The 57,671-nt window shown below is 61.6% G+C and carries 49 protein-coding genes and 1 pseudogene (2 of these 50 only partly in view); 36 read left to right on the top strand and 14 right to left on the bottom strand.

The genetic code is table 11. The annotated features are described in order from the left end of the window. Window positions 1-43 carry the 5' end (the start) of an acetyl-CoA C-acetyltransferase gene (locus BMZ10_RS17140; RefSeq protein WP_093464779.1) on the bottom strand. Its footprint begins 1,235 nt before the window's first position, so the window shows 43 of its 1,278 coding nt (coding positions 1-43); it begins with the start codon at window positions 41-43; its stop codon lies off the left edge, out of view. 468 nt (window positions 44-511) lie between these two features. Here BMZ10_RS17140 and BMZ10_RS17145 point away from each other — a divergent pair, with 468 nt between their 5' ends. The 6 genes from BMZ10_RS17145 to BMZ10_RS17170 all read left to right on the top strand — a co-directional run bounded on the left by BMZ10_RS17145 (window position 512) and on the right by BMZ10_RS17170 (window position 5,337). Then, window positions 512-1,867: a 3-oxoacyl-ACP reductase gene (locus BMZ10_RS17145; protein WP_093464782.1), complete on the top strand. Its 1,356-nt coding sequence runs from the start codon at window positions 512-514 to the stop codon at window positions 1,865-1,867. Between the two features lie 63 nt (window positions 1,868-1,930). Then, window positions 1,931-2,788 carry a MaoC family dehydratase gene (locus BMZ10_RS17150; protein WP_093464785.1) on the top strand — a complete coding sequence of 286 codons (858 nt, stop codon included), beginning with the start codon at window positions 1,931-1,933 and terminating at the stop codon, window positions 2,786-2,788. 243 nt (window positions 2,789-3,031) lie between these two features. Next, window positions 3,032-3,337 carry a nucleotide pyrophosphohydrolase gene (locus BMZ10_RS17155; protein WP_093464788.1) on the top strand — a complete coding sequence of 102 codons (306 nt, stop codon included), beginning with the start codon at window positions 3,032-3,034 and terminating at the stop codon, window positions 3,335-3,337. After that, on the top strand, window positions 3,334-4,083 hold the full coding sequence (locus BMZ10_RS17160; protein WP_093464791.1) for a methyltransferase: 750 nt from the start codon (window positions 3,334-3,336) through the stop codon (window positions 4,081-4,083). The genes BMZ10_RS17155 and BMZ10_RS17160 overlap by 4 nt, the downstream gene beginning before the upstream one ends. Window positions 4,084-4,103: 20 nt before the next feature. Next, on the top strand, window positions 4,104-4,727 hold the full coding sequence (locus BMZ10_RS17165; protein WP_093464794.1) for a DUF4136 domain-containing protein: 624 nt from the start codon (window positions 4,104-4,106) through the stop codon (window positions 4,725-4,727). Window positions 4,728-4,770: 43 nt separating this feature from the next. Next, on the top strand, window positions 4,771-5,337 hold the full coding sequence (locus BMZ10_RS17170; protein ID WP_093464797.1) for a DUF4136 domain-containing protein: 567 nt from the start codon (window positions 4,771-4,773) through the stop codon (window positions 5,335-5,337). A 69-nt stretch (window positions 5,338-5,406) separates the two neighbouring features. Here the strand turns inward: BMZ10_RS17170 and pbpC are convergent, their stop codons facing one another. After that, the gene (gene pbpC, locus BMZ10_RS17175; RefSeq protein WP_093464800.1) at window positions 5,407-7,785 is read right to left on the bottom strand and encodes a peptidoglycan glycosyltransferase PbpC; all 2,379 of its coding nucleotides are present in this window, start codon (window positions 7,783-7,785) and stop codon (window positions 5,407-5,409) included. A 98-nt stretch (window positions 7,786-7,883) separates the two neighbouring features. Between pbpC and BMZ10_RS17180 the strand changes: the two genes are divergently transcribed. Then, window positions 7,884-8,177 (top strand): hypothetical protein, encoded by a 294-nt coding sequence (locus BMZ10_RS17180; protein WP_093464803.1) that lies wholly within the window; start codon window positions 7,884-7,886, stop codon window positions 8,175-8,177. Between the two features lie 169 nt (window positions 8,178-8,346). Here BMZ10_RS17180 and BMZ10_RS17185 read toward each other — a convergent pair whose 3' ends face one another. Further along, on the bottom strand, window positions 8,347-13,269 hold the full coding sequence (locus tag BMZ10_RS17185) for an alpha-2-macroglobulin family protein (RefSeq protein ID WP_093464806.1): 4,923 nt from the start codon (window positions 13,267-13,269) through the stop codon (window positions 8,347-8,349). A gap of 149 nt (window positions 13,270-13,418) precedes the next feature. Here BMZ10_RS17185 and BMZ10_RS17190 point away from each other — a divergent pair, with 149 nt between their 5' ends. Beyond that, complete coding sequence (locus BMZ10_RS17190; RefSeq protein ID WP_093464809.1) at window positions 13,419-14,756, top strand: MATE family efflux transporter; 1,338 nt, start codon at window positions 13,419-13,421, stop codon at window positions 14,754-14,756. On the opposite strand, the gene BMZ10_RS17195 is transcribed toward BMZ10_RS17190, so the two are convergent. The 5 genes from BMZ10_RS17195 to BMZ10_RS17215 all read right to left on the bottom strand — a co-directional run bounded on the left by BMZ10_RS17195 (window position 14,753) and on the right by BMZ10_RS17215 (window position 20,494). Further along, window positions 14,753-15,970, bottom strand: coding sequence for a contractile injection system protein, VgrG/Pvc8 family (locus BMZ10_RS17195; RefSeq protein WP_093464812.1), 1,218 nt, complete (start codon window positions 15,968-15,970; stop codon window positions 14,753-14,755). The two genes, BMZ10_RS17190 and BMZ10_RS17195, sit on opposite strands and share 4 nt — an antisense overlap. 228 nt (window positions 15,971-16,198) lie before the next feature. Then, window positions 16,199-18,112: an arginine decarboxylase gene (gene speA / locus BMZ10_RS17200; RefSeq protein ID WP_093464815.1), complete on the bottom strand. Its 1,914-nt coding sequence runs from the start codon at window positions 18,110-18,112 to the stop codon at window positions 16,199-16,201. A 184-nt stretch (window positions 18,113-18,296) separates the two neighbouring features. Next, complete coding sequence (locus BMZ10_RS17205) at window positions 18,297-18,668, bottom strand: translation initiation factor Sui1 (RefSeq protein WP_093464818.1); 372 nt, start codon at window positions 18,666-18,668, stop codon at window positions 18,297-18,299. A gap of 185 nt (window positions 18,669-18,853) precedes the next feature. Further along, complete coding sequence (locus tag BMZ10_RS17210; protein WP_093464820.1) at window positions 18,854-19,399, bottom strand: NUDIX hydrolase; 546 nt, start codon at window positions 19,397-19,399, stop codon at window positions 18,854-18,856. 3 nt (window positions 19,400-19,402) lie between these two features. Continuing rightward, window positions 19,403-20,494, bottom strand: a complete 1,092-nt coding sequence (locus BMZ10_RS17215) for a DUF2333 family protein (protein WP_093464823.1) — start codon at window positions 20,492-20,494, stop codon at window positions 19,403-19,405. Between the two features lie 444 nt (window positions 20,495-20,938). Between BMZ10_RS17215 and BMZ10_RS17220 the strand changes: the two genes are divergently transcribed. The 13 genes and pseudogenes from BMZ10_RS17220 to BMZ10_RS17280 all read left to right on the top strand — a co-directional run. Further along, entirely contained in the window at window positions 20,939-22,603 is a 1,665-nt protein-coding gene (locus tag BMZ10_RS17220) for a response regulator (protein ID WP_093464826.1), read from the top strand. Between the two features lie 130 nt (window positions 22,604-22,733). Further along, entirely contained in the window at window positions 22,734-24,536 is a 1,803-nt protein-coding gene (locus BMZ10_RS17225) for a protein-disulfide reductase DsbD (protein WP_177182149.1), read from the top strand. Window positions 24,537-24,688: 152 nt separating this feature from the next. Beyond that, window positions 24,689-25,141, top strand: coding sequence for a type II 3-dehydroquinate dehydratase (aroQ, locus tag BMZ10_RS17230; RefSeq protein ID WP_074751988.1), 453 nt, complete (start codon window positions 24,689-24,691; stop codon window positions 25,139-25,141). Window positions 25,142-25,221: 80 nt separating this feature from the next. Beyond that, on the top strand, window positions 25,222-25,683 hold the full coding sequence (accB, locus tag BMZ10_RS17235) for an acetyl-CoA carboxylase biotin carboxyl carrier protein (protein ID WP_093464829.1): 462 nt from the start codon (window positions 25,222-25,224) through the stop codon (window positions 25,681-25,683). Between the two features lie 17 nt (window positions 25,684-25,700). Then, complete coding sequence (accC, locus tag BMZ10_RS17240) at window positions 25,701-27,065, top strand: acetyl-CoA carboxylase biotin carboxylase subunit (RefSeq protein ID WP_093464832.1); 1,365 nt, start codon at window positions 25,701-25,703, stop codon at window positions 27,063-27,065. Between the two features lie 304 nt (window positions 27,066-27,369). Next, window positions 27,370-28,248 carry a 50S ribosomal protein L11 methyltransferase gene (prmA, locus tag BMZ10_RS17245; RefSeq protein WP_093464835.1) on the top strand — a complete coding sequence of 293 codons (879 nt, stop codon included), beginning with the start codon at window positions 27,370-27,372 and terminating at the stop codon, window positions 28,246-28,248. A 55-nt stretch (window positions 28,249-28,303) separates the two neighbouring features. Next, on the top strand, window positions 28,304-29,668 hold the full coding sequence (locus BMZ10_RS17250; protein ID WP_093464838.1) for a DUF3426 domain-containing protein: 1,365 nt from the start codon (window positions 28,304-28,306) through the stop codon (window positions 29,666-29,668). A 282-nt stretch (window positions 29,669-29,950) separates the two neighbouring features. Next, window positions 29,951-30,964 carry a tRNA dihydrouridine synthase DusB gene (gene dusB, locus BMZ10_RS17255; RefSeq protein WP_093464844.1) on the top strand — a complete coding sequence of 338 codons (1,014 nt, stop codon included), beginning with the start codon at window positions 29,951-29,953 and terminating at the stop codon, window positions 30,962-30,964. Continuing rightward, the gene (gene fis, locus BMZ10_RS17260) at window positions 30,961-31,281 is read left to right on the top strand and encodes a DNA-binding transcriptional regulator Fis (protein ID WP_007907419.1); all 321 of its coding nucleotides are present in this window, start codon (window positions 30,961-30,963) and stop codon (window positions 31,279-31,281) included. Before dusB ends, fis begins: the two co-directional genes overlap by 4 nt. A 74-nt stretch (window positions 31,282-31,355) precedes the next feature. Then, window positions 31,356-32,963, top strand: coding sequence for a bifunctional phosphoribosylaminoimidazolecarboxamide formyltransferase/IMP cyclohydrolase (gene purH, locus BMZ10_RS17265; protein WP_093464847.1), 1,608 nt, complete (start codon window positions 31,356-31,358; stop codon window positions 32,961-32,963). 160 nt (window positions 32,964-33,123) lie between these two features. Continuing rightward, window positions 33,124-34,419 carry a phosphoribosylamine--glycine ligase gene (gene purD / locus BMZ10_RS17270; RefSeq protein WP_093464850.1) on the top strand — a complete coding sequence of 432 codons (1,296 nt, stop codon included), beginning with the start codon at window positions 33,124-33,126 and terminating at the stop codon, window positions 34,417-34,419. 99 nt (window positions 34,420-34,518) lie between these two features. Continuing rightward, on the top strand, window positions 34,519-37,314 hold the full coding sequence (locus BMZ10_RS17275) for a hybrid sensor histidine kinase/response regulator (RefSeq protein WP_093464853.1): 2,796 nt from the start codon (window positions 34,519-34,521) through the stop codon (window positions 37,312-37,314). A 66-nt stretch (window positions 37,315-37,380) separates the two neighbouring features. Further along, window positions 37,381-37,950 (top strand): annotated as a pseudogene (locus BMZ10_RS17280) (MarC family protein); the annotation flags it as partial. Window positions 37,951-37,978: 28 nt separating this feature from the next. Here the strand turns inward: BMZ10_RS17280 and BMZ10_RS17285 are convergent. The 6 genes from BMZ10_RS17285 to cobG all read right to left on the bottom strand — a co-directional run bounded on the left by BMZ10_RS17285 (window position 37,979) and on the right by cobG (window position 44,149). After that, complete coding sequence (locus BMZ10_RS17285; protein WP_177182150.1) at window positions 37,979-38,650, bottom strand: hypothetical protein; 672 nt, start codon at window positions 38,648-38,650, stop codon at window positions 37,979-37,981. A gap of 37 nt (window positions 38,651-38,687) precedes the next feature. Continuing rightward, window positions 38,688-39,506 carry a hypothetical protein gene (locus tag BMZ10_RS17290; RefSeq protein WP_093464858.1) on the bottom strand — a complete coding sequence of 273 codons (819 nt, stop codon included), beginning with the start codon at window positions 39,504-39,506 and terminating at the stop codon, window positions 38,688-38,690. A 228-nt stretch (window positions 39,507-39,734) separates the two neighbouring features. Continuing rightward, on the bottom strand, window positions 39,735-41,447 hold the full coding sequence (cobJ, locus tag BMZ10_RS17295) for a precorrin-3B C(17)-methyltransferase (protein WP_093464861.1): 1,713 nt from the start codon (window positions 41,445-41,447) through the stop codon (window positions 39,735-39,737). After that, on the bottom strand, window positions 41,447-42,178 hold the full coding sequence (locus BMZ10_RS17300; protein ID WP_093465603.1) for a precorrin-2 C(20)-methyltransferase: 732 nt from the start codon (window positions 42,176-42,178) through the stop codon (window positions 41,447-41,449). Before BMZ10_RS17300 ends, cobJ begins: the two co-directional genes overlap by 1 nt. Beyond that, window positions 42,178-42,804, bottom strand: a complete 627-nt coding sequence (locus BMZ10_RS17305; protein ID WP_093464865.1) for a precorrin-8X methylmutase — start codon at window positions 42,802-42,804, stop codon at window positions 42,178-42,180. The genes BMZ10_RS17300 and BMZ10_RS17305 overlap by 1 nt, the downstream gene beginning before the upstream one ends. Then, window positions 42,797-44,149: a precorrin-3B synthase gene (cobG, locus tag BMZ10_RS17310; protein ID WP_093464868.1), complete on the bottom strand. Its 1,353-nt coding sequence runs from the start codon at window positions 44,147-44,149 to the stop codon at window positions 42,797-42,799. The genes BMZ10_RS17305 and cobG overlap by 8 nt, the downstream gene beginning before the upstream one ends. Before the next feature lie 370 nt (window positions 44,150-44,519). On the opposite strand from cobG, the gene cbiE reads away from it, so the two are divergent. The 15 genes from cbiE to BMZ10_RS17385 all read left to right on the top strand — a co-directional run. Then, complete coding sequence (gene cbiE, locus BMZ10_RS17315; RefSeq protein ID WP_093464871.1) at window positions 44,520-45,722, top strand: precorrin-6y C5,15-methyltransferase (decarboxylating) subunit CbiE; 1,203 nt, start codon at window positions 44,520-44,522, stop codon at window positions 45,720-45,722. Next, entirely contained in the window at window positions 45,722-46,819 is a 1,098-nt protein-coding gene (locus BMZ10_RS17320) for a cobalt-precorrin-5B (C(1))-methyltransferase (protein WP_093464874.1), read from the top strand. Before cbiE ends, BMZ10_RS17320 begins: the two co-directional genes overlap by 1 nt. Continuing rightward, on the top strand, window positions 46,816-47,562 hold the full coding sequence (locus BMZ10_RS17325; protein WP_093464877.1) for a cobalt-precorrin-6A reductase: 747 nt from the start codon (window positions 46,816-46,818) through the stop codon (window positions 47,560-47,562). Before BMZ10_RS17320 ends, BMZ10_RS17325 begins: the two co-directional genes overlap by 4 nt. A 93-nt stretch (window positions 47,563-47,655) precedes the next feature. Beyond that, window positions 47,656-47,994: a type II toxin-antitoxin system RelE/ParE family toxin gene (locus tag BMZ10_RS17330; protein WP_093464880.1), complete on the top strand. Its 339-nt coding sequence runs from the start codon at window positions 47,656-47,658 to the stop codon at window positions 47,992-47,994. Further along, complete coding sequence (locus BMZ10_RS17335; RefSeq protein WP_093464882.1) at window positions 47,994-48,317, top strand: helix-turn-helix domain-containing transcriptional regulator; 324 nt, start codon at window positions 47,994-47,996, stop codon at window positions 48,315-48,317. The genes BMZ10_RS17330 and BMZ10_RS17335 overlap by 1 nt, the downstream gene beginning before the upstream one ends. 68 nt (window positions 48,318-48,385) lie before the next feature. Continuing rightward, the gene (locus tag BMZ10_RS17340) at window positions 48,386-48,805 is read left to right on the top strand and encodes a DUF2946 domain-containing protein (protein ID WP_093465605.1); all 420 of its coding nucleotides are present in this window, start codon (window positions 48,386-48,388) and stop codon (window positions 48,803-48,805) included. A 50-nt stretch (window positions 48,806-48,855) separates the two neighbouring features. Beyond that, window positions 48,856-49,329 carry a copper chaperone PCu(A)C gene (locus tag BMZ10_RS17345; protein WP_093464885.1) on the top strand — a complete coding sequence of 158 codons (474 nt, stop codon included), beginning with the start codon at window positions 48,856-48,858 and terminating at the stop codon, window positions 49,327-49,329. A gap of 79 nt (window positions 49,330-49,408) precedes the next feature. Continuing rightward, the gene (locus BMZ10_RS17350) at window positions 49,409-49,816 is read left to right on the top strand and encodes a DUF2946 domain-containing protein (RefSeq protein WP_093464888.1); all 408 of its coding nucleotides are present in this window, start codon (window positions 49,409-49,411) and stop codon (window positions 49,814-49,816) included. A gap of 77 nt (window positions 49,817-49,893) precedes the next feature. Next, window positions 49,894-51,270, top strand: a complete 1,377-nt coding sequence (locus BMZ10_RS17355; RefSeq protein WP_093464891.1) for a PepSY-associated TM helix domain-containing protein — start codon at window positions 49,894-49,896, stop codon at window positions 51,268-51,270. A 357-nt stretch (window positions 51,271-51,627) separates the two neighbouring features. Continuing rightward, a complete protein-coding gene (gene urtA, locus BMZ10_RS17360) occupies window positions 51,628-52,893 on the top strand; it encodes an urea ABC transporter substrate-binding protein (RefSeq protein ID WP_093464894.1) in 1,266 nt (421 codons plus the stop codon). 210 nt (window positions 52,894-53,103) lie between these two features. Then, on the top strand, window positions 53,104-54,693 hold the full coding sequence (urtB, locus tag BMZ10_RS17365) for an urea ABC transporter permease subunit UrtB (RefSeq protein WP_093464896.1): 1,590 nt from the start codon (window positions 53,104-53,106) through the stop codon (window positions 54,691-54,693). Next, the gene (gene urtC / locus BMZ10_RS17370) at window positions 54,693-55,772 is read left to right on the top strand and encodes an urea ABC transporter permease subunit UrtC (RefSeq protein WP_093464899.1); all 1,080 of its coding nucleotides are present in this window, start codon (window positions 54,693-54,695) and stop codon (window positions 55,770-55,772) included. The genes urtB and urtC overlap by 1 nt, the downstream gene beginning before the upstream one ends. Continuing rightward, entirely contained in the window at window positions 55,769-56,623 is an 855-nt protein-coding gene (gene urtD / locus BMZ10_RS17375; protein ID WP_093464902.1) for an urea ABC transporter ATP-binding protein UrtD, read from the top strand. Before urtC ends, urtD begins: the two co-directional genes overlap by 4 nt. Before the next feature lie 143 nt (window positions 56,624-56,766). Then, window positions 56,767-57,465, top strand: a complete 699-nt coding sequence (gene urtE, locus BMZ10_RS17380; protein WP_093464905.1) for an urea ABC transporter ATP-binding subunit UrtE — start codon at window positions 56,767-56,769, stop codon at window positions 57,463-57,465. 47 nt (window positions 57,466-57,512) lie between these two features. After that, a protein-coding gene (locus BMZ10_RS17385; protein ID WP_093464908.1) for an urease accessory protein UreD crosses the window boundary here: on the top strand, window positions 57,513-57,671 show its 5' portion. Its footprint extends 687 nt past the window's final position; only the first 159 of its 846 coding nucleotides appear in the window; it begins with the start codon at window positions 57,513-57,515; its stop codon lies off the right edge, out of view.

Here is a 57,671-nt window from a genome sequence, read left to right on the forward strand (position 1 = left end):
TGCGATTGCCCCCGACGATGGCCACGCGACGTGTCTGACTCATTGAAATCTCCTTTTTCTTTTCTGGATTTTGCAGGCATCGGTGACGCAAACATTTCGTATCGGGCCAGACGCTGTGCAGCCTGTCCAAGAGCGATCGCGAGCAAGCTCACACATACCGGATATCGGTTGGTTGAAAGTCCAATTTTTCCCAGAACCCCGAGTTGTTGCACCTACCGTAGGAGCGCGCTTGCCCGCGATCTGCCGGGGACTGGCAGCAAAACCGAAGAACGCGGTGTGTCAGGCATAACGCGGTGGTTGATTTTGCGACTGCTGTGCAGCCTTCGCGGCTAAAGCCGGTCCTACAGACGCTGCAAGCTTCCCGTAGGACCGGCCGGCTGTTACGCCGTAGGTCGTAGGGGGCGTTAAAGACAGCTGGCTCACCCCACAAGCTTTGGCAGCTAACAGCGTAGGACCTATTACCTACCAGCGTGGTCCACTGGTTTGAACCCAGACTCAAGGAGAGTGTTCCATGGCATCCGATCGCTACATTGACTTCGCCAACTCGGACATCGGTCGCAAGCTGATCGGAGCTGTCGGGCTGCCCGCCCCTGCACGTCTGGAACGCTGGCAGGCCGGGCGTCTGCGGCCGGTGGAAGGCGCCTTGCTGTTGAGTGGTGGCCCGCTGGCCGAACGCGTGAGCAGCTTTGCGCCGCGCATGACCGACGTACTGCTCAGCTTCGGCGGCGCGGTGACGGGCGCTCATCCTTGGTCCGCGGAGCAAGGATCAAAGGTCAAGGCCGTGGTCTTCGACGCGAGTGAACTGCGCCACGCCTCACAACTGTCACAGCTGCGGGAGTTCTTTCAACCGATCCTGCGCAAGCTGGAGAGCAGCGCGCACATCGTGATTCTCGCCCGCGCACCTGATACGCAGAGCGATCCCCTGGCAGCCAGCACTCAGCAAGCCATCGAAGGCTTCAGTCGCTCGCTGGCCAAGGAGATGCGCAACGGCAGCACGGTTCAGCTGTTGCAAGTGGAGGACGGCGCCGAAGATCAACTCGAAGGGGCGCTGCGCTTTTTCCTTTCGCCTAAAAGCGCGTTCATATCCGGGCAGGTGATCCGCCTGAGCGCCTGTTCTCATCAGGTGCAGGACTGGAGTCGCCCGCTGGCCGGGCGCAAGGCGCTGGTGACCGGCGCCGCACGAGGCATCGGCGCCGCGATTGCAGAGACCCTTGCCCGGGATGGCGCCGATATTGTGTTGCTGGATGTTCCACAGGCCAAGTCTGACCTGGAAGCCCTCGCCGCACGTCTTGGCGGTCAGGCGTTGGTGCTGGATATCTGTGCGCCGGACGCCGCCACGCAGTTGATCGAACACATTCCCGGCGGGCTCGACATCGTCGTGCACAACGCCGGCATCACGCGGGACAAAACGCTGGCGAACATGACGAGCGACCTCTGGGATTCGGTCCTCAATGTCAATCTGAACGCCCCACAGGTGCTGACTCAGGCGCTGATCGATGCGGGTGCATTGCACGACAACGGCAGCGTGATTCTCATGGCGTCGATCAGCGGGCTGGCGGGCAATCGCGGGCAGACCAACTACACCACCAGCAAAGCCGGACTGATCGGGCTCGCACGTGCGTTGGCGCCATCGCTCAAGGCCCGCGGCATCAGCATCAACGCAGTGGCGCCGGGCTTTATCGAGACCAGCATGACGGCGCACATGCCATTTGCCCTGCGCGAGGCCGGGCGGCGCATGAGTTCGTTGGGCCAAGGCGGCTTGCCGCAGGACGTCGCCGAGGCTGTGGCGTGGTTGAGCCAGCCGGGTTCAGGCTCAGTCAGCGGGCAAGTGCTCCGCGTGTGCGGCCAGAGCGTCATCGGCGCTTGAACCTTCTATGCTGCAACTGCAGCGCAGCCGCTGATAACGAGTCTGTAGAACGGGAGAAACTCGATGAGTGCACATTGGCGCTATCTGGACGCCCCACCGGCATTGCCCGGGCTGTTCATGCAGGCCGCGCTGCGCCGCAAGGTCAGCGGCACGCAACTGCCCGATCAGGGCCTCAGGTGCTGGGTGTCAGTGTATCCGGAGGAGGTCAGGGCCTTTTCCAAGGTCTGCGAATACGTGCCGGGCAGCCTGCTGCCGCCGACGTATCCCCATGTGCTGGCGTTCCCGTTACAGATGAAACTGCTGACGGACAAGGAATTCCCGTTTCCTTTGCTGGGGCTTGTGCACCTGTATAACCGCATCAGTATCCGCCGCCCGCTGGGGAGCGTGATCAAGGCGCAGGTCAGTGTGCGGGTGGCCCATCTCAAGCCCCATGCCAAGGGGGCGACGTTCAGCCTGATCACGCAGATCGAAGACGCGCTGGGCCTGCTTTGGGAGGAAGAGAGCACGATGTTGTGTCGCGGCGTGCATGTCGAGGGTGAACCCGAAGCGGTGCGTGAGCCCGAGCCACTGCCGATGACGCAGTTGGCGACGTGGTTCGCGCCGTCCGACATCGGGCGCCAGTACGCCAAGGTGAGCGGCGATTACAACCCGATTCATTTGAGCGATGCCAGCGCGAAACTGTTCGGTTTCCCCAAGGCCATCGCTCACGGCCTGTGGATAAAAAGCCGGGCACTGGCCGCATTGGATGATCACCTGCCCGCTTCGAATGTGGACATCTCGGTCGAATTCCAGAAGCCCGTGCGTCTGCCCAGCGAAGTGACGCTGTCGGCCAGCGCGGCCGGATCCCATGGTCAATTGAAGGTTGAAGGCAAGGAAGGGATCGTGCACATGACGGGGAGTTGGCAGCCAGCGTCGGAGTGAGAGTAAAGCTTGCGTAAGAGCGTGGCTTGTCCCGCGATGCGGCGCGAAGCGGCAGCAAATCTGTCGGTCGCGTGACATCAGGCAAAATCTACTCGCCAGGTTTGCGGCTGCTGTGCAGCCGATCGCGGGACAAGCCACGCTCCTACACCTCGAATCCCGCCGTACACCGGGCGACTGCGCTCACGGGCCTCTTGCGTCTATCCCTCATCCCCCTGAAGCTACGCACCTTCAGGAGACTTGCCCATGAACCTCGACGAACTCACTCAACGCCTGCATCGCATCCGCGATACCAACGACTGGCGACAATTTCACAGCCCGAAGAACCTGGCGATGGCGGCCAGCGTGGAAATGGCCGAGCTGGTCGAGATCTTTCAGTGGAAAACCGAAGACCAGTCGCGTCAGCTGCCAGCCGATGAACTGGCGCATGCCGGTCAGGAAGTGGGCGATATCGTGTTGTACCTGCTGCTGATGTGCAGCGAGCTGGGACTGGACATGAACGAAGTCGTTCGCGCCAAGCTGGCCGACAGCGAACAGCGGTTCAGCAAATGAGTGACCGGCACTTCGATCAGTTGGCGACGCGCTTCGCCGAAAAAATCTATGGCGGCGCCAAAGGCGCGATCCGATTGGCCGTGTTGCAGGCGGACCTGACGGAAAGCCTGCCGGGCCGCCCGCTTCGCGTACTGGATATCGGCGCCGGGCTGGGTCATATGTCGTTGTGGCTGGCAGAGCGCGGGCATGAGGTCACCCTCGCCGAACCCGCCGTACCCATGCTCGAGGGCGCCCGTCAGCGTTTCGCCGACGCGGGCCAGAAGGCCACATTCATCCAGGCGCCCTGGCAGGATCTGCCGTCGCAACTGAGCGAGCCTTACGATCTGGTGATCTGCCACGCCGTGCTGGAATGGCTGGCCGAGCCGTTCACAATCCTGCCGGTGCTGCATCAACTGACCCGAAACGATGGCTGGTTATCGCTGGCGTTCTACAACCGCGACGCGCTGGTTTACCGCAATCTGCTCAAGGGCCATTTCAAGAAAATGCGCCGCAACACCCTGGCCGGTGAAAAACAGAGCCTGACCCCGCAACAACCTCTTGATCCGCGCGAATTAGCGGCGCAACTTGGAGGCATGTGGCGAGTCGAAACCCAGAGTGGCGTTCGGGTTTTTCACGATTACATGCCAGTTGAGTTTCAGGCCAGGGCCGAACTCGCAGATTTGCTGGAAATGGAGCTCGCGCATCGACGTCACCCAAGTTTTGCCGGACTGGGGCGTTATCTGCACTGGATGTGCCGACCTGTTTGAGGCTATCTGCGGAGACCATCATGAAACGCTGCCTCGCTTTGCTCACTGCCTGTCTTGGCCTGGCTGCCTGTCAGAGCCAGAATCCTTACACCGCCGTTTCTGCCGCCATCCCACCGGCGCCGCCGCAAGCTGCCAATGCCATCGACATGACGGCGTATCCCGCAGCGCCCCGGGATTTCGGGCGCTATCGCAACTGGACCTGGCTGAACGGGCAATTGCCGCCCGGCACGATGTGGGCCGACTCGTCTCAGGTGGCCGAAGCTATCAGCAATGGCCTTGATCAGCGTGGCCTGCGCCCTTCGCAGAACCCGCAAGGCGCAGACCTGCGCGTGACGGCCAACACGCGGATGGAAACCCGGCTGCGTCAGGTGCGCGACGATTATTACGATCCTTACTACGGCGGCGCCGGGGTGGGCTATTACGATGGCTATCGGCGTGGTTACGGCGGCTACGCCAGCGTGCCGATCGTGCGCACGTATCAGGAGCAGGTCGTTGTCGTGAGCATCAGCATGTTCGACGCGCGCAGCGGCCAGCCGGTCTGGAGCGCCAGCGCCGAGACCAGCAGCGGCGGCGATCAGTCAGACCGCGCCAAGGCGCTGCGTCAGGCGGTGCAACGCGCCTTGACCGCCTACCCGCCGTCCTGATCCACGCTGTCTTCTCATCAGTCAGTGCTTCTGGAGAATCATCATGTTCCGCTGTATCGCTGTCGTGTGTGTCGCCCTGCTGCTCAGCGCCTGCCAGACCGATCGGGTCAACCGTGACTTCGACGCACAGCGGGATTTCGGTGGCTATCGAACCTGGGCCTGGAAAGAACCCGGCCTGCAATATCAACCGGACGATCCCCGCATCAAAAGCGACCTGACCGAACAGCGCATTCGCCAGTCGGTCGGCGAACAGCTCGACCAGCGCGGGCTGCGCATGGCGGCACCCGGCGCCCGTGCCGATGTACAGGTGCAGGCGTGGCTGATCGTCGAGAATCGCCAGCAAATGGTCACCACCAACTATGGCGGTGGCGGCTACTGGGGCAATCCGTGGGGCGGTTACTGGGGCGGGCCAATCGGCTCCGAGACGCGTAACGTCGATTACAAGGTGTCGACGCTGCAGATCGACATGCTCGATGGCAAGGACGGCAAGCTGGTCTGGCGCGGCAGCACCGAACAAATCGTCAATGACGGCACCGCCAACCCGGCAGCGCGTGAGCTGGCGTTGCGCCAGACCGTGCAGAAAATCCTCCAGCAATACCCGCCCAGATAGTCACAACCCTGACCAGTTGCACCTGACCACTCGAATCTGACCTGCGCAGCTCGCTGACGCCGCGCAGTGTCAATCCACCACGCTGAACTCTACCCGCGCCGTCTGCCCGCTCTCATCCAGGACGCTCAACTGATAGCGCCCCAGCCGGGTGAACGTGTGGCTGTAGCTGTCCTGGTTCGCCGTGTCGCCAACCGGCGCGCCATCGATGAACCACCAGCGGCGACCCGTGCCGCCGAGCGCCGACAACTTCAGACGCAGCAATTGCTGACTGCCAGCCGGCAAGCGCAACTGATCGCCCTCACGAACACCGACGATCGACAGCGCCGGCGCAAGGCTCAAACCCTGCGGCGGGCAGGCGGGATCACTGGCAGGCAAGCGCGCCTCTCGCCGCTCGGCCTTGGGCAACCACGGTTCCAGCGCCGAAGGCCAGAGCGCGACCTCACGTGGCTGCGCCTGTGGACACCCGGCCGCGACGCGCAGGCCGGCCGGGTTCACCCAGATTGTTTCCGTCAGGCCCAACCCCAGTGGCTGGTCGGTCGCTTGCAGCGTCGGCGGCGTCGTGCCGTCCAACGTCCACGCAAAACGCTGCCGTCGGCAGTTCGGATCGCTCTTGCTCATCGGCTGCCCCAGCGGCCAGCACACCGCCGCGACACCCACGCTCAACGGCACCGGCAACACCGGCGCAGCAATGTTGCGCTGAGCGTCGCGGTTAACCAGCAGGTCGTGAATCTGCAACATCATGGGTGCAGCCGAGGCGAGCCCGAACTGCCCCGGCACTGGTGTGCCGTCCGGTCTGCCAATCCAGACACCGATCAGAAATCTGGGGCCTACGCCGATCGACCACGCATCCCGAAAGCCATAACTGGTGCCGGTTTTCCACGCCAATTGAGGACGTTGTACGAGCGCTGCGTGCGGGTCCAGATCAGGGCGTGACTGACCGCTCAAAATGCGCCGGATGATCCAGGCCGCACCCGGCGACATCATGGGTCGGTCGCGCAGGCGATCGTCGGGCTGCAAGCGGATATCGGCACTGCGCCCTCCTCGCGCGAACACGCTGTAACCGCCCACCAGATCTTCCAGACGACTGCCCGCGCCGCCGAGAATCAACGCGAGATTAGGCTCGGCCAGTGGCGGCAGGGTCAATGGCACGCCGCCGTTGCGCAGTTCGGCCGCAAAGCGCTTCGGGCCATAGGCTTCGAGCAGCTGAACCGCGGGCAGGTTGAGCGACATCGACAGCGCCGAACTGGCGGCGACGGGCCCGTTGAAACCTGAAGAAAAGTTGCCCGGCCGATAATCGCCGTATCGCCTCGGCACGTCCTGCAGAAGCGACTCAGAGTGGATCAGCCCGGCGTCCATGGCTTTGCCGTACAGGAAGGGTTTGAGCGTAGAGCCGGGCGAGCGCAGGGCACTGACCATGTCCACATGACCGAAGCGTCTGGCGTCGCCAATGTCCACTGAACCAACGTAGGCGCGCACCGCCATGTTCTGCGCCTCGACCACCAGGATCGCCGCCGAAGTCCGCTCAGGCAGCCGCGCACGCCAGCCCATCAACAGGTCTTCGAGCCTGCGCTGCAAGCCGGCGTCGAGCGTGGTCCGTATCAGCGGCGGACTGTCGGGTCGGTTCAAGCGACGGGCCAGCAGCGGCGCCAGACTCGGCTCCTGCCGCGGCGCCAGCAGCAAGGGTTCTTCGAGCGCCTCGTCGATCGCCTGCTGCGGCCAGGTGCCAAAGTCGGCCAGACGTCTGAGCACCTTGTCCCGCGCGGCCTGCGCACGTTGCGGATGCCGATCGGGGCGCAGCCGGCTCGGCGCCTGTGGCAACACGGCCAGCAGGGCGGCATCGGCGCGGGTCAATTGCCGGGACGATTTGCCAAGGTACGCCCAGCTCGCCGCGGCGACGCCCTGCAAGGTACCGCCGAAAGGTGCGCGATTGAGATACAGCAGCAGAATGTCCTGCTTGGACAGATGCCACTCCAGCTGCGCAGTACGCCATAACTGGCGCAACTTGCCGGGTAACGTGCGTGAATGTGGATCGAGCAGCCGGGCGACTTGCATCGACAGCGTGCTGCCGCCAGACACCACGTGACCGCCGCTGAGGTTCTGCCAGGTCGCCCGCGCCAGCGCCATCGGGTTCACGCCCGGATGCTGGTAGAACCAGCGGTCTTCGTAGGTCAACAGCGCCTCAAGGTAATACGGCGAGACCTGATCGATCGTCACCGGATAGCGCCAGACGCCGTTGGCATCGGCAAAACGCCACAGGGGCGTGCCGTCTTCAGCCAGCACCACGCGCGCCAGATCGTCCCTGGGCAGCGGCAGCGGCCAGATGCGGTCAGCGAGCCAGAGCAGCAGACACACCAGCAAAAACCCTGCAACGGTCCACCGCAGTAGGCGGCGAGAGGCCAGCCAGAGACTCTGCGTCCTGCAGCCGTTCACAAGAAATCCGCGCTTCATGCCCGACTGCCTTTATGCTTCACGGAACTCGCCACGGGCAGGAACGGCCAAAGCGAACAGTCCTTGTTTCGATCCCTCTTTTTCATCAGGAAGCAGATATGCAGGTAGAAAGCGTTTTCGAATGGCTCGGCCAGGTAATCGGTGCCGTGATCCGCTTCGTCGTCGACGGGCTCAGCTGGTTGTTCAACATGTTCACTCATGCCGGTGGCAATTTTGTCGAAGGATTGTCGCGTACGCTTGGCATGGACACGTCGCTGATCAGCATCGTTGCGCTGATCATCGGTCTGATGCTGCTTTACTCGGCCATTCGCGCCTTCATGCGCGCCTCGATCATCATGGGGATCATCTGGCTGTTTCTGGGGCTGTGGCTGCTGAGCTGGATTATTCATTGATCAACAGATTTGCCCAGCAGGCGCGTGGCTCGTCCCGCGATCTGCCGGGAACCGGCAGCACAACCTGCACCTGGGGTCTGTCTGAGACTTCGCATTCACAGGGTTACGGCGACTTCGTCGCCGATCGCGGGACAAGCCACGCTCCAACAGAACATTGCATCTGCGCGTCTTACTTCTTCCCTTTTACCACCAACTGAGCAGGCGCATCGCCCAGTGCTTGCCAGTTTGGCCGGTACATCGACTCCACTTGCGGCGGCGGCACACGGTAGGTGCCCGGTGTCACGGCTCGCGCCAGGTACAGCAAGTGAACGGTATTGAATCCCTGCAGGTCCACCGCCGCAACGTAACGATCGCCACGGAACTCCTGATGCTTGACCCCGGCATTCTCCATGGACTCACGCCATTGCTTCACTGAATCGCTGGCGTCCTCGAGGCTGGCGGAGCTTTGCGCAAGATTCTGGTTCTCGATCTCAAGACCTGCCGGCAGCAGGTCCACGACCAGCGCATCCGGCACACGCTCCTTGGCTTTGACTTCCAGATGCACCAGCACCAGCTCACCGCTTTTCAGCGCGTTGAGGTTCAGCGCTTCGCCATCCATGCCCAGGTACTCGCGACGGATGCCCAGGTTCTCCCCGCCCGCGACCGGAGGCTGGGACGGATAGCCGGAAATCGTCATCTGCTGATAGAGCGTCTGACTGCCGCCGTTCTGCACGGTCAGCGGCGACGCCAGCACCGAACTGTCGAGTTTGACGCCAGGCTGGTCGTTGCTCAGCTCACGATTGTTGCTGCCGCTGTTCAGCGTCGCGGCCCACTGGCCTTCCGGCTTGCCGAGCAGATCACGCCCGGCGAGGAACAGCGAGTTGCGCTCCTGGGTTGACAGATAGCGGCTGGCGGCAACCTGATCGGACAGTGCGAATAGCCGCTCCTCGACCTTGTCGGACGCCAGCTTGTTTTCCTCAAGCAACGCCAGAATCAGCGCCTGATCACGCAGTGGGCTGCCATAGTCGGCCAGCCAGTCATCGGCCTTGCGCCCCGCCGCCAGACCGGCCATCAATGCCTGATCGGCGCGCGGTTTGTCGCCCATTTTTTCCAGCGCGATAGACAGCTGCACCAGTGGCAAGCCCGAACGGGCGTCCGTACGGCGCTCGAACAGGCTGCGCAACGCACCCAGCGGCGCCTGCTGGCTGCGCGACAGAACAAGGCCAGCGTAGGCCTGCACCGCGAAGCGGGTGTGGTCGGCATTTTCGCTGTAATTGACCTCGATCTGATTGCGCTCTTGCAGATAACGCAGCAGGCGCTCGTTGGCCTTCTTCAGGGCGTCCGGCGGCACTGCGTAGCCTTGATCGCGAGCCCGCAGCAGGAAATCGGTGACGTAAGCCGTGAGCCAGTATTCCTCTTCGCCGTCCGCGCCCCACAAGCCGAAGCTGCCGTTGTAGCGCTGCATGCCGAGCAGGCGCTCGATGCCAAGCTCGATCTTGCGTTTGCGCTCGGCATCGGACTCACCTTCCAGACCAAGGCGTTTGAGCGTCGCGGCATCCGCGTACAGTGCCGGGTACAGGCCGCTTGTGGTCTGTTCCAGACACCCGTAGGGATACGCCTTGAGGGCGCGGATCTGCTCACCGAGGTTCAGCGGCGGACGACTGGACACCGACAGCAAGGCTTCGCGCCCTGCTGGTTCGAACGCGTCGAGTGCGCCTTCCGGCAAGCTCCAGGCCTGATCTTTGAGCACGGCGCGATACTGCCTGAGCATTGCCGGGTATGCAGGCCGCACACCCAGGGTCCATTCGCGGGTAAACGCCGGCAGGTTCTCGCCCGGCAGATCCAGCCCGTTGACAGTGACTCTGATCACGCCCTGGCCGAAACCGCCCTGGGCCTTCACCGGAATCTGCAACGTCGTGCGCTGCCCCTGACTCAGGCTCAGCGCCTTGCTGCCATCGCCGTCGGCAAGACTCAACTGACCGTCGACAGTCACCTGTACGTTGAGCTTCTGAGCCTTGCCGGACAGATTCGACAGGTCCAGCGCGAGCTTGGTCTGGTCGCCGCCCGCCAGGAATCGCGGCGCTGAAAGCTCGGCAATCAACGGCGCTGCGACCACTGTTTTAGCCTCAGCCATGCCGTAGCGTTCGTCGGTCCAGGCCTGCGCCATGATCCGCAGCTCGCCATTGAAGTCGGGAATATCGACGCTCACTTCGGCGTCGCCTTGCTCGTTCAGCGTCACGGGCGCGCTTTGCAGCGCGACGATGGTCACGCTGGTTTCGGGGCGCTTGCCGCCCTTGGCAAGGGCAGCGTCGCCGCCGAACGCCAGACTCGCCAGACGATTGCGACCGGCTTCGATCAGTTGGCCGTAGACATCCAGTTGGTCGGCGCCATACGCCTTGCGCCCGAACAGGCTGGCGAACGGATCCGGCGTGGCGTATTCGGTGATATTGAGAATGCCGACGTCCACCGCTGCAACCAGCACGTGCACATCCCTGGGAACCGAGCCATCGGCGTTCTTCGCGTTAACCTTGAGTTTCAGCGGCTGCTTGGGCCGCATCTTCTCAGGCGCGGTGATACTGACTGCCAGCTTGCGCTGCGAACGGTCCAGCGGCAGGTGCAGGACACCCACGGCGCGCTTGGGCGTGACGTTGGCCTTGCGCTCGCCGGGACGCACCACCAGGGCGCTGACGTACAGGTCATGCCGCGCCCATTTCTTGTCCAGCGGAACATCGAAGGCCTTGCCTTCAGCCGGCACGTCGATCTCTTGCCACCACAGCGGGCCTTCGCTTGACTCGACCAACAGGTAGCCTTTGCCGGCAGCGGGTGGCGTCACTGTCACCTTCGCGGTGTCGCCGTCGGCGTAGGCCGGTTTGTCCAGCGCCAGCTTGACCTGATCAGGCCGCACTGCGCCGCCTTCGGCATTGTCCTGCCAGCGATAACCGGCCCAGAACCGCACGCTGCTGATCAACCCGGTGGCCGGATCCTCGACTTCAACGCGATACGGGCCCCACTCCACCGGGAAACTGATCTTCGCCGTCGAGTCCTTCTTCACGCTGAGGGTCTCTTCGGAAAGATTGAGGAATTTCTCGTTGTAGTGATAGCTCCAGCCATCGCTGTCGGAATAATTCCAGTAGTAGTCCCGACGCTCACGCACCAGGCGCACCTTGAGGTTGTCGGCAGCCAGTTTGTGCCCTTGGGCATCGGCCATCAGCACCTCGAACTCCACCGGGCCGTCACCGTCGGTGGCCTCACCGTCGAACAGCCCGCGCAGGCCCGGCATGGTTTCAGCCGGCCAGACCGGCTGAGTCAGGCGCCGGGTGATCGGCCGACCGCCCGACTCCTGCAGGCTGGCTTGCAGCACCAGTTCCAGCGGCGAGCGGGCCTTGGCCCACTGGCTGTCGATACTCAGATCGAGCTTGCCGTTGGCGTCCAGCGTGCTGTCTTCGATCTCGAGATCCTGCTTGAGGTCTTCTTCGGTCACGGAACCGAACTGATAACCCGGCAGCGCCGGAACAGCCTCACGTAGCGGCCGCACGTAAAGTTGGCCGGTCAACCGGTTGCCCGATGCGGGTGCACCGTAGAGATAGCGACCATTAATGGCGACGTCCAGCGGCGCGTCAGGCGTCAACGGCGTTTCGCTGCCCTTGAGCTCCAGCGCCATACGCTCTGGCAGAAAATCCTCAACCTGGAACTCGTAAAGCTGCGGCTTGCCGTCACCCAGATCGAAGACCAGTTGCCAGCGACCCGTCGGGGCCTCCTCCGACAACTGCAGTTGGTATTGATACAGTCCGGAAGGATCGGCGTCCCACACGAACTTGCGACTGACCTGCTCATCCGGACGACGCACTTCCACTGTGATCGGCTGCGGTTTCACACTTTTGCCGTCGCTGTCGCGCAGCAGGCCGTTGAGCAGCACCACTTCGCCTGGCCGATACAGGTCGCGCGGGCCAAAGATGAAGAACTGCAACGGGTGGGCCTGCGGGCCGGTGATATCGAATTCGGCCAGGTCCAGCGCAGCGGTGTTCAGACGCAACAGGCTGGTCTGCTCGCCCTGATGAGCGAGCAGCACTTGAGCCTTGGCGGGCAGCGGCAGTTCAGCATGTCCTGCGTTGTCAGTCTTGCCCTGGCCGACCACCCGGCCTTTGTCGTCGTAGAGTTCCAGATCGACGCCGCCAAGCGCCTTGCCGCCTTCGAGCGCCTGAGTGAAGACGTCCACCCGGTTGGCGTAGCGATGCGCCGACAAGCCGATATCGCTGAGCGTGAACAGCGTCGCGGGCTGGGAATAGTGGTAAGTGCCCGACGCGCGCATCACTGCCAGATAGACCCCGGGCTGCTGCAGTTGCTTGAGGCCCGCGATCGGCAGCAACACCGTTTCGCGGGTGTTGCGGGCGGGATTGAGGTCGAACCGGCCGCCGTAAACCAGATCTGCCATGGGCAGCAGCTCCTGGGACTCGTAACTCTGCAGGCTGGACGAACCTTCCCACGCACTCAGGAATGCAGGCAGTGAATCGGGCTTGATGCGAAAGAATTCAACGTCCACTTTGTCGACGTTCAGCGCGATCACTGGCAGCCCTTCCGCCAGGCGCGTCGGCAGCAGACTGCCGCGGCTGGCAAATCCGACCGTGGCTTGCAGATCGGACGTCTCGAGCCGGGCCGAATACTCGGCAGCCAGCGCGTTGTTGTTCACGGCCACCAAGCCAGCATCGATCGTCAGCACCAGCTTGCGCTTGGGCTCCAGGTGCCGCAGTCGCAACTCCATCAGGTTGTCGGACAGCTCCCATGCGCCATCCACTTTGCCGTCCTTGCTGTCGACCAGGTGCACCTTTTCGGCAAATTTCTGATCCGGATTCAGGGGCACCGAGAAACTCAAGGAAAGCGTGCTGGCGCCGTCGAGCTGGACTTCCGAGACATCGACGACGGTCAGCTCGCGTCCGGCGTAACGCTTGCTCAGCGCAGGAAGGTCGACAGCAGGTTTGGGTTTCGCCGTCTCGACCGCCGCTGCTTGAGGGGCCGCAGGCTGGGCCGGGGCAGGTGCGGGTTTATCGGACGTGGAGGAATCGCAGGCACTGAGCAGTACCAGCGCGCAGGCCAGGAACAATCCTTTGTTAAGCATGAGGCACTCATTGGGCGGCAGTGATGAGGGAGCAGAAGTTATAGCACCGCAATCCTGTTCGTGAAGCGCGGCGCGGGAATAGACCGTGGCTTTGTGCGTTTGTTCTCATGCCAGTCGGCTTACAATGCCGGCCTTCTGCGGGAGTCTTCATGTCCAATTTCATCACTGACTGGCGCGACCGCGTCACTCACCGACAGGTGTGGGCGCTGGCGGCGCCCATGATTCTGTCGAATATATCGGTGCCACTGGTTTCGCTGGTGGACAGCACAGTGATCGGCCATCTGCCGCACGCTCATCAACTGGGTGCCGTGGCGGTGGGCGGTACCTTGTACAGCTTTCTGGCCTGGGCCATGGGCTTTCTGCGCATGGGCACCACCGGATTCGCTGCGCAGGCTGCAGGCCGCAACGACGGCGCGGCGCTGCGCCAGGTCCTGCTGCAAGGGCTGCTGCTGGCGATGGGGTTCGCTGTTCTGCTGGGTCTGATCGGTTTGCCATTCCAGCATCTGGCGCTCGGAATGATGCAGCCCTCGTCCGACCTTGACGACCTGACCCGCGAGTTCTTCCACACGCGCCTGTTCGGCCTGCCGGCTGCACTGGCCAGCTATGCGCTGGTCGGCTGGTTCCTCGGCCTGCAAAACGCGCGGGCGCCGCTGGTAATTCTGCTCACCACCAACGCGGTCAACATCGCCCTGAACCTGTGGTTCGTCATCGGACTGGACTGGGGCGTCGTCGGCAGCGCGCGGGCGTCGGTGCTGGCCGAGTGGATCGGCGCGCTGCTCGGCCTGGCGCTGACACACAAGGGGCTGCGCGACTATCCGGGGCAACTGGCGCTGTCGGCCCTCAAGCGTTGGCAAAGCTGGCGGCCCCTGCTGGCGGTGAACCGCGACATCTTCATTCGCAGCCTGGTGCTGCAATCGGTGTTCTTCCTGGTCACGGTGCAGGGTGCGCGGCTGGGTGATGCGACCGTGGCCGCCAACGCGCTGCTGCTCAACGGGCTACTGGTGATGGCCCACGCACTGGACGGCCTGGCCCATGCGGTGGAAGCGCTTTGCGGACACGCCATAGGGGCGAAGGATCGGGATGCGCTGCGTCGCTCGCTGAATGTCGCCGGTGGCTGGTCGTTGATCTGCAGTGTTGCCTTCGCGGTGATTTTTCTGTTTACCGGGCACCTGTTCGTCGAGATGCAGACCAACATCGAAGCCGTGCGTCAGATCGCCTTCATTTACCTGCCGTATCTGGCCGTATTGCCGCTGCTGGCCGTCTGGAGTTACCTGCTGGACGGCCTGTTCATCGGCGCCACCCGCGCCCGGGAAATGCGCAATGCGATGCTGGTCACCGCAGCGCTGACCGTCCCGTTCGCCTGGATGGCGAGCGGCTTCGGCAATCACGGGCTGTGGCTGGCTTTCCTGCTGTTCATGACGCTGCGTGCGCTGACGCTGGGGTACATTGCCAGACGCCTGAACCGCAGCGGCGGATGGTTCGATTAACACGGTCCCGCGGCCAAGCCTGGAAATGTAGTGTGATCATTGCGGTGCTCGGCGGCATCGGCGATGGACGTCAGTATGATCCTCAGCCCGCTCAGGGAAATGCTCTTAGAATCGATCGTGACTTCGCTGTTGCCGACCCGAAAACGCATTTCCGAATGTTGGGCCATGCGCACGACCAATCGGTCGTCGACGCACACTTCGTGCGTGTCATCCATCAGCATCGAAGGATTGATTCGCGTGGTGATCATGCGCCGTGACGCTTCCGGATCGGGGCAGGTCTGCGGATTGATGTCGGGGTCCCACAGCCTGTCACTGATGTAAGGACGATCCGGATCGCCATCGACGAAATCGACCACGACCTCCATCCCGCCCCACCACTGCTCGGGGCGCCGATCAAGATGATCGGCCAGCACGATCCAGCAATCGTTGAAACGCGCGCCCTCGCCCTGATGGCCCCACTCAAAACGCACTTTTATCCGGCCCTTTTCATCATGTGTGGCGAGCGAAAACAGCTCGCCTGCCACGCATGCGCGTTGCAGGGTGGCGCGGCTGCGCAGGGGCGAGGCGGTTTTGCCAGCCGCATTGCCGCGCGATCGACTGCTTGCGCGGGGCGGCTGCGCACTCGGACGATCAGGGGGCGCGTCGACGAAGATGACGACGTGCCGCTTCGGCGAATGCTCGAAGCGATAGTGCACGCCCTCCTCTTCGCATAACCGCTGAAGCAGCTGAAGATCGCTTTCGAAATACTGCGCGCAGTAGTCACGAGTTGCGCAGGGCAGAGCGCGCTGCCAGAGGTAAAGGCCATCGGCGATGCCATGCTCGTGCAACAGCTGCGCGATGATTGCTCTGGCACACATGCCTTGAAAGATCCGGCGGTTGTGCCGGAAAGCCATCAGGCCCAGACGGGGACCAAACGTGATGTCGTAACGAGTCGGCGCCTGCCCTTGCGACTGGGAGTGCCCCGACCCGCCACCGCTGCGCACGATGCTCTGAATGTGCCCATGGATACAGGGCTGCGAGGGGTGCGGATGCAGGAAGCCCGCGCTGAACAGAAACTCGTGCGCGTCCAGCGGGCCCTGCTCGCTGACGATCTGGAGTTCAAAGAAATAAGGGCGGTTGAACGGCTCGGCGCCCTTGCATGACAGCACCTCGAATGAGCGTTTGGGGCGCTGGATGTCCAGACGCAGCCCCGTGGCGTTGACAAGGGATTGCATGGCGCGGATGACCTCGGCTGGTGAGTGGCCGCGGATTCTGGCGGAGAAAATGCGCCAAGTAGAGGGCACAAATGCAGAACAGGAAAGGACCTACAGCAGAGGACAGCAAAGCCGGAAAAATCTGTAGGAGTCGCTTTCCTCCTGGCTCTGCCAACGTCGCATTGGATCGTCGGCAGCCAAAAAAAAACGGGCCCGTGAAGGGCCCGTTTCGGTCAGCCGGCAGGCGTGTCAGGAAGACAAGTACGAGGACCGTGTCAGGCCCAGACGCAGCGCATCCAGATACTGGGTGCGCTCGCGCGGACTGATCTTGGCGCTCGCGACTTTGTCCCGGTAATGGGTCATCAGCTCCTCCGGCGACAGGTGCACGTAACGCAGCATGTCTTCGATGGTGTCGTGGGTTTCAATGCCGGCCGAGTAGGCGCTGCCATCGGCATTCTGATAGATGTTCACCGAGTCGGTATCGCCGAACAGGTTGTGCATGTCGCCGAGAATTTCCTGATACGCGCCCACCAGGAACACACCCAGCAGATAGTCTTCGCCTTCGTTCAAAGCGTGCACGGGCAAGCTGGTCTCGATGCTTTGCTCGTCGACGTACTGGTTGATCTTGCCATCGGAGTCGCAGGTCAGATCCTGCAACACTGCGCGACGCAGCGGCTCTTCGTCCAGACGGTGCAGCGGGATAATCGGCAGTACCTGATCGATCGCCCAGGTGTCCGGCAGGCTCTGGAACACCGAGAAGTTGCAGATGTACTTGTCGGCCAGCTTGTCGTTGAGCTCGTCCAGCACCTGACGATGCGAACGCTGACGCGCCTTGAGCGAGTTGTGCAGGCGACGACAGACCGCGAAATAACACTGCTCGCCCAACGCTTTTTGCGCCAGGGTGATCTTGCCGTCCGAATACTGCGCCGCAATGTCGCTCATGTAGTGCGTTGCACGCCAGTACGTTTCGGTGACCATCTCGATGTCGGTCGGGCCGAGCAGGTCCACCAGCCACTGCAGGGTTTCGGGCAGGCTTTCCTTGTCAGTGATTTCCGGCACTTCGTCGTTGTGACGTTCGACGTCGGTAACCTGAATCACCAGCATCGCGTGGTGCGCCGTCAACGAGCGACCGCTTTCGGAGAAAATGTGCGGATGCGGCAGACCCTGGGCATCACAGAATTCTTTCAACATGCCCACCACGACACCGGCGTAGTCATCCATGTCGTAGTTGATCGAGCTGGCATTGCGCGAGTGGGTACCGTCGTAATCCACACCCAGCCCGCCGCCCACGTCGATGTGATCCACCGGCAGGCCCAGATTGCGCAGCTCGCCGTAGTAGCGGATCGCTTCTTTGAAGCCGTGCTGATAGTCCGCCAGATTGGCGATCTGCGACCCCATGTGGAAGTGCAACAGCCGAATGCCTTGGTCCAGACCCGCCTTGGTGAAGCGCTCGACCACCGACAGCAATTGCGCGGCGGACAGGCCGAACTTCGATTTTTCACCACCGGTGTCGGCCCACTTGCTCGACGCCAGCGACGACAGGCGCACGCGAAGCCCGACTTGTGGCGCCACCTTGAGCTCAGCGGCTTCTTCAATCACCAGCTCGACTTCGGATTCTTTCTCGATGACGATGAAAACGTTGTGGCCCAGCTTTTGACCCATCAATGCCAGACGGATGAACTCGCGGTCCTTGTAACCGTTGCAGACGATGGTGCCGCCCTTGGGGGCCAGCGCCAGCACGGCCATCAGTTCTGGCTTGGAGCCGGCCTCCAGGCCGATGGAAACGTCTTGCGTGGCGATGATGTTCTCGACCACCGCTTCCTGCTGGTTGACCTTGATCGGGTACAGCGCGGTGTACTTGCTCTGGTATTCGAGGCGCGCGATGTTTTCGTCGAACGCACCGGTCAACTGACGCACGCGGTCTTGCAGGATGTCAGGAAAGCGGACCAGCAGCGGCAGGGACAAGCCGCTTTTGCGCAGCTCGTCGACTTGCTCGTACAGGTCGATGGGCGAACTGCCCGGGCCATTGGGGCGAACTTCAACGCGGCCGGCTTCGTTGATTGCAAAGTAACCGGCCCCCCAATGACGAATTCCGTAGACACTGCGGCTGTCCGCCACGGTCCATTGGCTGCCATCGTCTTTGCGTGTGCGTCGTACGGACATCGAAGTCCCCTATATAGAAGTCATAAAGCGCCAGCCATGACCGGCTGGGCGCAGTGTAAAGAGTGGAAATGACGGTTTGGCGCCAGCCCGCATGGGGCAGTAGACCCACGAGAACAGACAGAGTTTGCTTTGACGGGGCAGCGCCAGACCGACAGCGGAAACCGGGGCGGGAAGACCAGACGACTCAGCCGCCCGACTTTTTCGCCTTGAAGCCTTGCTTGAACAGCTCGGCCAGCAGCGTCTCGACGTGATCGCCCTGGATCTCGATCACGCCATCCTTGAGCGCGCCGCCGGTGCCGCATCGACGCTTGAGCGTAGTCGCCAATTCCTTGAGCGCGTCTTCGGCCAATGGCACGCCGGTGATGGTCGTCACCGTCTTGCCGCCACGGCCTTTGCTTTCGCGGCGAACACGGGCGATGCCATCACCCTGCGCGATGACCGACGTTTTGCAAGTGCAGGCGTCGACAGGCTGACGGCATTCGGGACAATGCCGACCGGCGTCGGTTGAAAATACCAGGCCACCGAGGGCGGCGAACGATGCGGCTTTTTTGGCCACTGGCAATCCTCTTCTTGAGGACCAAAGTCTGGTCGGGCAGAGCGTCAGAACACCAGTCTGCGGGCCGACCGCGAAGCCCCACTCAGGCAGGGGCAGCGCTACTGGACCGCAAGGGCGGTCCAGCTTGAAAAGTCGCGCAGTGTAACGGCAAAAAGCGGCGTTGCTAAGTGCAAATATGCGCCAATTTACGGGACATTTGCGACGTCGCCCAAATAGCGCTTCAACGCGGCCAGAGAGTCCGGGCAATAAGGCTTTTCGACGGTTTCGAGCAGCACCTGCTCGATGCCGATAAACCGCGCCTGGATAACTTCCTCAGGCTGCAATTTCAAGGGTCCGTCCCAGACCGCTGAAAACACCGCGCACCACAGACGGTTGCCTGGCTGATCGAAGAAGAACCGCTCGTGAGCGGTGAGTTCGACGCCCGACACACCCAGCTCTTCTTCCAGCTCCCGCGCGGCGGACTCCGCGTACGTTTCATCCGCCTGAACCATGCCTCCGGCCGCCACATCCCAGTAGCCCGGATAGATCGCCTTGCTCAGCGTGCGCTGGTGCACACAAAGCTCACCGGAGGAATTGAACAGCAGGATGTAGGTGCCACGCCCGATCAGCCCTCGTTCGCGCAACTCGGCACGCGGCAGCGCACCGAGCAGTTGATCCTGCCGATCAACCCACGCGATCAGCTCGGCATCGGAGGCCGCACGATGAGCCACTTCCTGATCCGAAACCGACACCGATCAGCCCTGGGACAACAACTGGCGCAGGTCAATAACCGCCGCGTTGGCTCGCGACAGGTAATTGGCCATGACCAGAGAGTGGTTGGCGAACACGCCGAACGGGCTGCCGTTGAGAATCACCGGGCTCCACATCGGCTCCTGCGAAGCCTCCAGCTCGCGAATGATCTGACGCACGCTGACCGTTGCGTTTTTCTTCGCCAGCACGTCAGCGAAGTCCACTTCGATAGCACGCAGCAGATGCGACAGCGCCCAGGCCTGACCACGCGCTTCATAGAACACGTTGTCGATCTGCATCCATGGGGTCTCGACGATCTCTTCGTCTACCTGCGGCACTTCGCCCGGTTTCACGGTCACGGTGGACTGCGCCTCGGTTTTCAGCGTGCTGTTGAGTTTGACGCGGCCAACGCTGGCAGACAGACGCTGAGACAGCGAACCGAGGCGCGTGCCCACGTCGCCCAGCCAGTTATTGAGGTTGTCGGCACGGGTGTAGAACAGTGCGCCTTTCTGGTTCGGGTCGGACAGGCGTGCCTGATATCGGCTCAATGCAGCGATACCATCGCGGTACTGCGATTCGCTCGAAGGCAGCACCCAGCTTTTGTTGTCGAAGTTGAACAGCGGTTCGGCGCGCGCCAGATCGCCATCTTCAGCCGACTGCGACTGGGAGCGGGCGAAGTCCTTGCGCAGGGCCCGGCTCAGGTCACGGACTTGAACCAGCACGCCGTATTCCCAGCTTGGCGTGTTGTCCAACCACAATCCCGGAGGAAAACGGTCGTTGGAAATGTAGCCGCCGGGCTTGTCCAGCAGCGTCGAAGCGACGGTTTTGAGGGTTTCGACGGTGGTGTAACCGATCACCATCTGCTTGCCTTCACGCTCAGCGGCCGCTTGCGCCTGCTGCTGAACCGGGAACAGCGCCGGTTCACTGCTCCACCAGACACCCAGCACGATGGTCACGACGAGGTAGATGCCAACCACCGCGCCCACCGCACGGCTGAAGAACAGACCGCCCCAATAACCTCGAGGCGCCTTGCCCACCGGCTTCTCGTCAACGCGTTCAGTTCCCGCGCTGCCCGAGCGCTTCTTCCAATCCAGCATGGCCTTGTCCTTTCAGTCACGAATTCAGTGCTTCTGACCGCAACCTTACAGCAAGGTGCGTTTGGCAGGAACGCGACCCGTTGTCCAGTTGCATTACCGACGCGTCCGGGAACGTCATCGTCGCGCCTGCACATGGAGACCTTCATGTTCGTCACCCCATAGCGCGGCCGATGACGTTCATCTAACCGGGTTCTGCCCGACCCTCTTCGCATAAGGTCAGGGATTTCCCGGCTCAAGCCGGGAAGCTCAGGCGCCTATTGTTACGTGCTACTCATCAAATTTCCGTCAGCTTAGGCACAGAACTCGCAACGACAGCTGGAAAATTGACGCCCCAAGGTCTGAAAAAATGACAACAAAATGACTTGCGGTGCACTTGGGCGATAAAAGTAGTGCTAGCATAGCGCCAGCATTTGTATCGGGGTTTCCCCTATAAGTAGTCAGGATATGACTGAAGCAGAAGATCCGAGCCGCGACCGCCTTAAACATCACTTCGCCCAGCGCGTCATCCACCAGGCTCGTCAGATCCTGGAGGTCTGGCAGCGCCTGCAGCAAAGCGAGTGGTCGGCTTCGGATCTGGCGGAATTGAGCGAAGCCAATCAGCGGCTATTGCGCTTTGCAGAGCGTTTCGAGCAGTTCGAGCATGCGCAGCTGGCGACGGCAATCGGACAGTCGCTGGCCGATGTGGAAGCCAATCGCGGCCGGCTGAGCAGCTTGCTGATCACTGACCTCAATCGCCTGATGCAGCGGCTGTCCCGCACCGGCCTGAGGCATGGCGACCGACTGGATCAGACTTCCTTGCCGCCCCTTCGCAAACCGATTTACATCGTGTTGCAAGACCACGAACGAGGCGAACGCCTGGCCAAACAGCTGGAATTCTTCGGCCTGAGCGCGCAGTCACTGGACAGCGTCAACGCCTTTCACGCAACGCTCGCCGAGCGATTGCCTGCGGCGGTGGTGATGGACGTGGACTTCGGCGGCGTCGGCGAAGGCCTCAAGCTCGCGTCGAAAATGCAGGAAGGGCTTGAGCAGAGACTGCCGCTGCTGTTTTTCAGTCATCACGAGACTGACACTCCGACGCGACTGGCCGCCGTGCGCGCAGGCGGCGAAGAGTTTCTGACCGGGACACTCGAAGCCTCGAGCCTGCTGGAGAAGATCGAAATCCTCACCCGCGTGGCCCAATATGAGCCCTACAAGGTGCTGGTGATCGATGACTCCCGCGCCCAGGCCACGCACACCGAGCGCCTGCTCAACAGCGCCGGAATCGTCACGCGGACATTGTTCGATCCCATTCAGACGATGGCCGAGCTGGCAGATTTCCAGCCTGATCTGATCATTCTCGACATGTACATGCCCGGTTGCACGGGTACTGAGCTGGCGAAGGTCATTCGCCACAACGACCGCTATGTCAGCGTGCCGATCATTTATCTGTCCGCCGAAGACGATCTGGACAAACAGCTCGACGCCATGAGCGAAGGCGGCGATGACTTCCTGACCAAACCGATCAAGCCGCGCCATCTGATCACCACCGTTCGCAACCGCGCCGCGCGAGCGCGCAACCTCAAGGCACGGATGGTGCGCGACAGTCTGACGGGGCTGTACAACCACACCCACATCCTGCAATTGCTGGAAGACTGCAGCTTTCGGGCGCGTCGCGAAAGCAAGCCGCTGAGCTTTGCGATGCTCGATATCGATCATTTCAAGAAGGTCAATGACAGCCACGGCCACCCCATGGGCGATCGGGTGATCAAAAGCCTCGCACTGTTTCTCAAGCAGCGGCTGCGCAAGACTGACTACATCGGTCGTTACGGCGGTGAGGAATTTGCCGTCGTCATGCCCGACACCGATCTGCAGGCCGCTCATGACGTCCTCGATGAAATTCGTCGTCGCTTCGCCGAAATCCATTACCCCGCTCAGCCTGTCGACCTGTTCTGCACGTTCAGCGCCGGTGTCGTCGAGCTGGGCGAACACGACGACGCACTGATGATGGCGTCTCAGGCCGACGAGGCGCTGTACCGGGCGAAAAAGGCCGGCCGCAATCAGGTGCACGGGTTGCAGGACGGATTCGTTTCGTCCGGTGCGAGCAAACACACACCGGCTGATATCGTTTAGTCACCCCGCCATCGCCACCGAGCCGACCCACGGGCTTCGTCAGCACGCAAATATTCTGCACGACGCCGTGCGCCTGCACGCCTGCAAACACTCCGCTATCATGCGCGGACTTTTGTCATGCGAGACCACCATGCGCCGCCTGTTTTGTCTGATATTGCTGACCTTCGCCCTGCCCGCCTTCAGCGCGAGTCTGCTGGATAACAGGCCTGGCTCGACGTTCGGCAGCCCGGCACTGGGCAGCGCCGTCGACAACAGCAAGGACTTTCTCCCGGTCCGTGAAGCATTCCAGCTGAACCTCATCGACAGCACTGCCGAGTCGATCAAGCTGCAATTCGTCGCCACCGAGGGCTATTACCTGTATCGCCACCGCTTTCAATTCCGCACCGAACCGGCCGACATTGGCCTGGGCGCGGCGCAGTTACCCGACGGCGAGAAGAAGCACGATGAGTACTTCGGCGATGTCGAGGTGTATCACGGCATTCTGGACATCAACCTGCCGCGCAAGGCTGGCGACACACGCCCCTTCACGCTGGTGGTGACCTATCAGGGTTGCGCCGACAAAGGCCTGTGCTACCCGCCGGAAACCGAACGCCTGAGCATCGCGGGATCAACCGCTGCCAAAGCCGACGTATCGCTGCCCCCGAGCGCAGGCACGGCGGACTTCAGCTGGAAACAGCTCGCGCTGTTTTTCCTCGCGGGAATCGGTCTGACATTCACGCCGTGCGTGTTGCCGATGCTGCCGATTCTTTCCGGCGTCGTACTGCGCGGGCAGATTGGCGGCCTGCGCGGGTTCTCGCTCTCACTCGCTTACGTGCTGCCGATGGCGATCTGTTTCGCCATGCTTGGCGCGCTGATGGGCATGTTCGGCGCCAGCCTCAATTTGCAGGCGCGATTGCAATCGGCCTGGGTGCTGGTCCCTTTTTCGCTGTTCTTCGTGATATTCGCCATCGCCATGTTCGGCGCGTTCGAGTTGCGTCTGCCTCGCGCCCTGAACGATCGCCTGGACCGCATCGCCGGCAACACGCAGGGCGGCTCGCTGTGGGGCGCCGCAGTGCTGGGCGTGGTTTCGAGTCTGCTGGTTTCGCCTTGCGTTTCGGCTCCGCTGGCGGGCGCGCTGCTTTATATAAGTGCCAGCGGCGATACCGTGGGCGGCGCGCTGAAACTGTTCGCACTCGGGCTGGGCATGGGCGCACCGCTGGTGCTGGTCGCGACGGGTGGCGCGGCCTGGCTGCCGAAGAGCGGGCCTTGGCTGGTCACGGTCAAAAACGCGATTGGCGTTTTACTGCTGGCGCTGGCGATCGGTTTGCTCAGTCGGGTCATTCCCGGCCCGGCGACCTTGCTCCTGATCGGCCTGCTTTGGGCCGGCGTTGCGTTGTTTCTGGGTGCGCTGGAGTTCGGTGAAAAATCCACCCGTGGCCGTCTTGCGCAACTGCTGGGCCTGTTTTTGCTGGTCTACGCTCTGTCCTGCTGGTACGGCGCACTGAGCGGGCGCACCGACCCGCTGCGCCCATTGGGCAACGACAAGGTGGCCTCGGGACCACAGACCTCCGCCCCGGATATGACCGGCCGTTGGCAGACAATCAATAAGACGAGTGAGCTGGAACAGATCCTCGAAGATTCGAAAAACGCCGGACAACCGGTGCTGGTGGACTGGTACGCCGACTGGTGCATCAGTTGCAAAGTGATCGAACATGACGTGCTGCCGGACCCGAAGATCGTCAGCCAGCTTACGGGGTTTCGCCTGATTCGCTTTGACATGACGGACAGCAATGCTGAGCAACGTGCGCTGCTCGACCGTTACAAATTGTTCGGACCGCCCGCGCTGCTGTTTTTCGGAAAAGATGGAAACGAGCTGGAAAATGTTCGTGTCGTCGGCGAAATCGACGTTCAGGCCTTCTCTGAGCGCCTGTCTAGAGCAAATGACCAAATTTAGCCTCATAGTCACAAACTTTGCGTGAATATCGGACATCGTGCTGAATATTGCCGGTAACTGGACAGTCCATTGCGGTTTCCGGCATAGTCGCTGCGCATCAACGGCTCGCATCTGATGCGAGCGTCGAAAACGCACACAACAAGGAACACACGATGGCGACTTTTCTGGTTCTTCACGGACCTAACTTGAACCTGCTGGGCACCCGGGAACCGGGCATCTATGGCTCGATCACGTTGGCCGACATCAACCAGGATCTGGAAAAGCGTGCGCGCGAAGCCGGTCACCATCTGATGTATCTGCAGAGCAACGCCGAGTACGAATTGATCGACCGCATTCACGCTGCCCGCGATGAAGGCGTGGACTTCATCCTGATCAATCCGGCTGCTTTTACTCACACAAGTGTTGCAATACGTGACGCGTTGCTGGGAGTGAGCATCCCATTCATCGAAGTGCACCTCTCGAACGTGCACAAACGCGAACCTTTCCGCCATCACTCCTACTTTTCAGATGTCGCTGTAGGAGTGATCTGCGGCCTTGGCGCCAGCGGATACCGACTGGCCCTGGAGGCCGCCCTGGAACAACTGGCCACCCGTTCAAAGGCGTGAACGGCGCAGTTTCGCACTGAGCCACACAGCCTGAACCGGCTACCGAATACCCCTGACCGTCCCCTGGGAGTTGATGATTAATGGATATCCGTAAAGTCAAGAAACTGATCGAACTGCTGGAAGAGTCTGGCATCGACGAGCTGGAAATCCGTGAAGGCGAAGAATCCGTTCGTATCAGCCGTCACAGCAAGACTCCGGCACAGCAGTACTACGCGCCGGCCCCGGTTGCAGCGCCTGCTGCACCTGCTCCGGCCGCTGCGCCAGCCGCCGCTGCCGCTGCCGAAGCGCCAGCCGCTGCCAAGCTCAACGGCACCGTTGCCCGCTCGCCAATGGTCGGCACGTTCTACCGCAAAGCTTCGCCATCCTCGCCAGCCTTCGTTGAAGTCGGCCAGACCGTGAAGAAAGGCGACACCCTTTGCATCGTCGAAGCGATGAAAATGATGAACCACATCGAAGCCGAAACCAGCGGCGTGATCGAGTCCATCCTCGTCGAAGACGGCCAGCCGGTTGAGTATGACCAGCCGCTGTTCACCATCGTTTGAACCGCGGAGAGCCAACGATGTTGAAACCTGCGAAGTTGGAAAAAGTTCTGATCGCCAACCGCGGTGAAATCGCCCTGCGGATCCTGCGTGCCTGCAAAGAGCTGGGCATCAAGACCGTCGCCGTTTACTCCAAGGCTGACAAGGACCTGATGCACCTGGGTCTGGCCGACGAATCCGTCTGCATCGGTCCGGCATCGGCTGCTCAGTCCTACCTGCACATCCCGGCGATCATCGCGGCGGCTGAAGTGACCGGCGCCACGGCGATCCACCCTGGCTATGGCTTCCTGGCTGAAAACGCCGATTTCGCCGAGCAGGTCGAGAAATCCGGGTTTGCCTTCATTGGCCCCAAAGCCGACACCATTCGCCTGATGGGCGACAAGGTTTCGGCCAAGGACGCAATGATCAAAGCGAACGTGCCTACCGTTCCGGGCTCTGACGGCCCGCTGCCGGAAGACGAAGAAGAAGCGCTGCGTATCGGCCGCAAGGTCGGCTACCCGGTGATCATCAAGGCCGCTGGCGGCGGCGGTGGTCGCGGCATGCGCGTGGTGCACAAGGAAGAGGACCTGATCGCCTCGGCCAAACTGACCCGCAGCGAAGCGGGTGCAGCCTTCGGCAACCCGATGGTCTACCTGGAGAAGTTCCTGACCAACCCACGTCACGTGGAAGTTCAGGTACTGTCCGATGGCCAGGGCCACGCCATCCACCTGGGCGACCGTGACTGCTCGCTGCAACGCCGCCACCAGAAGGTGCTTGAAGAAGCGCCGGCTCCGGGCATCGACGAGAAAGCCCGCGCCGAAGTGCTGGCTCGCTGCGTCAAGGCGTGCATCGACATCGGTTACCGCGGTGCCGGTACGTTCGAATTCCTCTACGAGAACGGCGCGTTCTATTTCATCGAAATGAACACCCGCGTACAGGTCGAGCACCCGGTGTCGGAAATGGTCACCGGCATCGACATCGTCAAGGAGATGCTCAGCATCGCCGCTGGCAATCCGCTGTCGTACACCCAGGATGACGTGAAGATTCACGGTCACGCGCTTGAGTGCCGGATCAACGCCGAAGACCCGAAAACCTTCATGCCGAGCCCAGGCACGGTCAAGCATTTCCACGCACCGGGCGGCAACGGCGTTCGCGTCGATTCGCACCTGTACAGCGGTTATGCGGTTCCACCGAACTACGACTCGCTGATCGGCAAGCTGATCACCTGGGGCAAAGACCGCGACGAAGCCATGGCGCGCATGCGCAACGCCCTGGACGAAATCGTGGTAGACGGGATCAAGACCAACATTCCGCTGCACCGTGATCTGACCCGTGATGAAGGCTTCTGCAAAGGCGGCGTCAACATCCACTACCTGGAACACAAACTGGCCGGCGAGAAGCACTGATCCGCCAGCACGTGCCACAGACCACAAAGCCGCTTTCGAGCGGCTTTGTTGTATTTGAGTCGCGCGATCCCGTACGACCGGCTTTAGCCGGGAATACCCCTGTGTGGACGACATCAACCTTGCGTTATGACGCCTGACGCTTTCCCGGCTAAAGCCGGTCCTGCCTGTTCACCACCCCGCCAGATCACAGGCACCTCGCAGATCGCGACACCCACTTTGTTGTTTCCTCGCGAACCCCGTAAACTTGCCGGTCTTTCGTGGCGCTGCGCCGCTCATTCTTTTCAAAATTCGAAGGTAACCCGCCATGCCCTGGCTGCAAGTCCGTCTCGCCATCAGCCCAGAACAAGCCGAAACCTACGAAGACGCCCTTCTCGAAGTCGGCGCTGTATCGGTCACGTTCATGGATGCCGAGGACCAGCCGATCTTCGAACCCGAGCTGAACACCACGCCACTGTGGTCCCACACTCACTTGCTCGCGCTGTTCGAAGCGGACACCAACGCTGATCAGGTGCTGGCCCACCTGACCCTGCTCACAGGCGCTGAGCTGCCGGAACATACGCACGAAGTCATCGAAGATCAGGACTGGGAACGCAGCTGGATGGACAACTTCCAGCCGATGCGTTTTGGCCAGCGCCTGTGGATCGTGCCCAGCTGGCACGCCGCGCCTGAGCCGAACGCAGTCAATCTGCTGCTCGACCCGGGTCTGGCTTTCGGCACTGGTACACACCCGACCACGGCCTTGTGCCTGGAATGGCTCGACGGTCAGGACCTGAGCGACTGCACCGTGCTGGATTTCGGCTGTGGCTCGGGCATTCTCGCCATCGCCGCGCTGCTGCTGGGCGCCAGGCATGCCATAGGCACGGACATCGATGTGCAGGCGCTGGAAGCCTCTCGCGACAATGCCGGACGCAACCATGTCGCACCGGAAAAATTCCCGCTGTACCTGCCTGAAGATCTGCCGCAAGAACCGGCTGACGTGCTGGTCGCGAATATTTTGGCCGGACCGCTGGTTTCGCTGGCACCTCAGCTGGCCAGCCTGGTCAAACCCGGTGGCCGCCTGGCGCTGTCCGGTATTCTTGCCGAGCAAGGCGATGAAGTGGCTGCCGCCTATGCCGACACATTCGACCTTGACCCGATCGCCAACCGCGATGGCTGGGTGCGGATCACCGGTCGTCGTCGCTAGAAACCATTTGCCTTAAGATCCCGATTTCAGGCGCTCGTTAACCCCGGATACCCGCATGACCGACAGTTTCGTCACTCAGTGCCCGCATTGCCAGACCAGCTTCCGTGTCAGCCACGCCCAGTTGAGCGTGGCACGAGGCATGGTTCGCTGCGGCTCGTGCCTGCAAGTGTTCAACGCTGCCAGACAACTGCTGGAACAACGCGCCGGGGCGCAGAACACTGCTCAAACCACCGAATCAGGGACGACGCCGCCTGAGCCGGTCGAGGCCAGGCCCGAAGTCATTGCGCCGCAGTCGGTCGTGGTCGCTGCGCCCGCGCCGTTGCCGGTCAGGCAGGACCCACGCCCGGTCGACCTCGACAGCCTTGACCTGGATGATCTGGACGTAGAGCTCGCCCGTCTCGAACAGCGGGAAATCCAGCTGCCGGAATCCTTCGGGCGCGCGAGCCAGCCCCGCGATCACGACGCCGTCGAGTCATTAAGCGCACGCCGTGATGAGCCGGATGTCGGCCAGGAATCCTGGGATCAGGGCCTCAGCCACGACGATGTCAGCCAGTTGCCAGAGCTGCGCGCCGAGGTGATCGAAGACCACGACGGGCCGGACCTCTATGAAAACCGGGCAGATCCGCACGTCGGTGAGCACGAAGACCATCGCACCGAGCCTTCCTTCTCATTGCCCCCTGACGATGACCTGGACGACGAGCCCGCCCACGCTCAACGGTTGCAGAACGATGCCGAGCCGGACGAGCCGCACGTTTCCGAGCGATTTTCCGCTCTGGATGATGATGACGGGCGAGACCGCCATTACGGCGAAGAAGGCGATGACCCCCCAGAGCCGCCTCACGGCAAGCGTGGGCGAAGCGAACCCGGGCTGCGCGATCCGGCGTTGCTCGATCTGACGGATGACCCGCTGCAACTCGCCTGGCAGAAACCCAAGCCCCGCTGGGGCCGACGCTTCCTGTGGATGTTGTTGGTACTGATCGCCCTTGCGGCATTGGCGGGCCAGTACATCTGGTATCACTTCGACGAGCTCGCGCGACAGGATCAATACCGTCCCTGGTTCCAGCAGATTTGCCCGGAAGTGGGCTGTAAGGTCCCGTCGAAAGTCGACATCAAGCTGCTCAAGAGCAGCAATCTGGTGGTGCGCAGCCATCCTGAATTCCAGGGCGCATTGGTGGTGGACGCCATCATCTACAATCGCGCATCGTTCTCGCAGCCGTTCCCGTTGCTCGAACTGCGATTTGCCGATGCCAGTGGTCAGCTGATTGCCAGTCGTCGGTTCAAACCCGGCGAATACCTGAGTGGCGAACTTGCCGGCAAGGACGAAATGCCGCCGCAGACGCCTATCCACATCGCGCTGGACATTCTCGATCCGGGAGCGAAGGCGGTGAATTACAGTTTGAGTTTTCGCTCGCCGGAGTAAAATCCAGCCTTGGTGGTTGCCGATCCCGCGCACTGAAATGCGGCAGCGCGATCGGGCCAGAGCCGACCGAAATCCGACGACAGTTTTATGACAATGCGCACCCGAACCTAACTGTTCGCGATAAGAAAGCAGCTGTTCAGATTTTATCCAATTCAGCCTTTATCCAGTCATCGAGAGCGGGTATCATGCCCACCCTTTTTCATACTCTGGGTCCCGTCTGATTGGGTGCAGAAGCACTTTTCGGACCAGACCTCGTGATTCGGCCCCACAACAGGTCACCCTATGTCGGCGGTACGCATCGGCCCATACACATTGCAAAACGGCTTGATCCTCGCCCCCATGGCGGGCGTCACCGACCAGCCCTTCCGGCAGCTTTGCCGCCAGCTCGGCGCGGGCCTCGTGGTCTCGGAAATGGTCACCAGTGACATGAGCCTGTGGAACAGCCGCAAATCCCGGCTGCGCATGATTCACGAAGGTGATCCCGAGCCACGCTCGGTCCAGATCGCCGGCGGAGACCCGCAGATGCTTGCGGATGCAGCACGTGCCAACGTCGAACTTGGCGCACAGATCATCGATATCAACATGGGCTGTCCGGCAAAGAAGGTCTGCAACAAGGCCGCTGGGTCCGCACTGTTGAAAGATGAACAGTTGGTGACCGAAATCCTGCATGCAGTGGTTGCAGCAGTCGAGGTACCGGTCACCCTGAAGATTCGCACCGGCTGGGACCGGGCGAACAAAAATGGTCTGACGGTCGCCCGGATCGCCGAACAAGCCGGAATACAGGCATTGGCGGTACATGGCCGGACCCGCGCGGATCTCTACACCGGTGAAGCCGAGTACGACACGATTGCGGCGATCAAGCAGGCGGTGTCGATTCCGGTATTTGCCAATGGCGACATCGATTCACCGGAAAAAGCCCGGCACGTCCTCGACGCGACCGGCGCAGACGGGTTGTTGATTGGCCGGGCCGCCCAGGGGCGCCCATGGATTTTTCGCGAGATAGAACATTACCTGCGCACCGGGGAGAAGCTTCCTGCGCTGCCAATGGGTGAAGTGGAACGCATTCTGCTAGAGCATCTGGCCGGGCTCCACACGTTCTATGGCGATGTGATGGGCGTGCGGATCGCACGCAAGCATGTCGGCTGGTATCTCGCAACCTTGCCGGGCGCCAGGGAGTTTCGCGCCCATTTCAATCGTTTGGAAGATACGGAAGCACAGTGCGCCAACGTTCGGGAGTTCTTCTCCCAACGCGATAAAAGCCCGGGAGCAGGGAACGAAGAAGAGGTGGCCGCATGACGATGATGACAGAGACTTTAGTGAGTGGAACAACGCCCGTGAGCGACAACGTCAATTTGAAACAACACCTGAATACGCCAAGCGAAGAGGGCCAGACCCTGCGCGGAAGCGTCGAGAAGGCGTTGCACAATTATTTCGCTCACCTTGAAGGTGCTGCCGTCACTGATGTCTACAACCTTGTGCTCTCGGAAGTCGAAGCGCCGTTGCTCGAGTGCGTGATGAACTACGTCAAGGGCAACCAGACCAAGGCGTCCGAGCTGCTGGGGCTGAACCGTGGCACCCTGCGCAAGAAACTCAAGCAGTACGATCTGCTGTAAGCATCCAAAACACAAAAAGCGACCTGACCGGGTCGCTTTTTTGCTGAATTCTTTTGCTTTTGATGGAAGTTGAGATGACCGACCAGACTACCCGCCTGCCGATCCGCCGCGCCTTGATCAGCGTATCCGACAAGACCGGGATCCTTGAATTCGCCCGTGAACTCGAAGCCCTCGGCGTCGAGATCCTTTCCACCGGCGGTACCTTCAAGCTGCTCAAGGACAACGGCGTCGCAGCGGTAGAAGTCGCGGATTACACCGGCTTCGCAGAAATGATGGACGGTCGCGTCAAGACCCTGCATCCGAAAATCCACGGCGGCATCCTGGGCCGTCGCGGCACCGACGACGCCATCATGGCCGAACACGGCATCAAGCCGATCGACCTGGTTGCCGTCAACCTCTATCCGTTCGAAGCGACTGTTTCCAAGCCAGGCTGCGACCTGCCGACCGCCATCGAGAACATCGACATCGGTGGCCCGACCATGGTCCGTTCGGCTGCAAAAAACCACAAAGACGTCGCCATCGTGGTCAACGCCAGCGATTACGGCCAAGTGCTGGAAAGCCTCAAGGCTGGCGGCCTGACCTACGCTCAGCGTTTCGACCTGATGCTCAAGGCCTTCGAACACACTGCGGCCTACGACGGCATGATCGCCAACTACCTGGGCAGCGTCGATCAGAGCGCTGAAACCCTGTCGACCGAAAGCCGCAGCGAGTTCCCGCGCACCTTCAACACCCAGTTCATCAAGGCGCAGGAAATGCGCTACGGCGAGAACCCGCATCAGAGCGCGGCGTTCTACGTCGAAGCCAAACCGGCCGAAGTCGGCATCGCCACCGCGACTCAGTTGCAAGGCAAGGAACTGTCCTACAACAACGTCGCCGATACCGACGCGGCGCTCGAGTGCGTGAAGAGCTTCGTCAAACCGGCATGCGTCATCGTCAAGCACGCCAACCCGTGCGGCGTGGCGGTCAGCCCTGACGCTGAAGGCGGCATTCGCCAGGCGTACGAACTGGCCTACGCCACCGACAGCGAGTCAGCATTCGGCGGCATCATTGCCTTCAACCGTGAACTGGATGCCGAGACCGCCAAGGCCATCGTCGAGCGCCAGTTCGTCGAAGTGATCATCGCCCCGAGCGTCAGCGTCGAAGCCCAGGCCATCGTCGCCAGCAAAGCCAACGTGCGTCTGCTGACCAGCGGCCAGTGGGATGCCGAGCGCGCCCCGGCCTGGGACTACAAACGTGTCAACGGCGGCCTGCTGGTGCAAAGCCGCGACATCGGCATGATCACCGCGGACGACCTGAAAGTCGTGACCAAACGCGCGCCAACCGAGCAGGAAATCCATGACCTGATCTTCGCGTGGAAAGTGGCCAAGTACGTCAAATCCAACGCCATCGTCTACGCCAAGAATCGCCAGACCATCGGCGTCGGCGCTGGCCAGATGAGCCGTGTGAACTCTGCGCGCATTGCAGCCATCAAGGCTGAGCACGCCGGCCTGCAGGTTCAGGGCGCGGTCATGGCATCGGACGCATTCTTCCCGTTCCGTGATGGCATCGACAACGCGGCCAAGGTCGGCATCACTGCGGTGATCCAGCCAGGCGGCTCGATGCGTGACAACGAAGTGATTGCCGCTGCCGATGAAGCCGGGATTGCAATGGTGTTCACGGGCATGCGTCATTTCCGTCACTGATACGAAACGGTTTTGTAGGAGCGCGCTTGACCGCGATGGCTATCACGCGGTGCATCTGAAACGCCGCGCTGATTGAATCGCGTGCAAGCACACTCCTACAGGTTTTCGCCGCCACTCAGGCGAACGCCCTCACAGAATTAGCGTCATCGAGGTTTTTGAAATGAATGTTTTGATCATCGGCAGCGGTGGCCGTGAACACGCCCTGGCCTGGAAAGTCGCGCAGGACGCTCGTGTCGAGAAGGTCTTCGTCGCGCCGGGCAACGCTGGCACCGCCATTGAAGCCAAGTGCGAGAACGTCGCCATCGACGTCCTTGCGCTGGAACAACTGGCTGACTTCGCCGAAAAGAACGTCGCGCTGACCATCGTCGGTCCGGAAGTCCCGTTGGTCGCCGGTGTCGTGGACCTGTTCCGCGCCCGTGGATTGAAATGCTTCGGCCCGACCCAGGGCGCAGCGCAGCTGGAAGGTTCGAAGGCGTTCACCAAGGATTTCCTGGCGCGTCACAAGATCCCGACCGCCGACTACCAGAACTTCACCGAGATCGAGCCTGCCCTGGCTTATCTGCGTGAAAAAGGCGCGCCGATCGTGATCAAGGCCGATGGCCTTGCTGCGGGTAAAGGCGTCATCGTCGCCATGACGCTCCAGGAAGCCGAAGAAGCCGTGCGCGACATGCTCGCCGGCAACGCCTTTGGTGATGCCGGCTCACGCGTCGTGATCGAGGAATTCCTCGATGGCGAAGAAGCCAGCTTCATCGTCATGGTGGATGGCAAGAACGTGTTGCCAATGGCCACCAGCCAGGACCATAAACGTGTCGGCGATGGCGACAGCGGCCCGAATACCGGCGGCATGGGCGCCTACTCCCCTGCTCCGGTCGTGACCGCCGATGTGCATCAGCGCGTGATGGACCAGGTCATCTGGCCGACCGTCAGAGGCATGGCCGACGAAGGCAACGTTTACACCGGCTTCCTCTATGCTGGGTTGATGATCGACAAGGCAGGCAATCCGAAAGTCATCGAATTTAACTGCCGCTTTGGCGATCCTGAAACCCAGCCGGTCATGCTGCGCCTGCAGTCGAGCCTGGTCGAGCTGGTCGAAGCAGCATTGGCGCAGACGCTGGATACCATCGAAGCCCAGTGGGATCCACGCCCAAGCCTAGGAATCGTACTGGCCGCAGGCGGCTACCCTGGCGATTACGCGAAGGGTGAGCAGATCAATGGTCTGGATGCGGCAGCCCAGCTGTCGGGCAAAGTGTTTCACGCCGGTACCGCTCTGAAAGACGGTCAGGTCGTGACTTCGGGTGGTCGGGTTCTGTGCGCGACTGCGCTGGGCGACAGCGTAGGCGACGCTCAGAAACACGCGTACGAACTGGCTGCAAAGATTGACTGGCAAGGTTGTTTCTACCGCAAGGACATTGGCTACCGTGCCATTGCCCGGGAACGCGGCGAACATCTGGAGTAAGTCTCGGTTCGGGCAGTCATCCTCTATTATCGGAGATGACTGCTCGCGCCTGCGGTGGCCTCCAGAGTTAACTGGCTTCATTCACGAAGGGATTTCGCCGTGCGCTGGCTCAGGATTGCCACACGTTTGACAGTCACCCTGCTGACCCTGCTCTGGATATCATCGGCATCGGCCGAGGTCAGCGCAGGATGGTCAGCGCTTGTCGACGATCAGGCGAACCTGCAACTCAGCGACATCCGCTCCTCCCATTACGATTCCCAATTCAGCCCGGTGGAGCTCGACAAGGTTCGCGCTACCGAGCGTGACGCCGCACTCTGGCTGCGTTACCGCCTGGCTCCCTCGAATCACGAAAAACTGGTGCGCATCTTCGCGCCTGACCTCGCCACCGTGGACATGTATGTACTCGAAGGCGACAGCCTGGTCGGCCATTCACGTTCCGGCAACAAGGTGCCGCGCGAGGCGCAACCGTTATCTTCCGTGGACTTCCTGCTCCCGGTCCCGCTCAGCGACAAACCGCTGGATGTGTATCTGCGGCTGAAATCCGAGCAGGAGCTGCGTCCCAATATTTCGCTGGAATCAGCCGTCTCCAGCGCGGCGGACGAACGACGCCCGCTGCTGCTGGGGCTTTTCTTTGGCTCCCTGGCGATGCTGATCGTGCAGAACATCACGCGCTTCGCCCAGTCGCGATCGGTCAGCAGCCTTTGGCTGGCGGCCTGCGAAACATTTTTGGGGCTCAGCGCGCTGCTGTTGCTCAACCTGCAGGCGCCCTGGTTGCCTCACTGGCATCTGGCACAGACGCCCAGCGCACACCTCGCGTTGCTGCTCGCCGCTGCCACCGGCCTGATGTTCGCCTATTGTTTCTTCGTTCAGCGTGGCGTCGAAGCACTTAATCGCCTGTTGATGAGCGTGCTGTTGATCGTCGGCTTCGGCGCACTGCTGGTGCTGTTCGTCGACACCCTGCCCCTGAATATTCTGACCTTCCTGCTGGTAGCGCTGACGACCGTGACGATTACGCTGGTTTCGGTCTTCCACCTGCAAAAGGGCTATTCACCTGCGCGTCCATTTGTCATCGCAATGATCGTGTTCACCTTGGGCAATCTGGTGATACTGCCCGCGATGCTGTGGCTGACGAGCATCGCGGCGCAGACGTTGATCATTGCTGTGCTGGCCGTCTTCTGTCTCTGCGGCCTGCTGATGAGCATTGCCCTGAGTGAGCGCCATCGCAGCATCACCGAAAACAATTTCAGCATCAGCCGCGAACTGGCGGCCAGCACTGCCGAGATCAACGCCAAAGCGGAGTTCCTGGCCAAGATCAGTCACGAGATCCGCACGCCCATGAACGGCGTGCTCGGGATGACCGAATTGCTTCTGGGCACGCCGCTCTCCGTCAAACAGCGCGATTACGTGCAGACGATCCATAGCGCCGGTAACGAACTGCTGACGCTCATCAACGAGATCCTCGACATCACCAAGCTTGAATCGGGGCAGATCGAACTGGATGACGTTCAGTTCGATCTCAATGCCATGATCGAAGATTGCCTGAGTATCTTCCGCGCCAAGGCCGAGCAGCAGAGTGTCGAGCTGATCAGTTTCATCCAGCCTCAGGTCCCGAGGGTGATCAGCGGTGACCCCACGCGCCTGCGACAGACCTTGCTCAGCTTGCTGGAGAACGCGTTAAAGAAGACTGACGAGGGCGAGATTCTGTTGGTCGTCGCCCTCGATTCACGCGGCGGAAAACCGCGCCTTCGCATCGCCGTACAGGACAGCGGCACACCACTGACGCCCAAGGAACGCGACGCGCTGCTGCACGCCGAACTGCACAGCAAGAACTTCCTGGCCGCCAGTAAAGTCGGCGGCCATCTCGGGCTGGTGATTGCCCGGCAGTTGATCCTGCTGATGAACGGCGAATTCGGTATTCAGAGCGGCACCAATCAGGGCAGTACGCTGTGGTTGAGCCTGCCGCTGGACGCTGAACGTCTGGAGCAGCCGGCAGCGGACCTGGACAGCCCGCTCAAGGGCGCGCGGGTGCTGGTGGTCGACGATAACGACACGTGCCGTAAAGTGCTGGTGCAACAATGCAGTGCCTGGGGCCTGAATGTCAGCGCCGTGCCGTCGGGCAAGGAAGCGCTGGCGCTGCTCAGAACCAAGGCCCACCTGCGGGATTATTTCGACATCGTGCTGCTCGATCAGAACATGCCCGGCATGACCGGCATGCAACTGGCCGCGAAGATCAAGGAAGACCCGAGTCTCAACCACGACATCCTGCTGATCATGCTGACGGGCATCAGCAACGCGCCAAGCAAGGTTATCGCCCGCAATGCCGGGGTGAAGCGCATTCTCGCCAAACCGGTGGCAGGCTATACCCTGAAGACCACGCTGGCCGATGAGTTGAACCAGCGCAACAAAGGCAACGCGACCTACCCGCCTGCTGCGGCCGTGAACAACGAAGTCGACGTGCCTTCGGATTTCAGGATTCTGGTGGCCGAGGACAACAGCATCTCCACCAAAGTCATCCGCGGCATGCTCGGCAAGCTTAACCTGCAGCCCGACACTGCCAGCAATGGCGAAGAAGCCCTCAGCGCCATGAAAGCCCAGCGCTATGACCTGGTGCTGATGGACTGCGAAATGCCCGTTCTCGATGGCTTCTCGGCGACTCAGCAGTTGCGCGCATGGGAGATAGGCAACCAGCGAGCGCGTACACCCGTGGTCGCGCTGACGGCGCATATCCTCGCCGAACACAAGGACCGCGCGCGCCAGTCAGGAATGGACGGGCATATGTCCAAACCGGTCGAACTGTCTCAGTTGCGCGAGTTGGTGGAATACTGGGTCGAGCAACGCGCCCTGAATCAGACGGCCGGACAGGCACTCGACGAAGACCGTTATCAGCAAAACTGACGCTCAACTGTCGGTAGCGCCTGATAGACTTGCCCCCGTCCCAGTCTGCCGCGATGAGCCAAAACCATGCTTCACGTGCTGTTCAGCGTTTACCTGAAGATGCTGGTGCTCTACAGCCCATTCTTCGTCCTCTCCTGTTTCATCACCCTGAGCCGCGGATACTCACGTAAGGAGCGTCGTCAGCTGGCGTGGAAAATCGCTCTCGCTACCTTGGTCTCCAGCGTGTTGCTGTACCTCTTCGGGCGCGTGATCTTCAGCGTCTTCGGCATTACCGCCGACGCCTTCCGAATCGGCGCCGGCAGTGTGCTGTTCATTTCCGCACTGGGCATGGCACAAGGCAAATCAGGGGTCCAGACCGACAACGTTCAGCAGGACGTGGCGATCGTTCCGCTTACCATTCCTATCACGGTAGGGCCCGGGACCATCGGGGCGTTGCTGGTCATGGGCGTGAGCCAGCCTCACTGGGATGACAAGCTCACGGCCATCATCAGTATCGCGCTGGCCAGCCTGACCGTCGGCGTCGTGCTGTACCTGTCCAACAGCATCGAGCGCATCCTCGGCGACCAGGGACTGCAAATCGTCAGCCGACTGATGGGGCTGTTCGTCTGCGCCCTGGCTGCACAGATCATCTTCACGGCATCAGGGGCTATCTGCTGCCGTAGGTTCACACCAGAGCGCGGGAAAGCACGTGCTCGAGCCGATTGCCGAGGTAGCGCGCCAACTCGTCGCGCCGCCCTTGGTTAATGTCTCGATTGAGCACATACCGGCCCCCTTTGACGTGCAAAATCACCCGCTTGCCACCGACGTGCACCGCATCGGTATTGAAACTCAAATAAACGCCGCACATCAGCACCACGACTTCTCCGGCAGCGGTTTTTTCGCAGGGCGCCAGCTGCAAAAATCGCCCTTTCCCTGCCACGGCCGAGTGATCGAAAAAAGCGCTTACGGTGCGATTCAACCGGGCGGCGGAAAAACACCTGCGGACCATCTGAGCAAGTTGTCCCGACCCGTAAGAGCCCACGATCTGAAACAGCTCGTCGGCCCAGTCGTCTGGATGACCGAGGACTCTGGATTCCGGGGTAATGAAGCTGGTGCGCTGCAGGCCGTAAGCAGCGAGCCGCTGGGTGTAGATGTGCATCCAGACCGTCCAGGATTCGTCCCTGTCGTACATATTGCTGGCCGCCATGTCTGCCACTGCGATCACGTTCAGAATCGAGCTTTTCTCCTCGGCCGAGATGTCGGGGGAAAAGGTCAGGAGATTACCGTAAGCAACCGCGGCTTCCACGCGCTGTGACGCCATTGCACACCTTCCTGGTGATCGGCAAAGAAGGCGCATGGGCCAGCCGGTGGCAGGCACCATGCGCTCGCAAAACTCAGTCGCCCAGCGGCAGGCTCAGGATGTGATTGAACATGTAGTCATCCAGGCGATCGGCCAGTCTCTGCTTGCCTCTTTGAAAACGCCCTTCGTTGAGCACCAGCTTGTCACCCGCCGACGCCACATCCACGTCGCTCGACTGCCACTCCCAGAACAGAACGTTCGAGACACTGTGGGAAGTGATGAAGTAGATATTAGTGCTGACCAGTACCACGTCGCCCTCTGGTGACTCCATGCAGACAGCGATGTTGAATTTTCCATCCTGATGAGTACGGGACTCTTTCTGGAACAGACGAAGCGGCTCGCCGCCCTGACGCAGGGCTTTGATCGCATCTGACGCCAGATTCAGCAACACCGTAGTGGATATGCCTGGCACAGCAGCCGCCGCGAGCGCGTTGGCGAGGATTTCCAGGCCGACCTGGTCCATGGTGAATTTGCGCGAGCTTGCGGAATGCGCGCGCATGGAGTCCGCGAAACCCGCCCAACCCAGGCCCTTCATGATCTCGGTCTTGTCCTTGTACCAGACCTTGCGGCGTTCGGAGAGGTTGGCAATCTTACGGGTTCGATGAGCCGCGGCCAGGTCCGAATAAAGCAGTGAGTTAGTGACGTAGTCCTTATGCTCCGCAGACAGGTTTCCACTGAAAATGATGAGATGTTCTGGCGCGACGAGCGCGCTTTGCGCAGCGCTGCTCACTGCGGAATCAAGGTCAGGGCTCAGGTGCCCGACTGGCGGAATTGCATCGATTGAATCCAGGACTGATGGGTGAACGGAAGTGTTGAGGTTCAAAGGCTGGCGGTCGTACAAAGTGTGAATCATAGGAAAGTCCTTTTAGCAGATTGCCCTTCATGGGAGGGCTCAAGCTAACAAGCACCGCCCGTTCACTCCACCCTCCACATGTGACCAATTTTTAGCAGACTCCTGCCGCTATTCCTGCCTACTGACGCGGTTCATGCTTCCTGCCGTAGACAGGGTAACGGCTGACAAGGTACCCGCCGTTCCCCTTCCCGAAGTTGAAGACCCCGATGCCTGACGCGAGTCACGTGCTCACTTGGCAGGCTTATCGCCATACCACCGTGGCGTATAGACCCATTGCGAGCCGTCGGCGCGGGGGAACACGCTCGTGGTCGATGAACCCACCAGCACCATCGTGCGCATATCGACCTGCTCGGGCGTCAGCTCTCCCAAGGTGATGATGCGCAACGTCTGCCCCGGGCGGCCGATGTCGCGGCCCAGCGTGATCGGGGTCTGCGGGCTACGGTGCTGACGCACGATTTCTAGCGCCCGCCCCAGTTGCCAGGGACGCGAACGGGAGATCGGATTGTAGAACGCCAGTGCGAGATCGGCCTGACAGGCGAGGTCCAGGCGCTTTTCGATGATGTCCCAAGGCTTGAGGTTGTCGGACAGGGACATCACGCAGAAGTCGTGCCCCAGCGGCGCGCCGGCCTGAGCCGCGGTCGCCAGCGAGGCCGATACGCCCGGCAGGATTGCCAGATCGACCGCGTGCCACTCGCTGTTATCGGATTCGTGCAGCGCTTCAAGCACGGCCGCCGCCATCGCAAAGACACCGGGGTCGCCGGATGAAACGACAACCACAGAACGGCCTTGCGCGGCCAACTCGAAGGCATGCCGGGCGCGCTGCATCTCCTCTCGATTGTCCGTGCAATGAAGCACCTGATCGGCGCGAAACGGACCAGCCATGCGCACGTACGTTTCGTAGCCCAGCACGTCATTCGCACGCGCCAGTTCGGCCTTCACGGCAGGGATCATGAACTCAGCAGCGCCCGGGCCGAGGCCGATGACAGCCAGGCGGCCACGGCTACGGCCTATCCGTTTAACATCCAGCGGCTGTGCCGCGACTGCGATCGCGAGCCCTTTCATCGGAGTCAATGGGGGCAGCAGCTGCGGCAAGACCTGCTGCGCTATCTCGGTGGCCGACGTCTGCTCCACGAAGCGCAGCGGTACGCCCAGTGCGTGAGCGGCGGCGTGCAGCGCAGCATTCGCCATCTCGCCGCTGTTCGCCACCAGACAGGCGAGCGACTGCAAGGCGATGCGCGAATCGTGCAGCGCAGTCTTCACCGCCTCGGCCGGATCGGGCAGCGATCCCTCGACGGCGACCAGAACGTTGCGCGGATAAATCAGCAGCTCATGCGCTGAGGGGTCGCGCTCGCGGTAATCGACATGAATCGCAAGCTGGGCATGTTCGTCTTCAGGCAATTGAGCCTGCGCCAGCCAGGGCGCCGCACCCTCGATGCGGACGCTTTCGCCGGACAGCAGATCGCTGACGAATCGCTTGCCCAGTTCCAGATCGCCCAGCGCGTAGCCTGGAGGCGGGTTCAGCAGGCAAGTGCCGAACCGCAGCTCGCCACTGGTGGTAATCGCAGCTGAGGTGTTCAGCGCAGCGGCGATTTCCCGCGCCATGACGTTGACTCCGCCCAGCCCGCCCAACAGCGGTACCACAGCGGTGCCATCTTCAGCGACCGCCAGAACCGGCGGCTCGGCGCCCTTCTCCAGCAAGACCGGCGCAAGCGTGCGGATGACGATGCCTGCCGCGCACAACGCGATGATAGGCGTGTCCTGCTGATACAGCTGCCGCAGCGTTGCGCCGAACCCCGAATAGGTGAGGTCCACGCCGTCGACACGCTCGGCCATGCCGTGGATCAGCGCGTCCGGGTACAGCTGTTGAATTCGCCGCGCCGTGGCCAACGCACCTTTGCCCAACACGACGATTGCCGGCGCCTTGCCGTCAGAGGCGCCCATCAACCTTGCCACCTTTCGCCCGGGACGATGATCAGCGAGAAATAAGGCGACGACATCGGATCGACTTCCGCCAGCGGCACGACCTTCTGGTTCGCCATGGTCGCGCGCTCGACATACAGCGCCCGCTCGGCCAGCCCGGTCTCGACCAGCACCTGGCGCACTTTCGGCAGATTGCGGCCCAGCTTCATGATCACCGCCGCGTCGGCGTCCACCAGCTTGCGCTTCAGCTCTTCGGCCGACAGCACGCCAGAGAGCACGGACAAGCTCTGATTTCGGTACACCAACGGCGCGCCCAATACCGAAGCGCCGCCAAGCATCGAGCACACACCGGGAACGACCTCGGCTTCGTATCGCTCGGCGAGCCGGTCGTGCAGGTACATGTAGGAACCGTAGAAGAACGGATCGCCCTCGCAAATGACCGCTACATCGCGACCTGCATCCAGGTGCGCGGCAACGTCCAGGCTGGCGGTGTCGTAGAAATCACTGATGATCTGTTCGTAGGACATCGGTGCAGGCAACGTTTCGGTGGTCACCGGATACACCAGCGGCATGAGCGTCTGAGCGGCCTGCAGATGGGCCTCGATGATCCCGAAGGCGTTGCCCTTCTTGCCCTTGGCGACGAAGTACGCCACCACCGGCGACTCGCGCAGCAGACGCAGCGCCTTGACGGTGATCAGCTCCGGATCACCCGGCCCGACACCCAGTCCGATCAAACGACCGCGAGCCTGCATCATTCGATCTCCGTCGCGAGGGCGTTGACGGCGGCCGCCGCCATGGCGCTGCCTCCGCGGCGCCCCTGCATGATCACAAAAGGCACGCCGCGACTGTCGGCCGCAAGCATGTCCTTGGACTCCGCCGCGCCGACGAAGCCCACCGGAAAGCCCAGGATGAGGGCAGGCTTCGGCGCACCGGCGTCGATCATCTCCAGCAGATAGAACAGCGCGGTCGGCGCGTTGCCGATCACCACTACGGCGCCCTCCAGATGCGGACGCCACAGCTCCAGCGCTGCGGCCGAGCGGGTGTTGCCCAGCTCACGTGCAAGGTCGGGAACGCTGTCGTTCTTCAGGGTGCAGATCACCTGATTATTGGCCGGCAGCCGCGCGCGGGTGACGCCTTCGGCAACCATGTGCGCATCGCACAGAATCGGAGCACCGCCGGCCAACGCCTTACGCCCCGCCGCACCCGCGCCTGGCGAGAAGCGCAGACCTTCGGCCGCATCGACCATGCCGCAGGCGTGAATCACGCGTACGGCGAGTTTTTCCAGGTCGGCCGGGATGTGCTCAAGCCGGGCTTCGGCGCGAATGATCGCGAAGGAGTTGCGATAAATCTCCTGACCGTCGCGAATGTAATCAATCATCGGTGCTGCTCCGTGAGTCGGCGATCAACAACGCGCCAACTGCTTCAATAGTGAGGTCACGCTCACGCAGCTGGCCAAATCCCGGCCGTTCTGCGTGACGAAAATAGAGGTCGTAGCGGCCGTCGGAAACGGCCAGCAAGGTCACCGGCGCGACGTGTGCAGCGGCGCATGAGCGCGTGCATCCGGACAGGTGAATCGCCTGACTGACGCCGTTGCTTTGCAACAAGGCTGCCAGCTTCAGGGCGTCGGCCTTGGTGTCCGCCAGCCCCTTTGCGCATGCCGCCGAGCCTGTGCACGCGATGAGTTTCGACAGCGGCTCATCGGCGCCGCACAGCAGGCCCGCGGCCCGCAGGCAGTCGAGTGCCGACCCTGACTGGTGCGCCGGGACATTACGCAGCATGACGCTCTGCCACGGCGTCATGGCCAGCGTGCCGTCGCTCAGTTCGACAGACAGCTTCGCTGTGCTGCGCAACATGGACGGCGTCAAACGCCCCAAAGGCACGACGCCGCCCACGGAGGTGAGGCCTGACTGCAACTGAGGTTGAACGCCGATGTGGGCGTTGGTCTGGGCGGGACGCCGTTGCCAGCCGGTGATAAGCGGGTCGGTATCAAGCGGGTGTGGCAATCGCGCGGCGAGCAGTTCGATGAAACGCGACGCGCCGATGTCCTTGAGCAGATCTCGCATCCGGACCTGGTCGGGACGCGCCTGATCGAGGAACAATTCGAGCACGGCGATGACCATTTCGTGCGCCGTATCGAGCGTCACGGCCGCCAGCGGCGAATGGCTCGCCGGACAACCGGCAAGGCCGAAACCAATGAGCGTCTGGCCGCCGATGACCAGAGCAGACATCCACAGATCGTGCGAATGTTCGAGCATCGCCAAACCTTCACCGCCATCCAGCGACAACGCAAACTTGGGCGAGAGTTCGTGCAGGCGCGGGTGATTTTCCAATGACTGTAAAATGCGAGCGCCCAGTGGCCGGACGTCAAGCACCTGCTGCGGATCGACGCCAGCCATTGGGCTGAGCATCAGATTGCGCACGTCATCGCTGGCAGGATTGCTGGGCCCAAGACCGGCGTCCAGGAGCATCGCAATCAAACTGTCAGCGTCCATTCCGATGCCGCGAATCTGCAAGTTGGCACGGTTGGTGGCCTCGATTACCCCGCCTGCAAACCGCTCGGCGGCGTCAGCGACAGCCTGCGCCTGCTCAGCCGAAATCATCCCGCCGGGCAGTTTGATCCGACAGATTCCCCCATCCAGCGCCGGCACGATACGCAACAACCCCGGACAGGCCGAGGGGCGTAGGGGTGCGGCAAGCGGGCGAGCGGACAACGGCTCGGTCAAGGGTTCACCTGATGGGATCGGACTGGGCAATCGTGAAACGGATAGTTACAGGGGCCGTATTATGCCTGCTTTGGATGCAGGCATGAAAAGACGGTCTGTCGGATGGGGCGTAATCGTGGTGATGAACGCACAGGGTTCGGACATGGCCTCAGGGTTCTGCTGCTCCAAGAGCGACGAACGATAGGGATGCGCCGTGTGTGACGTCAGCAAACACCGCTCGCCAACCGGCCCGATTACGAAAGTTTCGGAAATGACCTACCTCGGCGCACATAAAGCCTTACGAATCGGGCCGGTCGGCGCGTTATCATGCCGACCTTATTGACAGGTCCTGTAAAAGGCCCTTCGCATGCAACGGGTTTGAGGGCAATACATGGCGCCGTGGCTGACAGTCGTGGGAATCGGAGAAGACGGCTACAAAGGGTTGGGCAGGAATGCCCGGCACGCGCTGCTGCAGGCGCGTCAGGTGTTTGGCAGCTCGCGCCAGCTCGACCTCTTGCCGCTCTGCATCCAGGCTGAACGTCGCCTGTGGCCCAGTCCTTTTTCCGTGCAGCCTGTGCTGGAACAGCGTGGCGAGCCGCTGTGCGTGCTGGCCAGCGGCGACCCGATGTTGTACGGGGTGGGCGTCACCCTGTCACGTCAGGTACCCACGGATGAGATGCGCGTGATCCCCGCGCCTTCTTCTTACTCACTGGCCGCCGCCCGCCTGGGCTGGGCGTTGCAGGACGTCGTGACGCTGTCAGTCGTCGCCCGCCCGCTGGCAGCGCTGAGTGCTCAGCTGCATGACGGCGTACGCTTGCTGGTGCTGAGCGATGATGGCCAAAGCCCTGCGGCCATTGCCGCGTTGCTGAGCGAACGTGGCTTCGGGCCGAGTCGGATGACCGTACTGGAGCATCTGGGCGGCGACGCCGAGCGACGCGTTGACGCAATCGCCAGCGAGTGGGGACCCCCTGAAATCGCGGCATTGAATCTGGTCGCGATCGACTGCCGCGCGCAACCGGACACCCTGCGCCTTTCGCGAGTGGGCGGCTTGCCGGATGAGGCTTTTCGCCACGACGGCCAGCTCACCAAGCGCGACGTCCGCGCCATCACGCTTGCCCGCCTGGCACCTGTGCCAGGCGAACTGTTATGGGATGTCGGCGCGGGTTGCGGCTCGATCGGCATCGAATGGATGCGAGCACATCCGGGTTGCCGCGCGGTCGCCATCGAGTCCGACGAGGGCCGTCAGCAGCTGATCGAGTACAACCGCGATGCGCTGGGCGTTCCCGGCCTGCAGCTGGTGCGTGGTCGAGCGCCGGACGCACTGCGGGGCCTAGAGCCGCCGGACGCTGTGTTCATCGGCGGCGGCGTCACCCGCGAGGGCGTGCTGGAAGCCTGCTGGCAGCAACTGCGCTCCGGTGGTCGGCTGATCGCCAATGCCGTCACGCTGCAAAGCGAAGCAATGCTCGTCAACTGGCGCGAACGCCACGGCGGCGAGCTGACCCGCATCCACGTGGCGCACGCCAGGCCGTTGGGCGAGTTCGACACTTGGCGTCAGGCGCTGCCTATCACCCTGCTCGAAGCGATCAAGCCCTGATGCGCGAAGAGACCGGCGAGCAACCTGCGCCGCTGCGCAGCGGCCTGACCACGGGAAGCTGCGCCACCGCGACGTCGCTGGCTGCCGCGCGACTGCTGCTGACGGGGCAAGCGCACGACGGCATCGAGATCACACTGCCCAAGGGCAGGCAGGTTCAGATGCGCCTGGAGTTCTGTCGCCTGCTTGCCGATGGCGCCGAAGCCGGAACGATCAAGGATGCCGGTGATGATCCCGATGTCACCCATGGCGCCCTGCTGTCTTCAAGGGTTCGTCTGATACCTGAACCCGGCGTGCGGTTTGTCGCGGGTCCGGGCGTAGGAACTGTCACCCGGCCGGGATTGGTGCTGGGCGTTGGGGAACCGGCGATCAACCCCGTGCCACGCCGAATGATGATTGAACACCTGACGCGCCTGGCGGACGAATTCGGTTACCACGCAGGATTCGAGGTCACGATCAGCGTCGAAAACGGCAGCGAGCTCGCGCTCAAGACCATGAATCCTCGACTGGGAATCCTCGGCGGCCTGTCGATTCTGGGCACCAGCGGGATCGTTCGGCCGTTTTCCTGCGCGGCCTACATCGCCTCGATCCATCAGGGCATTGATGTCGCCAAGACCAATGGATATGCGCACATTGCCGCCTGTACCGGCAACGCCAGCGAAGACACCATGCGCCGCGTGTATGCGCTGCCTGACATCGCGCTGATCGAGATGGGCGACTTCGTCGGCGCGGTGCTCAAACACCTGCGCAAAGTGCCCGTGGACAAACTCAGCCTGTGCGGAGGCTTCGGCAAAATCAGCAAACTGGCTGCCGGGCATATGGACCTGCACAGCCGGCACTCCAGCATCAATCTTGAGCAACTGGCGCAGTGGGCTGCCGATGTCGGGGCTGATCAGGCGCTGCAATTGAATATCCGTGAAGCCAATACCAGCCAACAGGCGCTGGCGATGGCGAGCGCGGCGGGGATCGCGCTGGGCGATGCGGTTTGCCAGCACGCCCTGGCCTTTGCCCGTAGCGTCGTGCCGGCGCAGGTTCAGGTCGAAGTGTTCGCCATCGATCGCCAGGGCGGCATCGTCGGCCGCGCCGGAGCTTTGCAGTGAGCGCCGGGGCAGAGAAACGCGTGTTACTGCTGGGCGGCGTGACCGAAGCACTCGCCATCGCCCGAACCCTGGGCCCGCGGCACATCTACAGCCTGGCGGGCGTCGGGCGAGTGCCGAACGATCTGCAGTGTCAGGTGCGCGTGGGCGGATATGGAGGCGCAGAAGGCCTGACGCAATTCATCCGCGCCGAGGGGATCGATCTGATAGTCGATGCCACTCATCCTTACGCCGCGCAGATCAGCCGCAACGCCGTGGCCGCTGCCCGGATCGCCGGCATCGCGTGCTGGGCGCTACGCCGCCCCGCCTGGCAGGCGGGCCCTGGCGATGACTGGCGAGAGGTCGGCGACTGGGCAGAATTAATGACCGCCCTCGCCCCTTTCGAGCGCCCGCTGTTCACCCTCGGCCGCGAACCGTTGCAGCACATCCACGAGATTCCGGAGCATCAATTCTGGACGATGCGGGCGCTCGAAGCCTGCGCTGGCAACGCACGATGCGAAGTGATCGGGGCGCGCGGGCCGTTTCTTCTGGCCGATGAGCGAGATCTGTTTGCGCGTCGCGACATCGACGTGCTCATCAGCAAAAACAGCGGAAGCATCGCCACCGAACCCAAGCTTGAAGTCGCACGGGAACGCGGGCTGCCCGTGCTGATACTCAAGCGACCGGACTTGCCTGAGGCGGACAGCATGTTTGGGGATGTAGGGGCGTTGCGGGAGGCGCTGGACAGCTTTTTGGCAAGACAATAAATATGTACCGCACCGGACTGATCGATTGAGGAGACACTCACTTCCCAAAAAGCAGATGGCCGGAAAGGTAACTTAAGCGTTACCATCACTTCGATGATTGATGTTCGAGAATACTTAACCAACGATCAGAAAAGCCCGTTTAACGCCTGGTTTTCTACTCTCCCAGCCGCGGCTGCGGTGAAAGTCAGTACAGCACTGGCGCGAATGGAGTCCGGCAACACCTCAAACATCAAATGGCTCGATGGATTAGGGGAATACCGGATCAACTGGGGGCCTGGATATCGAATTTACCTGATCCGGGAAGGCGAGCGATTGATCATCCTGTTCGGAGGCGGGACGAAGTCAGGGCAAAGCGCGGACATCAAGCGCGCCCGAACAATGATTGCGGACTTCAAGGCCCATAAAAAGCAAAGACATGAGCGAGGCGCCTGATGGCTCTGACCCGCAGCTACAGAACCACCACAATCGAGCGAAGTCAGCGCGACCCCGAGTTTGCCCAAGGGCTGCTCGATGAGGCCGCGACCCTTTTTCTCAATGGCGAGCCGGAAGTAGCCCGGATCTTGCTCCGTGATCTGGTCAACGCAACCTTGGGATTCGAGGCACTGGCGAAGGAAACCGAGAGGCCCAGCAAAAGTCTGCACCGGATGCTCTCTGCTCACGGCAACCCCAGCATGGATAATCTGGCAGCGATATTCGGAGCGATGCGTTCCTGGCTCAACGTCGAGATTCGCGTGACCGCTGTACCAGCCCAATGAGCAATGTGCGACACAACGCCGCACCCCAGTTTTTTACTTATCAAGACCGTTCAGGCTAAATGGCCGGCATGAAAGAACAACAAAAGAACGTCATACGCCTTAAACGTCGCCGAGCTATCGCCTGGATTGCGTGTTTCGCGCTGCTGTTCGGGATGCTGGCGATGCCGATGACGCCGACCATGCCGCGTTCGCAGGGCGAACAATGGGCATGGGGCAGTTTTTGTACCGGCAGCGGCGGCTCCCGTGTGCTCGCCACGCAAATCAGTACCGGCGATCAGCACATCCCTGCCCCTCAGCCCCACACGATCATGCAGCACTGCGCCTGCTGCTCAGGCTCTCTGACGATGGTCGCGGTCCCGACGGGCATGGGTTTCGGATTGTTTTCACTCGTTGAACCCGTACGCTTTCCGACGGCGGTGGTGGTTCTTCATGCCCCGCCGCGTCTGCAGTGGCCCACGCTCAATCCTCGCGCTTCTCCAAGAGTCTGACCGTTCGCTCGCGCTATAACCTGCGTACTGAATGAAAGGGAGACTGCGTTGTGTTGAAGATATTCACGCTGTTGGCGGCATTGCTGTTGCCGACCTGCTATGCCGAAGCTCATGATTTTACGAAGGGCCCGCTGACGATCGCCTCGCCCTGGTCGATTGAGTTGCCGCCGAATGCGCCCACCGTGGCCGCATACTTCGTGATCAGTAACACCGGTGCGGCCGATCGCCTGACCGGCGTGGACAGCCCGATCGCAGGGTCCGCTCAGTTGCACGAGCACGTGAGCAAGGACGGCCTGATGAAAATGCAGCACGTCGAGACCGTCGAAATCCCGCCCGCAGGTCAGGTTACGTTCGCGCCGATGGCCTACCACGTCATGCTGCTGGATCTCAAAGACCGCTCCAGACTGGTTGACGGTCAGCGCTTCCCGTTGACCCTGCATTTCGAAAAGAGCGGCGATGTGACCGTCGACGTTCAGGTGCAGAAGCAGGCCCCGGATAGCACTGCTGCGACCCACGCCCATTAACGCTTCACCACGCTGGCTCTGAAAACGCTTGAGCATCACACCCGCAGCACGCAACCGAACAGCCAAGGCTCCTCGCAAAATGCAGGGCGCGTGGCTGAGCCTGTTTGCGATGCTCATGATCTTCATCGGGCCGCTGATTTCCCAGTCGATGCCGATGGAGCATCACACCGGGATGCCCGCCACGATGGACATGTCGATGCCTTCAGGCATGGACATGCCCGGCGCGATGGAGATGGGCGCAAGCGAACACAGCGCACACCAACAGAGCAACGACGCCGCCGATATCGATCATGTCATCTGGGCCAAGTGCGGATACTGCACGCTGCTGTTCAGTTGCCCGGCGCTGACCCAGACGCTGGCCGTCGTCGCACCGGTTCCACCCAGACCCGCCGATTTCTACAACGCCGTTCCGCAACGGGGCCATGCCCAGCGCAATGTCTTCGCTAACGCACGCAGCCGCGCCCCTCCGCTTTCGTCAGTCGCCTGATTCGAACCATTCGCATCGCTGACCCTTCAGGGCTCGGCGTATTGCGCCGTGTTTATCCCTGACGGGAGCGCTTCACCATGTCCAGAACAAATGTGTCGTTCTACAACCTCGCGTGGCGATGGCATTTTTATGCCGGTCTGTTCGTCGCACCTTTCATGATCCTGCTGGCGTTGACCGGGATCATTTACCTGTTCAAGCCGCAGCTGGATCCGTTGATGTACGGCGAGCTGCTGACCGTCAAACCCGGTCACCACATGCTGACAGCCGATGATCAGCAGAAGCGGGTCCTTGAAGCCTATCCCGATGCGCCGATCAGCAAGTACCTGCCGCCCGTGAATGCCCAGAGCAGTGCCCAGTTCGTGATCAAGCGCGAGGGGCGTGACGTTAACCTGTTCATCGACCCTTACACCGGCAAGATCCTCGGCACCCAGGATGCCAAGGACAATTTGCAAGCCATCGCTCGAGAGCTGCACGGCGAATTGATGATCGGCACTGCAGGTGATCGGCTGGTGGAGCTCGCGGCGGGCTGGGGGATCGTGCTGGTGGTTTCCGGTCTGTACCTGTGGTGGCCGCGCGGACGCTCGTCGGCCGGCGTGCTGTGGCCCCGCGTCTCGGCCCGGGGCCGTGTGCTGTGGAGAGACCTGCACGCAGTAACCGGGTTCTGGGGCTCGGTGGCGCTGCTGTTCATGCTCCTCAGCGGCATGACCTGGACCGGCATGTGGGGAAAAATGTACGCCGATGTGTGGAACACCTTCCCGGCCGCCATGTGGAACGAGGTGCCTAAATCTGACAAGCAGGCAGGGGATCTGAACAACGCCAGCGTCCAGACCGTGCCTTGGGCGATGGAAAACACCCCGATGCCGGTTTCTGCCGGGGGCGACCATGCCGAACACATGCATCAACACGGTACGTCCAGCGCCCCCGCCGCGCCGACGATCACCTTGCAGCGTATCGTCGACATCGCGCGCGAGCGCGCCATTGAGCCTGGCTACAGCATTACAGCGCCGAAAACGGCGGATGGCGTCTTCACCGTTTCCGTCTTCGCCGACGACCCGCGCAACGACGCCACGCTGCATGTGGACCAATACAGCGGCAAGGTATTGGCGGACGTGCGATATACCGATTACAGCGCGGTGTCTAAAGCGACCGAACTGGGCGTCATGCTGCATGAGGGCAAGATGTTCGGCTGGGTGAATCAGGCGATCATTCTGTTCATCTGCCTGATGGTGCTGCTCAGCTCGGTGAGTGGCATCGTCATCTGGTGGAAGCGTCGCCCACAAAACGGGTTCGGTGTTCCGCCGCTGCGCCATGACCTTCCCCGCTGGAAAATCGCGACGATCGTGATGGTGATCCTCGGCGTGGCCTTTCCGCTCGTCGGGATTTCCATGATGGCAATATGGTTGCTCGATCGGATAGCCATTTCGCGCTTTGCCAAATCGGCAACAACAGCTTAGATTGCGTCCTGCGGGGCCTGGAACCTTTTGGGTGGTTTAGTGATGAATTCCTCCTCATTTCCGGTTTCAGGCCCCGCCCTTCTCTTTGCCCGCTCACTCATGCGGCGCGCCTCACGCTCCTGATGCGGTAAAAACCTGTCGACCCGGACAACATCTGCGCACCAGTTCAGCGCACCTTGCGCACCATCCCGCCAGCCAGACCCCAGATTGGTGCGACGGGCGCCGTCTTCGCGACGCTTTCATTCGATTTTGCGACGTTTACACGCTTGGCCCAGCGTTTGCTAAAGCCTAAGCAGACTCAACATCTGCACCGCCAACAGCCGTCACTATTAAAAAATCAAAGAATGGAGCTAGCCAATGAAGCGTCGTAGTTTGCTTAAAGCGTTCACCTTGTCCGCATCGATCGCCGCGATGGGTTTGACCTGGACGGCTCAGGCCGCTGACACCATCAAGGTCGGCATTCTGCATTCTTTGTCCGGCACCATGGCCATCTCCGAAACGTCCCTCAAGGACATGGCGCTGATGACGATCGATGAAATCAACGCCAAAGGTGGCGTCAACGGCAAGAAACTCGAAGCAGTGGTCGTCGACCCCGCGTCCAACTGGCCGCTGTTCGCCGAGAAGGCCCGTCAGTTGATCACTCAGGACAAAGTGTCTGTGGTGTTTGGCTGCTGGACCTCGGTATCGCGTAAATCGGTACTGCCAGTGTTTGAAGAGCTCAATGGCCTGCTGTTCTACCCGGTGCAATACGAAGGTGAAGAGATGTCGCCTAACGTGTTCTACACCGGCGCAGCGCCTAACCAGCAGGCAATTCCTGCGGTCGAGTACCTGATGAGCGAAGACGGCGGCGCAGCCAAGCGCTTCTTCCTGCTGGGCACCGACTACGTCTATCCGCGCACCACCAACAAGATTCTGCGCTCCTTCCTGCACTCCAAAGGCGTGAAGGACAGCGACATCGAAGAGGTTTACACCCCGTTCGGCCACAGCGATTACCAGACCATCGTGGCGAACATCAAGAAGTTCTCCGCAGGCGGCAAAACCGCTGTGATCTCCACCGTCAACGGCGACTCCAACGTACCGTTCTACAAAGAGCTGGGTAACCAGGGTCTGAAAGCGACGGATGTTCCGGTCGTTGCGTTCTCGGTGGGTGAAGAAGAGTTGCGCGGCGTCGACACCAAGCCTTTGGTGGGCAACCTGGCTGCCTGGAACTACTTCGAATCGGTCAAGAATCCGGTCAACACCAAGTTCGTCGCAGACTGGAAGGCCTACGCCAAAGCTCACAACCTGCCGAACGCCGACAAGGCGGTGACCAACGACCCGATGGAAGCCACTTATGTCGGCATCCATATGTGGGCCCAAGCGGTTGAGAAAGCCAAGTCCACTGACGTCGACAAAGTCCGCGAAGCCATGGCCGGCCAGACCTTCGCAGCGCCGTCGGGCTTCACGTTGACCATGGACAAGACCAATCACCACCTGCACAAGCCGGTGATGATTGGCGAGATCAAATCCGACGGCCAGTTCAACGTCGTCTGGAAGACCAAAGAGCCAATCCGTGCCCAGCCTTGGAGCCCGTTCATTCCAGGCAACGACAAGAAGCCTGACTACGCGGTGAAGAGTAACTGACACATTGTCGGGCCCCGCGCCCGACACCTCCTGTAGGAGCGCGGCTTGTCCCGCGATCTGGCGCGAAGCGGCAGTAAATCCATCACATGCGGTGTATCTCTCATACCGTGTTTGCAGGTTTTACGACGGGTCCGCCGATCGCGGGACAAGCCTCGCTCCTACAGAGTTTCCCGCGGCGTCATGTCATGCGGGTGCTTCCAGGACACCGATATGCCCAGATTTCTCTACCGCCTCATTCTCGCGCTGTGTCTGTCGCTGCCGTTGGCAGCCCATGCAAGCGACGCCGGTGACTTTGTCGCGGCCGAATCCTCGCAACGCGCCGAACTGCTGGAAACCTGGGCCGCTCGGCCCGATCCGGCGCGCGTTGAATTGTTGATTGCCCTGCAGGAAGGCCGTGTCGCCGCTGACAGCAGCAATCGCGCGTTCATCCAGAGTGGCGATACCTTCACGGCGGTCGACCCCAATGCCCCGGCGCTGGCCGACGCCCCGAACCCTGACGAACCTGAGACGATCAGCCTGAACAACCGCCTGCGCGGTCTGGTTGAAACCGCGCTGGCCAGTCACCAATTGCTTGCGGCAGACGCGAAATTGCGTCTGGCCGCAGCGCTGACTCTGCAAAAAAGTGCACGTCCGGCGCAGCTTCCACTGCTGATGCAACAAGTCGCCAGCGAGAAGGACGATGCAGTGCATGCGGCACTGACCCTTGCGCTGGCGAACCTGCAGCTGGTCGACACCAGCCCGACGGTACGCTTGGCCGCAGTGCGCCTGTTGGGTGAAACCGGCGATCCGCTGGCCCGCACGCGGCTGGAAAACCTGCTGGAACCCAATGTCGAAACCGATCCTACGGTGCGACTGGCGGCAGAAACCAGTCTGGCCCAGGTGAAGCGCAAACTGATGATCGGCGAGATTCTCGGCCAGGCGTTCAGCGGCATGTCGCTGGGCTCGATCCTGCTCCTCGCGGCACTGGGTCTGGCCATTACGTTCGGTCTGCTGGGCGTGATCAACATGGCTCACGGCGAGATGCTGATGCTTGGGGCCTACGCCACTTACGTCGTGCAGATCATGTTCCAGCGATATGCGCCCGGCGCGATCGAGTTCTATCCGCTGGTGGCGCTGCCGGTCGCGTTCTTCGTGACCGCGTGCATCGGCATGGCGCTGGAGCGCACGGTCATCCGTCACCTGTACGGCCGCCCGCTGGAAACCTTGCTGGCAACGTGGGGCATCAGCCTAATGCTGATTCAGCTGATCCGCGTGGTGTTCGGCGCACAGAACGTTGAGGTGGCGAACCCGCAATGGCTGTCCGGCGGGATTCAAGTGCTGCCGAATCTGGTGCTGCCGTACAACCGGATCATCATTATCGGCTTCGCGCTGTTCGTGGTGCTGCTGACCTGGCTGCTACTGAACAAGACGCGCCTGGGCCTGAACGTCCGGGCCGTGACCCAGAACCGCAACATGGCCGCCTGCTGCGGCGTGCCGACCGGACGCATCGACATGATGGCGTTCGGGCTTGGCTCCGGCATCGCAGGTCTGGGCGGCGTGGCCCTGAGCCAGATCGGTAACGTCGGCCCGGATCTCGGCCAGAGTTACATCATCGACTCGTTCCTGGTGGTGGTGCTCGGCGGCGTCGGTCAACTGGCCGGCAGCGTGACGGCGGCCTTCGGCCTGGGCATCGCCAACAAGATTCTCGAACCGCAGATCGGTGCGGTACTGGGCAAGATCCTGATCCTGGCGCTGATCATTCTGTTCATTCAGAAACGTCCGCAAGGCCTCTTCGCACTCAAAGGACGGGTGATCGACTGATGAACCAGCCAATGATGGTCACCGCCGCGCAACGCGCTGGCACCAAAGTCACGATTTCAGTGGGCGTGGTCATCCTCGCCCTGCTGATCGCCCTGCCGCTGCTGTCGCTGCTGCCCGAAAGCAACCCGCTGCAAGTCTCGGCCTACACGCTGACGCTGGTGGGCAAGATCCTCTGTTACGCCATCGTTGCCCTCGCGCTGGATCTGGTCTGGGGTTACGCGGGTTTGCTGTCGCTGGGGCACGGGCTGTTTTTCGCGCTGGGCGGCTACGCCATGGGCATGTACCTGATGCGTGAAGCGTCGGGCGACAGTCTGCCTGCGTTCATGACCTTTCTGTCGTGGACCGAACTGCCGTGGTACTGGGTCGGCACTCAGCATTTCCTCTGGGCCATGTGCCTGGTGGTGCTGGCGCCAGGCCTGCTGGCGCTGGTGTTCGGTTTCTTCGCCTTCCGCTCGCGCATTAAGGGCGTGTATTTCTCGATCATGACCCAGGCGCTGACCTTCGCTGGCATGTTGCTGTTCTTCCGCAACGAGACCGGTTTTGGTGGCAACAACGGTTTCACCAACTTCCGCAGCATTCTGGGCTTCAGCATCACGTCCCAAGGCACTCGCGCCGTGTTGTTCCTGCTCACGGTGGCATTGCTGGCGGGCAGTCTGTTCGTAGGCTGGAAGCTGGCGCGCAGCAAGTTCGGCCGCGTGCTGACGGCCGTGCGCGACGCCGAGAACCGCTTGATGTTCTGCGGCTACGACCCGCGTGGCTTCAAGCTGTTCATCTGGGTTTTGAGCGCGGTGTTGTGCGGCCTGGCGGGCGCGCTTTACGTGCCGCAAGTCGGCATCATCAACCCGAGCGAGATGTCGCCCACCAACTCCATCGAGGCGGCGGTCTGGGTGGCGCTGGGCGGACGCGGCACGTTGATCGGGCCGCTGCTGGGCGCAGGTCTGGTCAATGGCATGAAAAGCTGGTTCACCGTGGCGTTCCCAGAATACTGGCTGTTCTTCCTCGGCGCGCTGTTCATCGTCGTGACGTTGTACCTGCCCAAAGGCGTTATCGGCCTGATCAAGAAAAGGGGCGAGCAATGAAAAGCACTCCGACCCCGGCATTCGATCCGGTGCTGGACCCTAACAGCGACGCCGGCACCAGTCGCGATGCCATCGGGCTGGGTCAGGTCGCAGGCCCGGGCCTGAACACTCGTCACGGCACCATCCTGACGCTGGAGAACATCAGCGTCAGCTTCGATGGCTTCAAAGCGCTCAACGATCTGCATTTGTACATCGGTGTCGGTGAGCTGCGCTGCATCATCGGGCCCAACGGTGCGGGCAAGACCACGCTGATGGACGTGATCACCGGCAAGACGCGCCCAAGCCACGGCACCGCGTGGTTCGGCGAGACGCTGGACCTGACGAAGATGAGCGAAGTGGAAATCGCTCAGGCGGGGATTGGCCGCAAGTTCCAGAAACCGACCGTGTTCGAGGCGCTGAGCGTGTTCGAGAATCTGGAACTGGCGCAGAAAACCGATAAATCGGTGTGGGCCAGTCTGCGGGCAAGGCTCAACGGTGAACAGCGCGACCGCATCAACGAAGTGCTGGAAACCATCCGCCTGACCGCGTCGGTCTCGCGCCCGGCAGGTCTGTTGTCCCACGGCCAGAAGCAGTTTCTGGAGATCGGCATGCTGCTGGTTCAGGACCCGCAGTTGCTGCTGCTCGACGAGCCGGTGGCGGGCATGACCGATGCCGAGACCGAATTCACCGCCGAGCTGTTCAAGACACTGGCGGGCAAGCATTCGCTGATGGTCGTCGAGCACGACATGGGCTTTGTCGGCACTATCGCTGACCACGTCACTGTGCTGCACCAGGGCAGCGTGCTGGCCGAGGGGTCGCTTGAAGAAGTGCAGGCCGATGAGCGAGTGATCGAGGTTTATCTCGGCCGGTGAGTGACAACACGGATGATCGTTCCCACGCTCCGCGTGGGAATGCATCCGCTGACGCTCCGCGTCAGAGAGGGGACGCAGAGCGTCCATTGCGGCATTCCCACGCAGAGCGTGGGAACGATCATCAAGTTTCTGGGTAACAAGCCATGCTCCAGATCGAAAAGCTTCACCAGTACTACGGCGGCAGCCACATCCTGCGCGGTCTGTCTTTTGACGTGAAGATCGGTGAGGTCACGTGCCTGCTGGGCCGAAACGGCGTAGGCAAGACCACGCTGCTCAAGGTGTTGATGGGCCTGCTGCCCGCCAAGGAAGGCGTGGTGCAATGGGAAGGCAAGCCGATTACCGGTTTCAAGCCGCATCAGCGCGTGCAGTCGGGCATTGCCTACGTGCCGCAAGGGCGTGAAATCTTCGGTCGCCTGACCGTCGAGGAAAACCTGCTGATGGGCCTGTCGCGCTTTCCCGGCTCCGAAGCCAAGGAAGTCCCGGCGTTCATCTACGAACTGTTTCCAGTGCTCTTGCAGATGAAACAACGCCGTGGCGGCGACCTATCAGGGGGTCAGCAACAGCAGCTGGCGATTGGTCGCGCACTGGCCAGCCGCCCGCGCTTGCTGATTCTCGATGAGCCCACCGAAGGGATTCAGCCATCGGTCATCAAGGAAATCGGCGCCGTGATCAAGAAACTGGCTGCCCGGGGCGACATGGCCATTCTATTGGTCGAACAGTTCTACGACTTCGCCGCTGAGCTGGCCGATCAGTACATCGTCATGTCCCGGGGCGAAATCATTCAGCAAGGCCGCGGCGAAAACATGGAGGCCGAAGGCGTGCGTGGTCTGGTCACCATTTGACGCGCCGATCGGATAAGGTAGACGCCCGCTAAATCGATAATGAACTCATGAATCTTCCTGCCCACACCGCGCTGTTCACTCCCAGCTGGCATGCCGAGTTGCAGCTGGGCTATGGGCGCTTCGGCGACAGCACGCGACCTGTTCAGCGTCGTCACAAAGGTCCGCTTCGGGTGCAGAAACACCTGTACGCCGAAGGTCCAGAAGTC

This window comes from Pseudomonas sp. NFR16, from assembly GCF_900108875.1.
GTDB lineage: Bacteria > Pseudomonadota > Gammaproteobacteria > Pseudomonadales > Pseudomonadaceae > Aquipseudomonas.

What these genes read in the sequence shown, in the direction of transcription:
- BMZ10_RS17145 (WP_093464782.1), top strand. Translation starts at nt 512, where the DNA reads ATGGCATCCGATCGCTACATTGACTTCGCCAACTCGGACATCGGTCGC.
- BMZ10_RS17150 (WP_093464785.1), top strand. Translation starts at nt 1,931, where the DNA reads ATGAGTGCACATTGGCGCTATCTGGACGCCCCACCGGCATTGCCCGGG.
- BMZ10_RS17155 (WP_093464788.1), top strand. Translation starts at nt 3,032, where the DNA reads ATGAACCTCGACGAACTCACTCAACGCCTGCATCGCATCCGCGATACC.
- BMZ10_RS17160 (WP_093464791.1), top strand. Translation starts at nt 3,334, where the DNA reads ATGAGTGACCGGCACTTCGATCAGTTGGCGACGCGCTTCGCCGAAAAA.
- BMZ10_RS17165 (WP_093464794.1), top strand. Translation starts at nt 4,104, where the DNA reads ATGAAACGCTGCCTCGCTTTGCTCACTGCCTGTCTTGGCCTGGCTGCC.
- BMZ10_RS17170 (WP_093464797.1), top strand. Translation starts at nt 4,771, where the DNA reads ATGTTCCGCTGTATCGCTGTCGTGTGTGTCGCCCTGCTGCTCAGCGCC.
- pbpC (WP_093464800.1), bottom strand. Translation starts at nt 7,785, where the DNA reads ATGAAGCGCGGATTTCTTGTGAACGGCTGCAGGACGCAGAGTCTCTGG.
- BMZ10_RS17180 (WP_093464803.1), top strand. Translation starts at nt 7,884, where the DNA reads ATGCAGGTAGAAAGCGTTTTCGAATGGCTCGGCCAGGTAATCGGTGCC.
- BMZ10_RS17185 (WP_093464806.1), bottom strand. Translation starts at nt 13,269, where the DNA reads ATGCTTAACAAAGGATTGTTCCTGGCCTGCGCGCTGGTACTGCTCAGT.
- BMZ10_RS17190 (WP_093464809.1), top strand. Translation starts at nt 13,419, where the DNA reads ATGTCCAATTTCATCACTGACTGGCGCGACCGCGTCACTCACCGACAG.
- BMZ10_RS17195 (WP_093464812.1), bottom strand. Translation starts at nt 15,970, where the DNA reads ATGCAATCCCTTGTCAACGCCACGGGGCTGCGTCTGGACATCCAGCGC.
- speA (WP_093464815.1), bottom strand. Translation starts at nt 18,112, where the DNA reads ATGTCCGTACGACGCACACGCAAAGACGATGGCAGCCAATGGACCGTG.
- BMZ10_RS17215 (WP_093464823.1), bottom strand. Translation starts at nt 20,494, where the DNA reads ATGCTGGATTGGAAGAAGCGCTCGGGCAGCGCGGGAACTGAACGCGTT.
- BMZ10_RS17220 (WP_093464826.1), top strand. Translation starts at nt 20,939, where the DNA reads ATGACTGAAGCAGAAGATCCGAGCCGCGACCGCCTTAAACATCACTTC.
- BMZ10_RS17225 (WP_177182149.1), top strand. Translation starts at nt 22,734, where the DNA reads ATGCGCCGCCTGTTTTGTCTGATATTGCTGACCTTCGCCCTGCCCGCC.
- aroQ (WP_074751988.1), top strand. Translation starts at nt 24,689, where the DNA reads ATGGCGACTTTTCTGGTTCTTCACGGACCTAACTTGAACCTGCTGGGC.
- accB (WP_093464829.1), top strand. Translation starts at nt 25,222, where the DNA reads ATGGATATCCGTAAAGTCAAGAAACTGATCGAACTGCTGGAAGAGTCT.
- accC (WP_093464832.1), top strand. Translation starts at nt 25,701, where the DNA reads ATGTTGAAACCTGCGAAGTTGGAAAAAGTTCTGATCGCCAACCGCGGT.
- prmA (WP_093464835.1), top strand. Translation starts at nt 27,370, where the DNA reads ATGCCCTGGCTGCAAGTCCGTCTCGCCATCAGCCCAGAACAAGCCGAA.
- BMZ10_RS17250 (WP_093464838.1), top strand. Translation starts at nt 28,304, where the DNA reads ATGACCGACAGTTTCGTCACTCAGTGCCCGCATTGCCAGACCAGCTTC.
- dusB (WP_093464844.1), top strand. Translation starts at nt 29,951, where the DNA reads ATGTCGGCGGTACGCATCGGCCCATACACATTGCAAAACGGCTTGATC.
- fis (WP_007907419.1), top strand. Translation starts at nt 30,961, where the DNA reads ATGACGATGATGACAGAGACTTTAGTGAGTGGAACAACGCCCGTGAGC.
- purH (WP_093464847.1), top strand. Translation starts at nt 31,356, where the DNA reads ATGACCGACCAGACTACCCGCCTGCCGATCCGCCGCGCCTTGATCAGC.
- purD (WP_093464850.1), top strand. Translation starts at nt 33,124, where the DNA reads ATGAATGTTTTGATCATCGGCAGCGGTGGCCGTGAACACGCCCTGGCC.
- BMZ10_RS17285 (WP_177182150.1), bottom strand. Translation starts at nt 38,650, where the DNA reads ATGCGCCTTCTTTGCCGATCACCAGGAAGGTGTGCAATGGCGTCACAG.
- BMZ10_RS17290 (WP_093464858.1), bottom strand. Translation starts at nt 39,506, where the DNA reads ATGATTCACACTTTGTACGACCGCCAGCCTTTGAACCTCAACACTTCC.
- cobJ (WP_093464861.1), bottom strand. Translation starts at nt 41,447, where the DNA reads ATGGGCGCCTCTGACGGCAAGGCGCCGGCAATCGTCGTGTTGGGCAAA.
- BMZ10_RS17300 (WP_093465603.1), bottom strand. Translation starts at nt 42,178, where the DNA reads ATGCAGGCTCGCGGTCGTTTGATCGGACTGGGTGTCGGGCCGGGTGAT.
- BMZ10_RS17305 (WP_093464865.1), bottom strand. Translation starts at nt 42,804, where the DNA reads ATGATTGATTACATTCGCGACGGTCAGGAGATTTATCGCAACTCCTTC.
- cbiE (WP_093464871.1), top strand. Translation starts at nt 44,520, where the DNA reads ATGGCGCCGTGGCTGACAGTCGTGGGAATCGGAGAAGACGGCTACAAA.
- BMZ10_RS17320 (WP_093464874.1), top strand. Translation starts at nt 45,722, where the DNA reads ATGCGCGAAGAGACCGGCGAGCAACCTGCGCCGCTGCGCAGCGGCCTG.
- BMZ10_RS17330 (WP_093464880.1), top strand. Translation starts at nt 47,656, where the DNA reads ATGATTGATGTTCGAGAATACTTAACCAACGATCAGAAAAGCCCGTTT.
- BMZ10_RS17335 (WP_093464882.1), top strand. Translation starts at nt 47,994, where the DNA reads ATGGCTCTGACCCGCAGCTACAGAACCACCACAATCGAGCGAAGTCAG.
- BMZ10_RS17340 (WP_093465605.1), top strand. Translation starts at nt 48,386, where the DNA reads ATGAAAGAACAACAAAAGAACGTCATACGCCTTAAACGTCGCCGAGCT.
- BMZ10_RS17350 (WP_093464888.1), top strand. Translation starts at nt 49,409, where the DNA reads ATGCAGGGCGCGTGGCTGAGCCTGTTTGCGATGCTCATGATCTTCATC.
- BMZ10_RS17355 (WP_093464891.1), top strand. Translation starts at nt 49,894, where the DNA reads ATGTCCAGAACAAATGTGTCGTTCTACAACCTCGCGTGGCGATGGCAT.
- urtA (WP_093464894.1), top strand. Translation starts at nt 51,628, where the DNA reads ATGAAGCGTCGTAGTTTGCTTAAAGCGTTCACCTTGTCCGCATCGATC.
- urtB (WP_093464896.1), top strand. Translation starts at nt 53,104, where the DNA reads ATGCCCAGATTTCTCTACCGCCTCATTCTCGCGCTGTGTCTGTCGCTG.
- urtC (WP_093464899.1), top strand. Translation starts at nt 54,693, where the DNA reads ATGAACCAGCCAATGATGGTCACCGCCGCGCAACGCGCTGGCACCAAA.
- urtD (WP_093464902.1), top strand. Translation starts at nt 55,769, where the DNA reads ATGAAAAGCACTCCGACCCCGGCATTCGATCCGGTGCTGGACCCTAAC.
- urtE (WP_093464905.1), top strand. Translation starts at nt 56,767, where the DNA reads ATGCTCCAGATCGAAAAGCTTCACCAGTACTACGGCGGCAGCCACATC.